The organism is Pullulanibacillus camelliae (assembly GCF_014642655.1).
GTDB lineage: Bacteria > Bacillota > Bacilli > Bacillales > Sporolactobacillaceae > Pullulanibacillus > Pullulanibacillus camelliae.
Genome location: NZ_BMIR01000001.1, coordinates 403,701 through 461,371, shown reverse-complemented (window position 1 = coordinate 461,371; position 57,671 = coordinate 403,701). Strand labels below are relative to the sequence as shown.

Sequence of the window (57,671 nt, the reverse complement as noted above, 5' to 3'; positions counted from 1 at the left end):
AGCGACCGTGAGATGGATTTTAGATTAAGTGATGAGCATGAGATGCTCAGAAAAATGATCAGAGACTTTGCTTTGAAAGAAGTCGCACCCACTGCCGCTGAACGCGATGAAAATCAGCGGTTTGATCGCGAGATTTTTAATAAAATGGCGGCTTTGGGTCTAACAGGAATACCTTGGCCTGAAAGCTATGGTGGGATAGGAATGGATTTTCTCGGCTATGTCATTGCGGTAGAAGAATTATCGCGTGTATGTGCTTCTACAGGCGTCACACTTTCTGCTCATGTCTCTTTGGCTGGATGGCCTGTTTTTACCTTTGGTACGGAAGAGCAAAAGCAAAGGTATTTAAAGCCGATGGCTATAGGAGAAAAGCTAGGTGCCTTTGGGTTAACGGAATCGGGGGCGGGTTCTGATGCTGGTGCTATGCAAACAACAGCAAGACGCGATGGAGACAGCTACATTTTGAATGGAACGAAAATCTTTACAACCAATGGGGGTGCTGCCGATTTTTACATCATTTTCGCGATGACAGATCCGAGCACCAAGCATAAGGGAATGAGTGCCTTTATTGTTGAAAAAGGAACGACAGGGTTGACCTTTGGCAAAAAGGAGAAGAAGCTTGGCATTCGTTCTTCACCAACCTTGGAGCTCATTTTTGAGGAGTGCCGCATTCCAAAAGACAATTTGCTTGGCGAGGAAGGTGATGGATTTAAAATTGCTATGAGGACTTTAGATGGAGGAAGAAATGGCATCGCTGCCCAAGCAGTGGGTATTGCCCAAGGGGCTTTAGATGTAGCTATTGCTTACGCTAAAGAACGCCGGCAGTTTGGAAAACCGATTGCTCATCATCAAGGGATTAGCTTTAAGCTGGCGGACATGGCAACAAAGGTTGAAGCCTCTCGATTACTCACTTACCAAGCCGCATGGCTTAAAAGTGAAGGATTAACTTATGGTAAAGCTTCAGCGATGGCAAAGCTTTTTGCGGGAGATACGGCAATGGAGGTCACGACAGAGGCGGTCCAGGTTTTTGGGGGCTATGGTTATACGAAGGATTATCCCATCGAGCGCTATATGCGGGACGCTAAGATTACTCAGATCTATGAGGGAACGAATGAGATTCAGAGATTGGTCATTTCCCGCTATTTAATGAAGAATGAGTAGGAAAAAGGGATTTCAAAGCATCTGTATGAAGTTCTAGCAATTTGTATAGAATTGTGATAAGTTTGCTCTCTTAACAGTTTTATTCTAGGCTTCCACTCTTAGGGGTAAATATGGCTACCGTTGAGTGGATGAGGTGGAGTAAACAAGGAGAGTACCAAGCTTGACATCATACGTCTTCACGCATTATTATATAGCAAGTTTTCACTTTATAACTTGAAGGGTTTCCAAATCTGCATGGGAAAAGGTTTTATAGGCACTTGTCAGGCGCTGGTTTTTCTTTATACTATAAAAATGGTAGGGCTGGTCCCTGAAAAACCGATATGTTGTGGAAGGTGTAAGTGGGCAAACATTCATCACCGCTTTGCACTTGCCAATGGCATATTTTCTTTATACTATAAGAAAGTATAAAATGGTGTTAAAACGATGAAGCATTCAAGTTTTCGTCATGGTATGGAACGGCTCAATTGACGAGAATGAACGAGGTATGGATCGTTTAATGTGGAAGACGTGAGTCAAATGACAACCACTAGTGCTCTAGACCAATGTTGCTTATAATAAAGGCATGCAAATGGAATGGGATCGGAAAGGGTGTAGAATATGTCGGAACAAAGTGTCTCAGAAAAACCAGTATTAGATAGAATTTATGAGGTTCTGCTAGAAGGGAAGCAGCCCCTGACATTTTATGAACTGCTTAAGCAAGTCCCTACGGATCATCTATCCGATGAAGAACGCGCAGACTATTTTGCACGCGTTTATACAAATATTAATCTTGATGGACGTTTTCTCAGTCTTGGGAATAACTTTTGGGGATTGAAAAGCTGGTATCCTATTGAACAGCGTGATGAAGAAGTAGCCTCCAAGCTAGCTCCAAAGCGGAAGCGTAAAAAGCCTGATGAGGATTTAGATGATGACTTTGAAGAGGATTTAGATTTTGATGATGACTTCGAAGATGATGAAGAGCTCTTCGATGAGGATGACGATCTCGATTTTGATGATGATGAAGTTGAAGAAGAAGAAGAGCTTGTCGATGAGGATTTGGATGAAGATTTCGAAGATGATGATGACGATGATGAGTTAGACGAAGATGAGGAAGAAGAATAACATATTTCTATGCTTGATCACAAGAGGGGTCACTTCTTTATACAGAGTGAATAGATTCTGATCTCCGATTGATGATTTTCAGGAAGTATTAAACATACTGGCGCCAAAAGAGTGGATAAAGGTATAGAATCAGCGTCCATTCGGTGATGATGAGCAACAAACTAACATGGATATAGAAAATAGAAACAAAAATGGTGTTGATTCGTGTGACGTTTTTTGATAAAATCATTTTTGGGCTATTGATGTTTTGAAACGGAATGAATAGTGATAGGTGAAGCCCTCCAATACATTGGGGGCTTCACCTTTTTTATTTTCTACTATCGGAAGGTATTACCTTCGCTAACGCTATTTTAAAGGATGATAGTATAAGTAAAACTTTGATTTTCGCCACTTGAGGCTTGTGGGCAACCTTAATGTGTGATTAGAAAAAAATCACATTTGGCTCAGCACAAACAAGTTTTTTAAAACAGGTAGGTACAGTGTGCGACATTGGAATCATGCACGCGTTCCTTATCGGCACAAGATTAGCACCTTTTATAGATACTTTTTAGAAGGTTTTCAGCTTACCCATAGTATGAAGGCCAAGCTGGGCCACCTTCTCTAAGTGAGTTTACAATTTCTTTAGAACGGTTTTTCCAAAGAAATTTTCTTTATTATGTCTATTTTTGACATATACTACAGGACAAAGGAGTGTCAGTCGTGACAAAGTATATTTTTGTAACTGGCGGTGTGGTTTCATCCTTGGGAAAAGGAATTACCGCAGCCTCTTTAGGAAGATTGTTAAAAAATCGTGGATTAAACGTAACCATTCAAAAATTCGATCCATACCTTAATGTGGACCCCGGAACCATGAGTCCTTATCAGCATGGTGAAGTGTTTGTCACCGACGATGGTGCTGAGACTGATTTGGATCTTGGCCACTATGAACGCTTTATTGATATTAATTTGAATAAATATAGTAATGTCACGACCGGTAAAGTGTATTCCTCAGTCATTCGCAAAGAACGGCGGGGCGATTATCTTGGCGGCACTGTTCAGGTTATTCCTCATATTACCAATGAGATTAAGGATCGTGTGTTCCGAGCGGGCCGTGAAACAGGTGCTGATATTGTGATTACTGAAATTGGCGGTACAGTTGGCGATATTGAGAGCTTGCCTTTCCTTGAAGCCATTCGCCAAATCAAGAGCGATGTCGGTGTGGAAAATGTTATGTATGTTCACTGTACGCTAGTTCCTTATATCAAAGCGGCAGGAGAAATGAAAACCAAGCCTACGCAGCATAGTGTTAAAGAATTACGTAGTTTAGGCATTCAGCCTAATATTATTGTCGTACGGACGGAGACGCCGATTTCTCAGGAAATGAAGGATAAGATTGCGTTATTTTGTGATATAGCTCCACAGGCAGTGATCGAATGTCAGGACGCAGAAACCTTGTATCAAGTTCCTATTGCTTTGCAAGAGCAAAATATGGATCAGATCGTCTGTGACCATTTAAAGCTTAATGTTGGACAGGCAGATATGACAGAATGGAAGGACCTTGTCGATCGCGTTCTCCATTTGAAAAAGAAAACGACGATTGCGTTAGTTGGAAAATATGTGGAATTACAGGATGCCTATATTTCCGTTGTTGAATCTCTGAAGCACGCCGGCTTCTATCATGACGCAGATGTCGCTATTCAGTGGATTAATTCAGAAAAGGTTCATGAAGAAAATGTTGATGAATTATTGGCGGGTGCTGACGGTATTCTAGTTCCTGGTGGCTTTGGAGATCGAGGGATTGAAGGAAAAGTCGTTGCGATTAAGTATGCGAGGGAGAACCGCATCCCGTTCTTAGGCATTTGTTTAGGTATGCAGCTTGCGTCTGTAGAATTTGCTCGACATGTATTAGGAATGAAAGGGGCGCATTCTTCAGAAATTGATCCATCGACACCGTATCCGCTTATTGATCTTCTTCCAGAGCAAAAAGATGTCGAGGATCTGGGCGGCACGCTTCGTCTTGGCCTTTACCCCTGTAAGCTTGTTGAAGGAACGAAAACCTTTGCGGCTTATGGCGAGCCTGTCATTTATGAGCGCCATCGCCATCGCTATGAATTCAACAATGAATATCGCACTCAGATGGAGGCAGAGGGCTTTATCTTTTCAGGACTGAGCCCAGATGGCCGCTTGGTAGAGATTATCGAATTAAAGGATCATCCTTGGTTTGTGGCTTCACAGTTTCATCCGGAATTTAAATCCCGGCCAACCAAGCCCCAGCCACTCTTTAGAGACTTTGTTGGTGCATCCATTGCAGCGGAATCAAAAACAATTCATCAATAATCAAAGTGAGCAAAGCCGACTCGGAAATCATTGTCATGATTTGAGTCGGCTTTTTTAAAAGATCAGAAAGTATACAATTTCTGTTCATGAGGACGGTGCGCGATGCCACTCCAGACCGCTCGCTTTCCGCGTGGGAGCGGTAAGCCTCCTCGTGCCTGCGCACTGCTAAGGTCTTACCGATCTCCCACTTCCCGCAGGATTCTAGTCTCCGCATCATGAGACAGCGGCGCTCGAGGAACACACGATTTTAGAGTGTTCCGAATCTCGCGCCTTGCGCTCCCATCCACTTGACCAGGCAACGAAGCCTATTTCATATTGGATGATGCCCTATACTAAGGACAAGGACCGGGCATGCTTTTCGTCCGGTTTTGCTTAACTTATTTTTAAAAGTGTCATTGATCATTGGTCCTCTAATACTTCGTGAAGCGTTAGCAAGAGACAATGATAGGTAAACAATGCGGCGAGTGTGGCCGGGTGTCCAAGCCTTTCGCCATTTTCTCCAGGAATCAATGCTCTTTTACTTTGTAGATTAATGTGTAGATCTACGGCATTGGCAAAGGACTGCGGTTCAGAGTGCATCATAGTGGAGAGGCCAATGGTCATAGCGCCAGTGTCAGCAATTTGCTTTGCGAGCTGGGCAGCCTCTTCATCATCATCTGAGCGGGTGATAAGAATGACGCGATCCATTGGAGAAAGATGCAAGTCATCTGGAATAAGGGCGTGGGCCTTGATGAGTGCATTTGGTCCTTGCAATGCTTCGGCGGTGACCATGCTCATCTCGTTAAACCCATAGATATAGATGCTTCCATCAGATATTGCCGCTTGGGCAAGCAACCGGGCAGCGTCCTCAAAATTTTCCTCTTCATTTTCTGTTATTTTTTGTAGAACACCTCTTAATTGCGTAAGGTAGATTTTCAACATGGTTTTGAACACTCCTTGAATAGTATTTATAGGTGACATCGCATAGGTTTTTATATACCTTAAGAGGGTATAACCATAAGGAAATGGATTAAAGACTAAGGATTACAAGATACATGTTTATTTTCACAAGAAATAAGCAGGAAAATCAAGTACAAATAGCGAATAAACGGATTGAATGGCTTTTTAAGCCAATATCAATTTCACAAAATAATCTAAAATGGATGACTTCGATAACGAACAGGAATTTCTGAATGTGATCCTATGGATAGGTAATGAAACACATAGCATCATTGCTCTCTAATATGAATGGAAGGTAGTAATCAAGAAAAGAGGCAGGAGAGGACTTAATGCGCTGTGTTGGAAATTCTAAAATCGTAGTATAAAAATAGAAATAAGAGAGGCTGACCACAATGACGCAAGCGAAACAAAAAATACTCATTGTCGATGATCAATTTGGCATTCGAATATTGCTTAATGAAATCTTTGAGAAAGAGGGCTATCAAACATTTCAAGCCGCAAATGGCGTGAATGCATTACAAATTGTAAAAAAGGAAGCACCCGATTTGGTCATTCTTGATATGAAAATACCAGGAATGGATGGTTTAGAAATCCTGAAACGAATCAAGCAAGATAACCCTGAAATTAAAGTCATTATTATGACAGCTTATGGAGAATTGGATATGATTCAAGAAGCGATTGATCATGGCGCTTTGACTCACTTTGCCAAACCATTTGATATTGATGAGGTCATCGCTGCTGTTAAAGAGGAATTACCTACACAGGTTAATTAGGCAAGCCTAATTTTTTTCAACGCTTTAATACTATGAGTATCGAGTTGGGAGAGGCCAAAAGGCATGGATAAGAATGAAAACACGTAAAAACTATGGGCTTTAGCACTTTAAAGCAATATTTTAATAGTGATGGTAAAACTGTCCTTTTCTAATTCGTCAGGCATTGTGGTATAATTGCATATGTTCAAGGAATGCTTCAAAGGTATGGCTGTGCTTAGTGCTCCTAGCCAATCTAAAATGGGGCATTTACATAAAAGAATGTTCAAGAAAGAGGAGGGGTTGGACAAACACTCTCCATTTGGTGTGTGCCATAAATTGTAACAGCCTTTGTCTCTTTTATATTGGACACTCAGGACAACGAGGAGGAGTTCTAATGCCGTTAGTCTCTATGACGGAAATGCTAAAAAAAGCAAGAAATGAGCAGTATGCTGTAGGTCAGTTTAACATTAATAACCTTGAATTCGTTCAAGCGATTTTACTTGCAGCTGAAGAGGAAAAATCGCCAGTTATTCTTGGTGTTTCTGAAGGTGCTGCGCGCTATTTTGGTGGTTTCAAAGTTACTGTTGAAGTAACCAAGGTGCTCATGGACGAATATAATATCACAGTGCCAGTGGCTGTTCATCTAGATCACGGTTCTTCATTTGAGAAAGTCATCCAAGCGATCCAAGCTGGGTTTACATCTGTTATGATCGATGGTTCTCACTATCCTTTGGAAGAGAACATTGCGCTTACCAAACGTGTTGTAGAAGCAGCACATGCTGTTGGTGTCTCTGTTGAGGCTGAGCTTGGCCGCATCGGTGGACAAGAGGACGATTTAGTCGTTCAAGATGCTGAAGCTGCTTATGCTATTCCAGCAGAATGTAAACAGCTGATTGATGAAACAGGCGTTGATTGCTTCGCACCAGCACTTGGTTCTGTGCATGGTCCTTATAAAGGTGAACCAAACCTTGGCTTCGACCGTATGGAAGAAATAAAAAATCTTACCGGTGTTCCACTTGTTCTTCATGGGGGTACAGGTATTCCAACTAAAGACGTTCAACGGGCAATCCAACTTGGACATGCTAAAATTAACGTCAACACAGAAAACCAAATTGCTTCTGCTAAAGTCGTTCGCGAAGTGTTAGCAGAAAATCCTGATCTCTATGATCCAAGAAAATATCTTGGACCAGCACGTGAAGCTATAAAAGAAACAGTTAAAGGTAAAATGCGTGAATTTGGTTCTTCACAAAAAGCGTAATAGAAACATAAATAATGGTAAAAGGTTCATCAGTGTATCTTGTCTAAGGATACACTGATGTGCTATATAAGGACTCATTGATTTGAGCCCTATTTCCCTATTTTATTGATTGAACCTTCTTTTGCTAAAGTGACTCAAGACTTTGTTGGTATCCTATATAACTTGTACATAGGAACGCCAGTAAAGCGTAACGTGCAAGTGAGGTTTTTCTATTGATTGGAATGGCCGTAGAGTACACGCCTTGAAATCCATAGAGATTTTATGTATCTTAAATAAATGGAATGCACACTGTCACTATAGATTTTTACACTAAATGATTAAGTAGCCTGACGTTTTGAAATTCAATGGCATCTGTGTATACGTAAGTGAAACATTAGGATTAGTGTAGATTGAATCGTGTCTTGAAATAGGTCAAGCGATTATCTTTTAAAGGATATCCTCCTTGGTGGTTATCCAGGAAAAGGAGTCAATCATGGAGAAATTGTTAATCGAAGGTGGTCACCGCCTCAGAGGTAAAATACAAGTCAGTGGAGCAAAAAATAGTGCGGTCGCTTTAATTCCGGCAACGATACTAGCGGATTCAACAGTGACGATTGATCAATTACCAGATATTTCAGATGTCCGCAATCTATGTGAACTTCTTGAAGAAATCGGAGGAGACGTCACATTTGAAAATCAAGTCTTAACAGTGGATCCTTCAAAGATGGTTCCAATGCCCTTGCCTAATGGACGCGTTAAAAAACTCCGGGCCTCATACTATTTGATGGGGGCTATGCTCGGCCGCTTTAAGAAGGCGGTTGTGGGGCTGCCTGGGGGCTGTAACCTTGGTCCGCGTCCCATTGACCAGCACATAAAAGGGTTCGAAGCTATGGGTGCCAAAGTCACCAATGAACAAGGTGCCATTTATCTGAGGGCTGAGGAGTTAAAAGGAGCCCGCATTTACTTAGACGTTGTAAGTGTTGGCGCAACGATAAATATCATGCTGGCTGCTGTCCTTGCAAAGGGACAAACCATTATTGAAAATGCAGCAAAGGAACCTGAAATTATTGATGTTGCAACCTTGCTGACGAGCATGGGAGCCAAAATTAAGGGAGCAGGGACAGACGTCATTCGCATTGATGGTGTTGAGGCTCTTCATGGGTGTCGTCATGTCATCATTCCCGACCGCATTGAAGCAGGAACGTATATGATAATGGCAGCAGCAATGGGTGAGCATGTGGTGATTGACAATGTCATTCCTCAGCATGTTGAGTCCCTTACAGCCAAACTCAGAGAAATGGGTGTGGTGGTCAATGTCTATGATGATCAAATTGAAATTTCAAGAGAGGCGCTACCTTTTAAAAAGGTGGATGTCAAGACGCTTGTTTATCCAGGATTTCCTACGGATTTGCAGCAGCCATTTACGGTGTTGTTAACACAAGCCAAAGGGTCAAGCATTGTAACTGACACCATTTATGGTGCTCGTTTTAAGCATATTGATGAATTACGACGCATGGGTGCTGAGGTAAAAGTCGAAGGCAGCTCGGCGATTGTTGAAGGGCCTACACCGTTACAAGGGGCCCGCGTTAAAGCGTCTGAATTGCGCGCTGGAGCTGCGTTAGTTGTCGCTGGCACAATGGCTACTGGGATCACCGAAATCACAGGCATTGAGCATATTGATCGCGGGTATAGTCAGCTTGTTGAAAAACTGAGTGGCATTGGTGCGAAGATTTGGCGCGAAGATGTCCTTATGGACGATGAGGAAACACTTTCAGCTGACCATTTGCAATGACAGTCTTTTCAATAGATCGGATGGATGGAAGGCAAGAGATCGCCAATCCTGTGTCATGGGGGCTATAGCCTTTGCCTAGACACGGTGAGTTGAAGCAGGTGGAAAGGACGCAACAAAGGGACAAACCTCGTCGATCACCAGCGTCTCGGTTGGGGCTTGTCAGGGTGGATTACAACGACAGTCGCAGCTTGAAAGGAACAGTGCCCTTTGTAAGTGCGCTTTGAATTGAAAAGCTTAGTTTATTCGTTTGCCATCGATACTTTTTCGGTGGCCCCTTGTAATTGTTTTCAACACGGCGTATAATAAATCGGTACTCCTTTAAACGACTTTTGGTCATAAGAGGGTGCCCATTTTGATGCTGGCATGAACTGATATGAATGATAAGGACTATTCGTTATTTTTATACGATCAGAATGTATAATTTCGCTGACGCTCTCAAAGGAAGAGAGTATAAGTGTAACTTTGGCTTTCTCCTTCTAAGGCTTGCGGGCAACCTAAGCGTGTGATTTGCAAAAATCACATCAGGAGTACCAGCGAGGTGCAAGCCAAGTTTTCTAACAGCATTTAAAAGTAGGTTTATCGCCATTAAATAATGGAAATAATATTCTATATAGATAGAGATGTTTAAGACCCTCTTGGAGATTTGTGCGTTTCCACATTTGAGAGTCTCACTCACATAGAAACAGGAACTAGACCTATTTTGGTTTCCTACTCCTGATTCTCTTCTTAGTTTATCCAACACCCTTCAGTGTCCAACATAACTTACAAATATTCTTAAAATGATTAGAAAACTCAATAAAGCGTGGTGTCTTAATGGAAATTACATTAGCAGAATTAGAAAATATGAAACTCAAAGATTTGTATCAGCATGCGCGTCATTATAAGGTTTCATATTATAGTAAATTGACAAAGCGGGAATTGATTTTTGCTATTCTCAAAGCACAAGCTGAAAAGGACGGCTTCTCATTTATGGAGGGTATTCTTGAAGTGATCCCCACAGAAGGATTTGGATTTCTGCGGCCGATTAACTATTCTCCAAGCTCAGAGGATATCTATATTTCAGCATCGCAAATTCGTCGTTTCGATTTGCGCAATGGGGATCGGGTATCTGGAAAGGTGCGTCCTCCAAAAGAAAATGAGCGCTATTATGGATTATTACACGTAGAAGCGGTGAATGGAGAGGATCCAGATACTTCAAAGGAACGGGTCCACTTTCCTGCTTTGACACCATTATATCCTGATCGAAAAATGAATCTCGAAATTCCAGGGGAAAGTCTATCCACGCGTATTATTGATATGATTTCGCCTGTAGGTTTTGGACAGAGGGGACTTATTGTTGCGCCGCCAAAAGCGGGTAAAACAATCCTGTTAAAGCAAATTGCTAACAGCATCACCGTCAATCATCCAGAAGTGGAATTGATCGTTTTACTTGTTGATGAACGTCCAGAAGAAGTGACGGATATTGAACGCTCCGTACAAGGCGATGTGGTGAGCTCTACATTTGACGAAGTGCCTGAAAACCACATTAAAGTATCAGAGCTTGTCTTAGAAAGAGCCATGCGTCTTGTTGAACACAAAAAGGACGTGGTTATCCTAATGGACAGCATCACCCGTCTTGCTCGGGCTTATAATTTGGTCATTCCACCAAGTGGCCGGACGTTATCTGGAGGTATCGATCCTGCAGCCTTTCATAAGCCGAAGCGCTTTTTCGGTGCGGCTCGTAATATTGAGGAAGGCGGTAGCCTGACCATTTTAGCCACTGCCCTGATCGATACGGGCTCGCGCATGGATGATGTTATTTACGAGGAATTTAAAGGCACTGGTAACATGGAGCTCCATTTAGATCGCCGTTTAGCAGAACGACGCATATTCCCTGCTATAGATATTCGTCGTTCCGGCACACGTAAGGAAGAATTGCTCATCCCGAAAGAGCATCTTGATCAATTATGGACGATGCGAAAAACAATGGATGAGTCAACAGACTTTATCGAATTTTTCTATAAGCGTTTGAAGAAAACGAAGACCAATGAAGAATTCTTTAGATTGTTTGAAAAGGAAAAAAATGGTGTCTCTTAAATAAGCAGTTATCCCTTTAATGATATTTGATATAGAGCGGTAAGGCATCCTATTGGAGAGTTGCATTCCGTGCTATATATGTTATAATAGACGCTGTGTTTATACATCTCTGGTTTGCAAGAATCAGGGCGTAAAGGAGCTGAAAGTGATGCAAGCAAGTATTCAACCTGAATATAAAAAAGTTAAGGTGCAATGCGCTTGTGGGAATGAATTTGAAACAGGCTCTACTAAAGAAGGTCCAATCCGCGTAGAGATTTGTTCTGAGTGCCATCCATTCTATACAGGCCGTCAACGTTTTGCTGATAAAGGCGGACGTGTTGATCGCTTTAAGAAAAAATACAACCTTAAATAATTCTTTGAAAATACAGGCAGGGTGACACTTGCCTGTTTTTTCATTTCACTATAAGATAGTATAAGCCCAGGTAAGAAGTGCTCACTGTTTATATTGAAAGGAATGAGCATTTCGCAGGCTTTATTTTTTTAATGAAGGCCTTCATATAGCAAGATGATAGAATCTTCTGGTGTAAAGTGCCATTTTCTTCAATAATATTTAAAACTTCCTTTAAAATTTTTTGTGAAGGGATTTTGTGCCATGCCATTGACACATCATACACATAATAACGGATGGATTGAATGTGTGTGTGGAAGTATGTTCTCGGGAAAGTCGGAGGAATTAATCCGCCGTGTTCGCCGTGCCACATATGCCAAATTACACGTCCAGGTTTTTAAACCCGTCATTGATGATCGTTATAGTAAAGAAGAAGTTGTATCCCATGATGGGAAATCGGTTCATGCAAAGCCGATCGAACGTGCAGAAGAGATACTGGATCTATTAGAACCAGAAACTGAGGTAGTTGCCATTGATGAAGTGCAATTTTTTGAAGATACGGTAGTTAATATTGCCTGCTTCTTGGCGAATAAAGGCCTGCGCGTCATCGTTGCTGGTTTGGATATGGATTTTCGTGGAGAGCCCTTTCCTCCTGTGCCAAATTTAATGGCAGTGAGCGAAACGGTAACGAAGCTCAACGCCATCTGTGCTGTTTGTGGAGCTCCGGCGAGTCGCACGCAACGCTTAATCAATGGAAAACCTGCGTGTTACGACGACCCGATTATTATGGTGGGGGCTTCAGAGTCTTATGAACCGAGATGCCGTCACTGCCATGAGGTGCCAGGAAGCCCCAATGCGTTACAAGGCATCATGACAGTATCGGTAGACATCTAAAGCGAAAAAAATGTGTACACTCTCTACGAATGGGTAGATTTATTTGTGGGGAGTGTCATTTTTGCAAAAATATGTTCTTTTGTTTAGGAGGGCCCCTTGGGGTCTATTGACATAAACTGATTCCATGTGAGGCGTTTTGACGGGCCATTGCCCGCTATACTATACTTGAACATACAGAGGTTTGGTCTATTTTTGAAAGAATGAGGTGAACGTCTTATGCTTGAACGTTTACAATCTTTAGAAGATCGTTATGAAAAGCTGAATCAACTTTTATCAGATCCAGAGGTCATTAATGATTCAAAAAAGCTACGTGAGTATTCAAAGGAATCTGCTGATTTAGAAGAAACAGTGCAAACCTATAGAGAATATAAGGCGGTTGAGGAAGAGCTAGCTGACGCTAAAGCAATGCTGGAGGAAGAAAGCGATGCGGATATGAAGGACATGATTCGCTCTGAAATCAATGGCTTAATAGCGCGTCGTGAAACGCTCCAAGAGCGCTTGAAGATCCTGCTGATTCCCAAAGATCCCAATGACGATAAAAATGTTATTGTTGAGGTTCGTGGAGCAGCGGGCGGCGATGAGGCCGCCCTTTTTGCTGGCGATCTCTTTAAAATGTATTCACGCTATGCAGAAATGCAAGGGTGGAAGACTGAAGTGATTGAAGCTAGCCCCAATGAAGTAGGGGGGTATAAAGAAGTCATTTTTATGATTAATGGGAAAGGGGCGTTCTCCAAGCTCAAATATGAAAATGGAGCCCATCGTGTACAGCGTGTGCCTGAGACAGAATCCGGTGGTCGTATTCACACCTCCACGGCGACAGTCGCTGTATTACCTGAAGCCGAAGAGGTTGAGGTTGAAATTAACGAGAAGGATGTCCGTGTGGATACCTTTGCTTCCAGCGGACCAGGTGGACAAAGTGTCAATACGACGATGTCTGCGGTTCGTTTAACTCACTTGCCAACAGGTATTGTGGTTTCTTGTCAGGATGAAAAGTCGCAGATCAAAAATAAAGAAAAGGCGATGAAGGTCTTGCGTGCCCGCGTGTACGATAAGTTTCAGAAAGAAGCAGAAGCGGAATATGCGGCCCATCGAAAATCTGCCGTGGGGACTGGTGACCGTTCAGAACGCATTCGTACTTACAATTTCCCACAAAGCCGCGTGACGGATCACCGCATTGGCTTAACTCTACAAAAGCTTGACCAGATTCTGAATGGCAAGCTTGATGAAATCATTGATGCCTTAATTTTAGAAGATCAAGCGAAAATGATTGAACAAGCGGAGGCACAATAATGGCAATGAAAGTCTTTGAAGCCCTCAAATGGGCTTCTTCTTTTTTAAGTGAACATAAACGCGATGAAAATGCAGGAGAACTATTGCTATGCCATCACTTGAACTGGTCGCGCTCCAAGCTCCTTGCTGAATGGCGCTCTCCGATCGCCACGGATGATTTTCTTTGGTTAGAACAACAGGTGAGGCGACATGTTCAAGGACTACCTGTGCAGTACATCATTGGTTCAGAAATGTTTTATGGGCGCTGCTTTACTGTTACTCCTGCGGTGTTAATCCCACGCCCCGAAACAGAAGAGCTTGTTCAAGGCATCCTTAAGCTAAAGAAACAACGCTTTGGAAAAAAACAGAGCGTGGACTATTGTGACATTGGCACAGGGAGTGGAGCCATCGCGACGACACTCGCTTTAGAGGATAATGAGAGTCATGTCACAGCTGTAGACATTTCTGAGGAGGCTTTAGCTGTTGCTGAAAAAAATGCTCAATATTATGATGCGGGAGTCACCTTTATTCAAGGCGATTTATTAACGCCCTTTGTTGGCACAAAGCGCTTTGACGTGATCGTGTCTAATCCCCCCTATATTCCGAGTCGCGATGTGGATACCTTGGCAGACGTCGTTCGTGACCATGAGCCGCGGCTCGCCTTGGATGGAGGAGAGGATGGCTTGGCGCTCTATCGTCGTCTATGTAGTCAGCTTCCGAAGGTCATTAAAGAGAAAGCGATTGTTGGGCTTGAAGTGGGAAGCGGGCAAGGGACGGCAGTGGCAGAGCTTATCAAAGAGTATCTGCGTCATAAACAGGTTCAAACACAAATTAACACAGATATTAATGGCCATGAGCGCATGGTGTTTGCCAGTATTGAATGAAGCTTAAGGGGAAAGCAAGAGCAAATAGATGGCTAGAATTGTCGAACGGTTTTTAGTGTCATAGTGTTTAAGTTTCCTATTTCCGTCCATACTGTTTCCTATCAAGAAAGGACGGGAGAAAACATGAAACGAAAGTTTGTTTTAGCTATGATACTTACATTATTCACATTGATTATTCTCATGCAAATCCAGAGTCATCTTTCTTCTGCTAAGGGCAGTGCCGATCCTATTCCAGAGGATGCGATTCGTTTACGGATCCTCGCTAACAGCAACTCGGCTGCTGATCAAGCTGTCAAACATCAAATCAGAGATGCTGTCAATGCAGATGTGAGGGGCTGGGTTCAGGATTTGAAATCAAGTCAACAGGCCAAAAAAGTGATAAAAGCACATCTTGGTGAAGTAAGACAAACGGTTGCACAGAAGCTCAATAAAATGGGACTTGATGAGACCTTTACAGTAAAGCTAGGCCCAGCAGATTTTCCTACTAAGATGTATGGTGGTTATGTCTATCCTGCTGGTAAATATGAAGCATTAGTCATTACTTTAGGTAAGGGAGATGGCGCTAACTGGTGGTGCGTGCTTTTCCCGCCACTCTGCTTCCTTGATTTTTCGAATGGTGATGCTGTCAAAACGGATGAACATCAGCAAAAAGCTGAGAAGCATACAACGCAACAAGGTGTTAAAATAGCAGATGATGGCAACAAGAAATCTGAAGGGGAAAAAAAGGATAAACCAGAAGTGAAATTTTTCCTTGTTGATGTGATAGAGGATATTGGTCACTTTTTCAGCCATCTCTTTTAAAAAGAGCATATATTTTCTACTTTTAAAACTTCTAATCTTTTAAGGTATTTCATAGATTAAATAGAAATGATAGATTAGAGGAGGAAGTAAAGAGATGGTGAAAACGATACGGGCAGTGGCACCAAACGATATCGGGCAGGTTCAGGCTTTTATTGAAAGGGTTGGGCTAGAAGAGATTAGCCCAAGCTCGGGTGCAACACTTTTATTAATGGAAGAAGCTATGGCGTACGAAGACCAAGGTGAAACTGCGCCAATCGCAGTAATTGGTATAGTAGAAACTCATGATCATGCCATTTTAAGACACATGATTGTCGATTCAAAGCGCTGCAAGGCTGAAGATATCCTCCAGCTCTTAATGGCTGCGATCAAGCAAGCAAAGGCAATGGAGGTTAAGGGGCTTTATTTCTTAACAAAGGCAGCTGCCGAGATGTTTCAACCTCTTGGTTTTTCTGTCATCCAGCCTATCGAGCTTCCTGATGCACTGCAAAATGATCCTTGGTTTGCTATCCATGAAGAAGAGATTCCGGCGATAAAGCTATTGGCTCATGTTTTTCATTAATGGGAAAATAACAGCAATTAATCACAGGTTATACACAAGGGTGTGGATAAATGGTGATTTATCCACAGGTCGTCGCTGAAGAAAGGAAGCGCGTTAAGAGATGAGGCAAACAAAATATTGGAATGTACAGAACACTATAAATGAAGAGATTAGAAAACATGCGCTAGAGGAAGCGGCAGAATGGATTAGAAAAGGGGAAACCATTGCTTTCCCAACAGAAACCGTCTATGGATTAGGGGCAAATGCACTATCTGATACGGCAATTAGCAGGATTTTTGTGGCAAAAGGTCGTCCAAGTGACAATCCCTTAATTGTGCATATTGCGAATCAAGAGCAGCTGCAAGATGTCGCAAAAAGTATTCCTCCACTTGCCCAGAAAATCATCGATGCTTTTTGGCCGGGGCCAATCACAGTCATTGTCCCAGCCTCATCACAGTTAGCCACAAAAGTGACTGCCGGATTGGACACTGTTGGGGTGCGGATGCCTTCTCATTCGGTCGCCCTCGAACTCATTCGATTGGCAGGTGTCCCCATTGCTGCACCGTCTGCCAATCGTTCAGGAAAACCAAGTCCAACACAGGCTGATCATGTTGCTCATGATCTCGATGGGAAAATTGCAGGTATTTTAGACGGTGGCGTTACTGGGGTGGGCGTTGAGTCCACGGTAGTCGATACGACAGGCGAGCATGCGGTCTTATTGCGACCGGGAGGTATTTCTAAAGAACAGCTCGTTGAATTATTAGGAGGGGTCGATGAAGATCCCGCGCTTACAAAGGCTAATGAAACACCGAAATCACCTGGTATGAAATACCGCCACTATGCGCCGAGTGCTCCCGTCTATCTTGTTAAAGGAGATAAGGAGCGACTCATAGATAAAGTAAAAGCGGCACAAAAAGAGGGCAAGCATGTTGGCGTCATTGCAACAGAAGAACATGCGAGCTTCTTCAGTGGGGCAGATGCCTTAGCGGTAATAGGGTCTAGATCTCAGCTGAGCACTATTGCCCATGGCTTATACACTGCACTTCGTACAATGGATGAAGCGAATGTGGATCTGATTTATTGTGAAACCTTTACTCGTGAAGGGATTGGGCTGGCGATTATGAATCGGTTAATGAAGGCGGCTAATGGACAAGTTATTTAAATGCTCTCTTATGCAAAATATTGAAAAGGTAAAAGTGATTTTTTGATGCTGCAGATTGCCTCTTCTCAAGTTGCGTCGCGCTTCGCAGGGGGAGACTTCTAAAATGTCTCGGACATGCATAGGATGTCCTTAGGCATGTTAGGAGGCGAACAGATTTGGAGGCATTTTATTTACTAAAATCATTATTTGCACTTTTTCTAATGGCCATTGCCCTTGGGATGGATGCCTTATCGGTTGGAATGGGGATGGGAATGATTCCACTGAGGTTTAAACAAATCTTTAAAATTGGTTTAACGATCGGTGTCTTCCATGTCATTATGCCGCTTGCAGGCATGCTCATAGGGGATGTCTTATCCCATCATTTTGGAAAGGTGGCCTTGCTAGCGGGTGGAGTGCTTCTTCTTTTGTTGGGAGCACAAATGATTTTCTATTCCTTTCAGAAGAACGAAAGTCCCATGGTACGTCCTGTAGGGATTGGCCTTATTCTGTTTGCGCTCAGTGTTAGTTTGGACAGTTTTTCTGTTGGCCTGAGTCTGGGCATTTATGGTGCGAAAATAGTGGTTACGGTTATCCTATTTGGTTTTGTTAGTATGATCATGACATGGATGGGCCTGTTAATTGGTCGTAAATTTCAAAAGCTATTTGGTTCATACAGCGAAGCATTAGGGGGCTGTGTGTTGTTTGCCTTTGGTATTAAATTACTTCTACATATGTAGGAAATAAAGGGTTTTAAGAGAGAGTCTAAGAAAATGTGAACACAATACTTGTTAAACTTGGCATCTGAGCCAAGTTTTTCTGGCCCTTTAGGATAAAATAATCAGTGGATTATCGTCACTTGCTGGAGACTTATCAATACCGGGCTCGGATGGAATAAAAGACTACATTATAAATGAAAAAGCGTTAATCATCATCTTAAAAAGTCTTAATGTTAAATTACACTTTGCCTATTACATCTTAATTTAATCTGTGGTATAACTAATCTGATGCATCCGCTCGTTGTTGATTTTCAGATCCCTTTGAATGAATGAAGGTTACGCATTGACTTGACAAACCCATGTTTTCTACATATCTCTAATATAAAGGGTTTATCCTAAGAGTAGAAGATGGTATTTTTAATAAGTGAAGGATGGAAATCGAATACGGGTGTCTCGTTAATTTAGATGGGGTGATGTTGTGAAAAAGGTGCTGTTTGTGTGCACAGGGAATACGTGTCGCAGTCCAATGGCTGAGGCTATTTTAAAGCATAAAGCAAGTGAACGTTATGATGTGAAATCAGCCGGGCTTTTTGCTATGGACGGTCAGCCTACACACCCTAACGCTATATCTGTACTACGTGACCATGATATACAGTTCAAACATTCTTCCAAGCAGCTTACAAAAGAGCTTGTGGATTGGGCTGATCTCATTTTAACGATGACTCAGGGTCACAAGCATACTTTAATTCAACACTTTCCAGAGGCTTTGGATAAAGTGGAAACACTGAAAGGTTATTTGGAATTTCAAGAGCAGTGGGAAAAATGGAAAGAGGCAAAGGCGGACTATGAATTAAAGAAGGCGATATATGATCATACTGGACCGACAGATGAAGGCTCTGAAAAAGAGCTTGAAAATGCATATACACGCGTTCAGCAATTTGAAAATGTTTTGGGTAATTTGGATATAGAGGATCCTTTTGGAGCATCGAAGCAGGTGTATAACGATGTCTTTTTAGAACTTGAGGAACTTATTGATCGTTTTATAGAAAATGATGTCTAATCTTTCCCGGGAAATAAGTCGAGGATTGAAATATTACATAGAAATAGAAAGGAAGACATAAAGTGATGGATGAGCTTTGCGATGTCAGCCAACAAGTCAGTCAAGTCTTGGACGCATTGCAGAAGGCCATGACGCTTTCGAGTAAACATGTCCTAGTGATTGGTACAAGTACAAGTGAGGTAATCGGGGAGCACATTGGATCTTCGGGGACTGTAGAGGTCGCTAATGCCATTTATCAAGCACTAGAAGCTTTTCGACAAAAAACAGGCGTTCAGCTTGCTTTTCAATGCTGTGAGCATTTAAATCGAGCGCTTGTCGTTGAAGAAGAAACTGCCGAGAAAAAGGGATTGACTCAAGTTACAGTGATTCCTGTACGTTCAGCCGGGGGAGCAATGGCAGCATTAGCTTATCAAAAGATGCAGCACCCTGTTGTAGTTGAAAGTATAAAAGCGGATGCTGGCATTGATATTGGAGATACATTCATTGGTATGCACTTAAAAGAAGTGGTCGTTCCATTACGCTGTGAAATCACAGAGATCGGAAATGCCCATGTGACGTTTGCCAAGACGCGTCCTAAACTCATCGGTGGTGAGCGGGCGATCTATCCAGAAAAAGAAACAATCAATCATTTTTAATGAATCCATTTGGGACCATTGTCGCTTCAAGACAGTGGTCCTTAAATATTTCATGCCATAGGTTTAACTTTTGTAGTAACGAAGAGAAAAGGGAGCAAGGATAAAAATAGGTACAAAAAGAGATTGACTTTTAAGAATTATGTTGTTAAAATCCTATTTAAGTATTTCAATAAACCGAATATTTTCTTATCAAGAGAGGTGGAGGGACCGGCCCTGTGAAGCCCGGCAACCTGCTGTTATTAAGCAAGGTGCCAATTCCTGCAAAGCTTATGGCTTTGATAGATAAGATTTTACTTTGCAGACCTCTCTCGTTTTGAAAGGGGTCTTTTTGCATGGTCAAAATCTATTGGGCAATAGAGAGTCTCTTGCACGTAGAAGGTGAGCGTGCACCATGCTTTTTAAGGTCCCTATTCAATTAAGAAATAAGAGGTGATTTACTCGCTTCAGGCTGTGGGTAACAGCATTTCTTGTAACAAGTTGTTCGAGAAGAAAGAGATATTAAGGGAGGAAAAGGTGTATGGGGTTGGTAAAAAGCTCGAATTTAGGCTACCCAAGAATTGGGGAAAAACGTGAATGGAAAAAGCTCTTGGAAAGCTATTGGGCAGGGAAGGTGGACGAGGCAATCTTTCATAGTGAAATGAAGCGGCTTCGTCTGCACTTCTTAGAAAAACAGAAAAGGCAGGGTCTCGATTGGATACCTGTTGGCGACTTTTCACTTTATGATCATGTATTGGATACGGCCTTTATGTTCGGCCTGATTCCAGAACGCTTTCAGTTGGATGTCGGTGATTCCATTCTGGATACTTATTTTGCGATTGCCAGAGGCAGTCAAGATGCTGTGGCAAGTGAGATGACAAAATGGTTTAACACAAATTATCACTATATTGTTCCAGAACTACAGGGACTATCACCGCAATTAAAACGCAATCGTCCTCTTGATTATTATCGGGAGGCTAAAAATGAACTGGGCATTCAAGGAAAACCAGTTCTATTGGGTCCGATCACCTTCTTAAAGCTATCCAAGGGCTATGATGAGGATGAATTAGACACCTGGCTAGATCGATTAGGACCGCTTTATGCTCAAGTGTTAAATGAACTGGAAAGTGAAGGGGTTCAATGGGTACAAATTGATGAGCCAATTCTTGTGCAACCACTGGATGAGAAAGACTTCGATCGTTTTTATAGAGTCTATGATGCGCTTAATGAGGCAACGCCTAAGCTGAACATTTTATTGCAAACGTATTTTGAAGCTGTTGAAGATTATGAAAAGGTTGTTCAGCTTCCAGTACAAGGAATTGGGCTTGACTTTGTCCATGATCAGGGCATAAATCTAGCAGCGGTTTCGAAGCAAGGCTTCCCGAAAGATAAAGTACTTGCTGCAGGTGTGATTGACGGCAGAAATATTTGGCGTGCTAATTTGCAAGAAAAGCTAGAGCTCATTCATACATTGACTCAGGTTGTAGCGCTTGATCGTCTCGTCATCCAACCGTCTTCGAGTCTTTTACATGTACCGGTAACAGTAAAGAATGAAGAAGCATTGGAGCCTTTGTTAAAGAACGCATTGAGCTATGCTGATGAAAAGCTTGAAGAGGTCGTTCTATTAACTGAGACGCTTAATGAGGGAACATCAGAGCTTAAGAAGCGTATTCAGGAAAGTGTGTCAGCCGTGACGGCTTTAAATCAATCGTCTGCTCGGAATAATCATGAGGTACAACAAGAGATTGATAACTTAGGGGAGGCGCTTCCTACCCGTCCGGCAGCTTACCAAGAAAGACGGGTGCTTCAAGCTAAACGCTTCAATCTCCCCCTTTTACCGACTACAACCATCGGTAGTCTTCCTCAGACCCCTGAAGTAAGACAGGCGCGCCAAAAATGGCGGCGGAGGGAATGGAGTGATGAAGCCTATGAACAATTTGTAAAGGACGAAATCAAACGTTGGGTGAAAATTCAGGAAGAGATCGGGCTAGATGTCCTTGTGCATGGAGAATTCGAACGCAATGATATGGTCGAATATTTCGGAGAAAAATTGATTGGATATACAACGGCCAAGCACGCATGGGTCCAATCCTATGGATCGCGCTGCGTCAAGCCTCCTATTGTTTATGGAGATGTCAGTCTTGATCAACCAATGACAGTTAAGGAAAGTGTCTATACACAATCGCTAACAGATAGGCCTGTTAAAGGCATGTTAACTGGTCCGGTAACGATTTTGAATTGGTCGTTTGTTCGTGATGATATTCCGCGATCAGCAGTACAAAATCAAATTGCCTTAGCACTTAGGAAAGAGATTGAGGCCCTTGAGGCGAATGGCATTGCCATGATTCAAGTGGATGAACCGGCCTTAAGAGAGGGGCTCCCTCTTAAGCCAGAGAAGTGGCAGGATTATCTGGATAAAGCAGTATATGCTTTTAGACTCGCGACTGCAACGGTCGAAAATGAGACGCAGATTCATACACACATGTGCTACGCAGAATTCCAAGATATCTTAGAATCCATTTCACAACTTGATGCGGATGTCATTTCGATCGAAGCGGCTCGAAGCCATGGGGAGCTTGTCAATGTTTTTGAAGAGCAGGTCTACGATAAAGAGATCGGCTTAGGTGTATATGATATCCATAGTCCTCGAGTGCCTGGACAGGAAGAAATGGCAATGATTGTTGATCGTGCCCTTGAGGTATTGGCACCAGAGCAGTTTTGGATCAATCCAGATTGTGGATTAAAAACCCGTAAAGAAGCCGAAGTGATTCCGGCCCTTGAAGCCATGGTTGAAGCAGCAAAACAACTGCGTGAGAAATATAGTGTGAAACAATAGCTATAGCCGTGAGAACACTGCTCTATTTCAGCTTTAATGCATTTGAAAGATAGGCGACGCTGACAAATGAAAAAGATAAAAAGAATAGAATTAATGGAGTGATATGACATGACTGACATCAAACTTGAGACGTTATTAGCACAAATTGGGAATCAAAGGGATCATGCAACAGGAGCAATTAGTCCGCCTATTCATCTTTCAACTGCTTACCGTCATGAGGGATTGGGGCGCTCAACAGGCTATGACTATACACGGACAGGAAATCCAACCCGCGATGCGTTAGAAGAAGCCATCGCGGCATTAGAATCTGGAAAGAAGGGATTTGCCTTTAGCTCAGGAATGGCTGCAGTCCAAGCGGTATTCTCACTTTTTTCTTCAGGAGATGAGGTTCTGACATCGAGTGATTTGTATGGTGGCACGTATCGCCTTTTAGAAATGGCTACCGCTCATGGCCACTTTAGTTTTCGCTCAACAGAATCTGATGAAATTGAAGCGTTCCGAGCAGCCCTTCGTCCAGCAACCAAGGCTATTTTTATAGAAACTCCTTCAAATCCTTTAATGAAAAAGATTGATATAGAGGCATTAGTACAGCTGACAAAAGAAAGAGAATTGCTGCTAATCGTGGATAATACTTTTTATACCCCAATCATTCAACAGCCGTTGACGTTAGGTGCAGACATTGTTCTGCACAGTGCGACCAAATATTTAGGTGGGCACAATGATGTGCTTGCGGGGCTACTTGTCACCAATCGAGAAGACATTGCAGAAAAGCTTGGTCTGTATCAAAATGCAGCAGGCGCGGTTTTAGCCCCTTTTGACTGTTGGCTCTTGATGAGAGGTATGAAGACATTGGCTTTGAGAATGCGTCAGCATGAAAGCAATGCTCAAGCACTCACCGCCTTTTTGTCAGCGCATGAGGCAGTGTCTGAAGTGCTTTATCCTGGACGAGGGGGCATGATTTCATTTCGGGTAAAGGATGAAAAGCAAGTTGCACCACTACTTGAAAATCTTCATGTCGTGACCTTTGCTGAAAGCCTTGGTGGCGTTGAAAGCTTTATTACCTATCCGGCTACACAAACCCATGCAGAAATTCCCGAGGAGATTCGCATCCAAAAGGGTGTGTGCAATCGATTATTGCGTCTATCCGTTGGCATTGAAAATAGCGAGGACTTGATCCGAGATCTTGATCGCGCTTTAAAGCTAACGTTAGAAAAGCAAGAGGTACAGCACTAATAATAGTGATTTAAAGGAAGGGAGGGGAGAAGTTGGGATTACTAGAGGAGTTAAATAGAAGAGTTCTTGTTGCTGATGGGGCGATGGGAACCTTACTCTATCACATTGGTATTGACCGCTGTTTTGAGGAGTTAAACCGGTCCCAGCCTGAACAGGTTTTAGGTGTGCATCAAGCTTATATTGAAGCTGGAGCCGAGGTTATACAAACGAATACCTATGCTGCCAATGTGCATAAGTTGGCCCGTTATAATTTACAAGATGAGCTTGTCAGCATCAATCGCGCTGGTGTTGAGCTTGCCAGGCAAGCAGCGAAGGATCAGGCCTATGTATTAGGTACTATAGGTGGTGTTTATGGTGTCAATAAGGATGTGGTCACCCTTGAGGAGATCACCTTGGGTGTGGAAAAACAGCTCGGTGCCCTTTTGGAGTCTGGGATAGACGGGGTGTTATTAGAAACGTATTATAACCTTGAGGAATTAAAGGAGACACTTGCCTTAGTGCGACGCACGACTGCTTTGCCAATCATCGCACAAGTTTCTTTGCATGATATCGGCTTTCTGCAAGATGGGACTCCACTCGTTGAAGCGTTTAGTCAATTGCAGGAGCTTGGTGCAGATGTTGTGGGGTTGAATTGTCATTTTGGTCCCTTTCATATGATTCAATCCTTAAAAAATGTTCCTTTACCAGAACGAGCTTTTTTATCTGCTTATCCAAATGCAGGGTTGCCGGAATATAATGACGGGCGTTTCATTTATCAATCTGAGCCTTCGTATTTTGAGAAGAGTGCTCACGAATTGAGAAGTGAGGGTGTAAGATTAATTGGAGGCTGTTGCGGAACAACACCTGCACATATTCAGGCCATGGTACAGGGATTAAAAGGAGAGGTCCCTGTTACCGATAAAAGAGTCACACGTTCTGCCCACGTGGAAGCTCTTCACATCGTTGAAAGGTCAGACTTTCATGAACAGCCTTTTCACCAATTGGCAAAGGAAAAGCCTTCGATTATTGTGGAGCTTGATCCTCCAAGGCATTTGGATACCGGCCGCTTTTTTGAAGGTGTTCAGGCTCTAGAAGCTGCTGGAATTGATGCGTTAACAATGGCGGATAATTCGTTAGCTAGCCCGCGCATCGCGAATATGTCATTAGCCAGCATTATCAAGGATCGCTATAATGTCCGCCCGCTTGTTCATGTGGCTTGCCGTGATCGCAACCTCATCGGACTACAATCACATCTATTGGGACTATCAGCCTTAGGCATTCATCAGCTCTTAGCCATTACGGGTGATCCAACAAAAATAGGGGATTTTCCAGGTGCGACATCAGTGTATGACTACTCCTCCTTTGATCTTATAAGCCTGTGTAAGCAGTTTAATCAAGGGAGATCAGCGACAGGGGCATCCCTAGGCATGCGGACGAATTTTTCAGTGGGTGCTGCATTTAATCCTAATGTTCACCACTTAGAGAAGGCAGTGCGACGAATGGAGAAGAAGATTGCTGCTGGAGCAGACTACTTCATGACTCAGCCGGTTTTTGATCAATCTCAGATCGAGAGGATCTACAAGGCAACAAAACATCTTAAAACCCCTATCTATATTGGCATTATGCCATTGGTAAGTGCGCAAAATGCTGAATTTCTTCATCATGAAGTGCCTGGTATTCGTTTAACTGAGCCGATTTTAGATCGTATGGGGCAATATGCAAAGGATAAAAAAGCAGCGTGTAAAGAAGGCTTAGCCATTGCCAAGTCCCTACTAGATACAGCACTCAATTATTTCAGTGGTGTTTATATCATGACGCCCTTCATGCGTTATGACTTATCTGTCGAGCTGGTAGACTATGTTCATCAAGTAATGGGAGCCGATTTAAGGTCGCGATCTTAACGTTTGCACATTTGGTAATAGATGAAAACGGGCGTGGGGAGCTTCTCAAAAGTCTAGGAACATCTATATGCCTCTTTGCACTCAGGATTGTCGATTTCCCACTTCCTGCAGGCAGAATTCGCGTTGTGCACCTGTGACTCAGTGGCGATGAGCCATACACTGTGCTTGAAAATGGTCTCGAATCTAAGCACTTTTTCTACTTCAATCCATTTGATTTGTGAAGGTGTATTGGCGGGAGTTTCCCAATCGCGCTCTGAAGGTAACAAAAGAAAGGGACGGGGGAACAAAAGCCAAGACCATTTTAACAAAGGGTTGCTGCCAGAAGCGGCTATGCGTATTTAACCTCTAAACTCAATAGACCGGCCGCTTTTGAACTGCACCCCAATTGTTAGAGACCTAATAATTGGAGGTACAGTTTTCTTCATGTCGAATAAGCTGTTGAGAAATGTCTTTTTAAGAAATAGGAAGGACATACGTTTTTTCGTATTAAAACGAGTGATTATGCCGAAAAGCGTCTGATTATCGCCTGAAGGCTTTGTATGCCTTTATTTTAGAGGGATAAAATAACAAAAGTTGACGCTAATTTCCTAGGAAATAAATAAACTTTAAAATAGATAGAGAGAATTTGTCGCGAATTGTCCAAGAAATGTGTCAAATATGATTTTGATTATGATATGATGTGGTTAGATTTGAAAAGAAAGGGTGCAAAGGATGTCAAGCATTAAGGAACAAGATCTAAAAGTATATGAGGCTATTACTGATGAACTCAATAGACAACGAGATAAGATTGAGTTAATAGCTTCTGAGAACTTTGTGAGTGAAGCTGTTCTTGAAGCAGCTGGATCAGTATTAACGAATAAATATGCTGAGGGCTATCCAGGCCGCCGCTATTATGGTGGGTGTGAACATGTTGATGTCGTAGAAGCGTTAGCTATTGAGCGCGCAAAAGAGCTTTTCGGCGCAGAGCATGCAAACGTACAACCACATTCTGGTGCTCAGGCCAACATGGGTGTATATTTTTCAATTCTTGAACCTGGCGATACTGTTTTAGGCATGAACCTTTCTCATGGTGGTCACTTGACTCATGGTAGCCCTGTTAACTTCAGTGGGAAGCTTTATAATTTTGTCGAATATGGCGTAGATAAAGAGACGCATCGTATTGATTATGAAGATGTGTTAGCGAAGGCCAAAGAGCATCAACCTAAATTGCTTGTGGCTGGAGCCAGCGCCTATCCAAGAGAAATTGACTTTAAAAAGTTTCGTGAGATTGCTGATGCAGTCGGTGCTTATTTAATGGTGGATATGGCACATATTGCTGGTCTCGTTGCGACAGGGCATCATCCTAATCCTGTTCCTTATGCTCACTTTGTCACGACGACCACGCATAAAACATTGCGTGGACCAAGAGGTGGAATGATTCTTTGTAAAGAGGAATTTGCTAAAAAGATTGATAAGACGATTTTCCCTGGCATTCAAGGTGGACCGCTTATGCATATTATTGCTGCCAAGGCAGTTGCTTTAGGTGAGGCATTGCAGCCTTCTTTTAAAGCTTATTCAGAACAAATCATTGCCAATGCCAGAGCCTTTGCTTCTGCTCTTCAAGAAGCTGGTCTACGGCTGGTCTCTGGTGGAACGGATAATCATCTTGTTTTACTTGATGTTCGTAATCTATCTCTAACAGGCAAAGTGGCTGAACATGCACTTGATAATGTCGGAATTACAACAAATAAGAATACGATTCCTTATGATCCTGAAAAGCCGTTTGTTACAAGCGGGGTACGAATGGGAACAGCCGCTGTTACAACCCGTGGATTTGGTGAAGAAGAGATGAAGGAATTAGCAGGAATCATTGCTTCTGTATTAAAAAATGTTGATGATGCGGCGGTAGCTGAAGAGGCTAGAGAACGCGTGAGTAAGCTTACTCAGGCCTTTCCACTTTATCCAAATAACAATTAAAGCTTATACTGAATGCTTTCAAGAGGGTGTCCCAAAAGCCAAATGGCTCTTGGGACACCCTCTCTTTATTAAACTACATAAGTGCTGGTGTAAAAAGGGGGCCGTTCGCTTATCTCGAGCTCATCACTATTAATTAACGGTGTTCAGGCTTTGGCTTCCGCTATCCTGAGGGTGCATATGGTACAACTTTAGTGTGTGCGCGCGTGAGCACAAACATCAGGCTGTGCTTAGTGAAGCGGTGAAGTATAAGGCAAGTTTTCTAATGAAACAAGATTATATTAGAATTTATAGCGAAAATGTTGCAATTTGCAAATAAAGTTGAATTCATGTCTTTTTTTATGTAAAATTTGTCGAAGAGGTTTAAGAAGGGGAGGATAACATGGGAGCAGTCAAAGTATTGGACCACCCGTTAATTCAACACAAGCTAACGTACATAAGAGATCATCAAACAGGAACAAAAGCGTTTCGTGAATTGGTGGATGAAGTGGCGACGTTAATGGCTTTTGAGATTACACGTGACCTTCCTTTAGAAGAGATTACGGTACAAACTCCGGTTGCTGAGGCAAAGACCTATCAGATTTCAGGGAAGAAGCTTGGGATCGTCCCCATTCTTCGCGCGGGTCTTGGTATGGTGGATGGCATACTTAAGCTTATTCCAGCCGCTAAAGTGGGACACATCGGGCTTTATCGTGATCCGAATACATTAGAGCCGGTAGAATATTATTCCAAAATGCCTTCTGACATAAATGAACGGGAGCTAATTGTTGTCGATCCAATGCTGGCGACAGGGGGGTCAGCATCTGCGGCTTTGTCTATGATCAAAGACAAAGGAGCAGTGAACATCAAGTTGATGTGTTTAATTGCCGCTCCGGAAGGCGTCAAACGCATTCAGGAGGATCACCCTGACATCGACATTTATTTAGCTGCTTTGGACCAGAAACTGAGCGATAAAGGCTACATTATTCCTGGTTTGGGTGATGCAGGTGATCGTTTGTTTGGCACTAAATAAGTGCAATAGTCTGAAAAGAGGGGAGAGCATCATCGGTCCTCTTTTCAGATGTTTTTAGAATTAAATAACAGATATACAAAAAAATACAATGCCCTGTGTTATTAAATTAACATGTTGGGAAAAACATTAATAAAAAATTTTTTAGACGTTCAATAAAACGTCATAATTTCAGTCCCCACTTATATCAAAATTTAAGTAGAATGAAAGAGAAACCACATATAACTTTTTATCTATTGATCATCCATAATATTTGTCGTTGACAAGCTAAGTGTCGCTTGATACGATGTCAGAGAAAAAGGGTTTTCATAAATGTGCACACTGAACGATATTACTGAAAAGCCTGAATTTTATCCACAATTCAACCTAGTGTCTTTTTTGGTAGATTCCTCTTAATTATTTGCTTTTGCGTTTCACTTTTTTGGTCATAATGAATGGTATTACATCCCGATTTCGCTTAGGGATTTTTTATGAAAGGGTGTTCATGTGAAAAAGAACACAGATAATCCTTGGCAAATGGTGGGTATTGTCGGTACCTTGGGTCTGGAAATACTTGTATGTATTGTCGGTGGAGTATTTTTAGGACGTTATTTGGATGATCAATTTCATACACAACCGATTTGGTTAGCAATTGGGATCTTAGGTGGCTTATTAATCGGTCTAATCGGTGCGCTGTTCACATTGAAAACTTTTATAAAGGAATGACCTTGATGGAAAATGAATGGGCGGACTTGAAATGGATGCGCCGCTTAATCATCATCCTTTCAAGCGGTTTTTTAACCATCCTTATACTTCTCTGGTTACTTACTCCAGCTAAATCCTTTATCGCCGGATTGCTATTAGGTGGGCTTATCAGCTTCTATAACCTATTATACTTAGCGCGACGCATTAGGATGGCCGGTCTAGTGGCGATAACTGGTAGGCCGGGTTTACGGGGTACAGGGATGTTTAACCGCATATTGATGGTTGCTTTTGCGGTTATACTTGCTGTTCGTTTCCCGGAAGCGATCGATTATCGATCACTGATATTAGGTTTGCTTTTAAATTTTGTCCTCTTAATCATTGTTGCTGTGTTATTTGCGAGAAAAGAGGCAGCTATGAAGGAAGGGAGGGATGGCCTTGGAAATAACTCCAAAGATTAAGTTTTTAGGTTTGACATTTGATCTTACAGTAATGATCGGAACCCTTGTCACTGCAATTCTCGTTCTCCTTATCGTCTTATTAGCAAGCCGTGGTCGGAATATGCGACCAAAAGGAGCGCAAAACTTTTTTGAGATGGTAATCGAGTTCATACAAGGTATCACGAATATGATGCTTGATTCCAAGAGAGCGGTGAAGTATCTCGGGTTTGCTGTCACAATTTTTCTCTTCGTCTTTATCGCCAACGAACTCGGTGTAATTGTCATGATTACATCTAATGTCACAGGTCCAATTCCTTCTCTTGGTTTAACGAAGGAGGCCTTGGATTCAGCCGAGGGCGCTGTCAGTTGGTTTAAGTCACCAACTTCAGACATCAACGTTACTGTAGCGATGGCCTTTGCTATTTTCATTTACTCACATTTCATGGGTATTAAGAAAAGTGCCAAAGGATATCTCGGACACTATGTTCAGCCATATGCCTGGATGCTGCCTTTACATCTCATCGACGAATTGGCAAAACCAGTCACGCACGCTGCCCGGCTATGGGCTAACATTTTTGCCGGTGAAGTTCTTATTATCATCTTAGCCGAGGGGACAAAGTATCTCACATTTATACCTCTCATGGCATGGATTGGATTTTCACTCTTCGTTGGTGCGATCCAAGCTTACATTTTTACAGTTTTAGCGATGGTCTACATTTCTCAGAAAATCGCAGATGAACACTAATTATCAAATGAGTTATTTAACTTTAAGGAGGATTTTTTAATATGGATTTGAATGTACTTGCAGGTGCGATTATGATCGCTTTCGGCGCGTTAGCCGCTGGTATTGGTAACGGAATTTTATTTAGCCGCTATTTGGAAGGTATCGCACGTCAACCAGAAGCACGAGGTACGCTCTTTGGACAAGGTATGATTACTCTCGGTCTTGTTGAGGCCCTTCCAATTATCTCAATTGCCTTCGGTCTCTTGGTTCTATTTGACATTATTGGTTAATATATGGCGGGAGACGCTCCCGCCTTTGTTTCGAGATTCTGTCTTAATTTAGTGTATGCGAAGCTCCTGCTGTTTTTTCATAAGACATTTAGGGGTATCTACACTTTTCTACGATTGAAGGGAGTGACTGAAGAGTGCTTGAATTCCATATAGGTGACATTATATTTCAAATTGTTGTTGTTCTTATATTAATGTTGATTGTCTCCAGATTTGCTGTTAAGCCAGTTGTGGGGATGATGCGTGATAGACAAGAACGGATTGACGCACAGATTAAGGCAGCAGAGGACAGCCAAAAAGAAGCTGAGGCAATCCTTGCAAAACAACAAGAAGAATTGAAAAAAGTGCGTGAGCAAGCGCAACAAATGATGGAAACAGAACGTAAACGAGCGGAATCGGAAGGACAAACGATTCTCAATCAAGCCAAGGCGCGCGCTGATCGTATCGTCGAAGAAGCAAAAGAAGAAATTAATAATGAAAAAGAAAAGGCAGTCGCTTCATTGCGAGATGAAGTGGCTCAGCTTTCTATGCTGTTAGCCTCTAAAGTATTAGAACGCGAAGTTAGTGAAGAAGACCATAAACAAGAAATCGATGCGTTTGTTAAACAGATAGGTGACCGTCTATGAGTGAAATCGTAGCAAAACGTTATGCAGGTGCCTTGTTCGAAGTTGCCAAAGAACGTGGCACTATTGATGCTGTTGAGAAACAATTGGCTCTTGTTAATCAGGTCGTCACTGATAATGAGGATCTCAGAAAAATGCTTTATATCCCGCGAATTAGTCGTGAGAACAAAAAGCAAGTGATGGAAGAGATTTTTAAAGATGAAGTCAACAATGAAGTGCTCAATTTGTTAAAGGTGCTTATTGATCAGCGCAGAGAATCTATTTTAAATGATTTACAAACAGCATATGTTGACATTGCGAATGAATATAGGGGCATTGTCGATGTTTTTGTCACATCAGCAAGCCCATTGGATACAGAAGAAGAAAATAAATTAATTCAAACCTTTGGAAAGCTTTACGATAAGAAGCTACGCCTTCAAGTGAACATTGATCCAGAGGTGATTGGCGGCGTATTAGTACGGATTGGCAATCGACTCTATGATGGAACATTGTCAGGTAAACTCAAGCGGTTCCGTCAAGAATTGAAAACAGGCAGATAGGGGTGATATTGACGTGAGTATTAAAGCTGAAGAAATTAGTGCGCTGATTAAACAGCAAATCGAAAATTATGATGCCGCAGTGCAGGTGACTGATGTGGGAACTGTTACTGAAGTCGGTGATGGTATCGCCCGTGTCCATGGCCTTGACAGCACGATGGCAGGCGAATTGGTTGAATTCGCTAACGGTGTAATGGGTCTAGCCCAAAACCTTGAGGAAAATAACGTCGGTATCGTCATTCTTGGACCATATAATGATATCCATGAAGGTGACGAAGTTAAGCGAACAGGACGTATCATGGAGGTACCTGTTGGTGAAGACTTACTTGGTCGTGTCGTTAACCCATTAGGTCAACCGATCGACGGTAAGGGTCCGATCAATACGTCCAAAACGCGTCCGATCGAAAGCAAGGCACCTGGTGTCATGGCGCGGAAATCCGTTCATGAGCCATTACAGACAGGCATTAAAGCGATCGATGCGATGATTCCAATCGGCCGAGGTCAGCGTGAGTTAATCATTGGTGACCGGCAAACGGGTAAAACATCCATTGCGATCGATGCGATCATTAATCAGAAGGACCAAGATGTGCTTAGCATTTATGTCGCGATTGGTCAAAAGGAATCCACCGTTGCTGGTGTTGTGGAAACATTGCGTGCCAATGGTGTGTTGGATAAAACCATCGTTGTTTCTGCCGGGGCATCTGACCCTGCACCATTATCTTATCTTGCACCATATGCTGGCGTGTCAATGGGTGAAGAGTTCATGTATAACGGTAAGCATGTCTTGATCGTTTATGATGATTTGTCCAAACAGGCTGTTGCTTATCGTGAGCTTTCCTTATTACTCCGCCGTCCTCCAGGCCGTGAAGCTTTCCCAGGGGATGTTTTCTACCTCCATTCACGTTTATTAGAAAGAGCAGCTAAGCTCAGCGATGAATTAGGCGGCGGTTCAATGACTGCTCTACCTATTATTGAAACACAAGCTGGTGATATCTCAGCTTATATTCCAACCAACGTTATTTCAATTACAGATGGACAAATTTTCCTCGAATCAGATTTGTTCTTCTCAGGTGTGCGTCCTGCTGTTAACGCTGGTTTATCTGTTTCACGTGTCGGTGGTTCAGCGCAGATCAAGGCGATGAAAAAAGTCGGCGGTTCTTTGAAGCTTGATCTTGCTTCCTTCCGTGAACTTGAAGCCTTCTCGCAATTCGGCTCTGACCTTGACAGAGCAACCCAAGCTAAGCTTAGTCGTGGACAACGCATTGTTGAGGTTTTAAAACAAGACTTACATCATCCATACCCAGTTGAAAATCAAGTAGCGATTATTTATGCGTTAAATAACGGTTTCCTTGATGATGTGGCTTTGGAGGATATTCAGCGTTTTGAAAAAGACCTTTTAGCCTACCTAAAAGAGAACAATAAAGAGATCTTAGACACAATTCGTGACCAGAAAACACTTCCTGAAAGTGATGCATTTAACGCAGCGATCACGGCGTTTAAGAAAACTTTCGTTGCATCAAATTAATACAAGTGTCGGGGGAAATCCCCGACTTCTCCATTTGCTTATCAACTAGAGCGATGATTGCTTATAGTCGGCACATATGGAGAAAAAGTTTAATCAGTTGATCAGGGCGATGCTCACTTTTGAGCAGTTGATTGTTATCAAACCTTGCACGTCCTCTAAAAAGGTGGTGAAGAGTCTTGGCGTCTTTACGCGATATTAAAGGAAAGATTAATTCAACCAAAAAAACACGTAAAATTACAAAGGCTATGCAGATGGTGTCGGCAGCAAAATTGAACCGAGCACAGATGCAGGCAACGGCGTATCATTCGTATACGGATAAATTGCGAGAAGTGGTGGGCAATATTGCCAGTGCCAACAAAGGGAGTTTGCGTCATCCCATGCTGCAAACAAGACCCGTTAAGAAAACAGGCTACCTCATTCTCACAGCGGAACGTGGGTTGGCGGGTGCCTATAATAACAACGTGATCAAACGTGTGAATCAAATGATTAAGGAACGTCATAAGTCCAGTGATGAATATACGGTTATCGTTATCGGCCGGATGGGATTTAACCATTTCCGACATCGTGATGTTACGATTGCTGCTGAAAAGCTTGGGCTTCCTGATCAGCCTTCTTTTGATGATGTCAAAGAGATTGCAAAGCTGGCAGTCGGCATGTTTGAAGATCAAGAAATCGATGAACTCTTTATGATATACAATCACTTTAAGAGTGCGATTTCTCAAGAAGTTCGTGATGTTAAGCTTTTGCCACTTGCTGATGTTGAAACATCGAGTGAAACGGCAACTTATGAATATGAGCCGGATGCGGAGGAAGTACTTGAAACACTGCTTCCCCTCTATGCTGAGGGACTTATTTATGGGGCATTACTTGATGCTAAGGCTGCTGAACATGCAGCCCGTATGACAGCGATGCAAAGCTCGACGGATAATGCGACAGAGCTTATCGATAAATATACGTTACAGTACAACCGTGCGCGTCAAGCGGCGATTACGCAAGAAATTAGTGAAATTGTTGGCGGTGCAAGTGCACTTCAATAAACTTTTGAGATAGGTATGTTAGGAGGGAAAGGCATGAGCAAGGGATTTGTAACGCAGGTTATGGGACCGGTCGTGGATGTGAAATTTAACCACGGCGAGCTACCAGAACTTAATAATGCGCTTAAAATTAATTATAAAGCTGAAAGCTCAAGTGAAGTTGATATTAAATTAACTTTAGAAGTAGCGCTCCATCTTGGCAATGATACGGTTCGTGCGATTGCGATGGACTCTACTGATGGTATCATTCGTGGCATGGAGGTTGTGGATACTGGAGCACCTATTTCTGTACCTGTTGGTCAGGCGACACTTGGTCGTGTATTTAATGTATTAGGTGAACCAATCGATTTAAAAGAGGATGTACCTGCTGATACCCGCAGGGATTCCATTCACCGTGAAGCTCCTGCCTTCGATGAATTAACAACAACAACAGAGGTTCTTGAGACAGGAATTAAAGTTATCGATTTATTAGCTCCTTATGTTAAAGGGGGTAAAATCGGACTTTTCGGTGGTGCCGGTGTTGGTAAAACCGTCCTTATCCAAGAATTGATTAATAATATCGCTCAAGAGCACGGTGGGATTTCTGTATTTGCCGGCGTTGGGGAGCGTACACGTGAAGGAAACGACCTTTATTTTGAAATGAGTGATTCGGGCGTTATTTCCAAAACGGCCATGGTCTTTGGCCAAATGAATGAACCACCAGGTGCTCGTATGCGTGTAGCTCTTTCGGGGTTAACAATGGCGGAATATTTCCGTGATGAAGAAGGTCAAGACGTGCTTCTCTTTATCGATAATATCTTCCGTTTTACACAAGCGGGTTCTGAGGTTTCAGCATTGCTTGGACGCATGCCTTCTGCCGTCGGTTATCAGCCAACCTTGGCAACTGAGATGGGTAAGCTTCAAGAGCGGATTACCTCAACGAAAAAAGGTTCGGTTACATCGATTCAAGCAGTTTATGTGCCTGCCGATGACTACACTGATCCAGCGCCAGCAACGACTTTTGCACACTTGGATGCTACAACCAACCTTGAGCGTAGTTTATCTGAAATGGGTATTTACCCAGCTGTGGATCCACTTGCATCAACATCTCGCGCCTTGGCACCTGAAATTGTTGGTGAAGAGCACTATAGTGTGGCACGGCGTGTGCAAGAAACACTACAAAAATACAGAGAGCTTCAAGATATCATTGCTATTTTAGGTATGGATGAGCTTTCTGATGAAGATAAGCTTGTCGTAGCGCGAGCACGTCGCATTCAGTTCTTCTTATCTCAAAACTTCCACGTTGCTGAACAATTTACTGGACAACCAGGTTCTTATGTTCCAGTAAAAGAAACCATTCGTGGATTTAAAGAAATCCTTGAAGGCAAGTACGATGATCTTCCTGAAGATGCCTTCCGCCTTGTCGGACGTATTGAAGAAGTCATCGAAAACGCAAAGAAAATGGAGCAAAACTAAGGGATATCCCTTAGCTTTGCTAGCCGTGCGCCCAAGGAGGTTTTGCAGGTGAATACCATTAACACGAGTATTGTGACACCGAACGGCACTGTTTATGAGGGTGACGTTCATATGATTAGTGTGCATGCGACAGCCGGCGATATGGGAATACTGCCAAATCATATTCCAGTCGTAGCACCACTTAAAATCAGTGCGGTTAAGCTCAAGCATGAAGGCACTGAAGAATATGTAGCGGTGAGCGGTGGTTTTATTGAAGTTCGTAGAGGTAGCACCGTTACCATTATCACAGAAGCAGCTGAGAAAAAGGAAGACATTGATGTTGAGCGTGCTCAAAGAGCAAAAGAAGCCGCTCAAGAGAAACTTTCAGGGCTCAATGAAAAAACGGCTGCCTATGCTGAAGCTGAAAAAGAGCTGCAACGTGCTGAAAACCGTTTACAAGTCGCATCACTTTAAAAAAGTAGCACAAACCCTGGTTTGTGCTACTTTTTTGTGCTATTAGCATTTACAACTTCGCTGACGTTCCTCAAAGGATGATAGGATAAGTCGGGCTTTGACGATCGTCACCTGAGGCTTGACGACATCCTTAATGGATGATCTGAAAAATCACATCAGGGGTTCATCGAAGCAGTGGAGCCAAGTTTTCTAATATCAGCTTGGTTTGATCTGGAGAACGTTATGATGCGTGGTACATCATCATAATACAAGTTATCCGCTTTTAATGAGGAGAATTGTAAATGGCATTTTATATTTTTTTATTTAGAATAGCCTCAGTGTGACCTTGTTTGAACAATGTAATAAAAAGACAAGCAGTATTAATAAAACAAGAGGTTTATTGAAAGCTTCTTCGCGCTTTGTAACAAATTCTTCACAAGCACCTAATATAACTCCTCAGAATAGTGAATAGAATTGTTTTCAAGCTAATGTTTTTGTCATTTATGTGAAATATTGAAACACAATTGTAATATTAAACGGTTTTTTTCCTAAAAATGTCTTTCAAAATCGAATAAATTATTGTATTATGTTAAAATGTAAAGAGTTTATTTAAATGAAGTTTTTTTTCGCCATAATTAGGAAAACAAGACTTGAGCTTTATTTTCTAAGACGCTTGCTTTTTGCGTTTTAATGATTGATCAAAAGAAAACGACTGAAAGAGCTTGTGTTAAATCTATGCAGGACTTAAAGTCAAACAAGCGTTTTAAAAATGAAATGGCTGCTTACACAATAATGGCAAATGGTGTCGTTTTTTGGAGAGACCGCTGCCGTTCATTACAGGTGGGAAGCTGTGTTCATCGGAAGGGTACAATACGTATATTTCACTTTGAATTCAGGATTTCATGCAGTCTTTTCAGTAAACCAACACTTTAAGTAAGTGACATTGTGAGTTAAATCCGTGGGTTATTATGCAAAAACTGACGGATTTAGGGAAAGGACGTCCTATTTTGTTGAATTTTGGTGTTCAAGCGATGGTGTATTTAATTGTACATATTTGTGCTTTACTTTTGACATGGTGGGCAATTCAAAGCTTGAATCTCGAATTTTTGTTCAAAAATCCAAAAGGTGCAAGAGCTAAAACATTATTGATCCTATTGAGCATAGCGATCAGTTATCTTGTTGCTGACTTTTTCCTTGATTATTTGAACCAGTCATTATACTTACCACAGATCTATAAATAATGTATGAACTTGTCATTTTAACACAAAATTGATCAAAGAATTTCATGTATGATGCTTTTCTCCTTGGCAACACTGTAAATAAGGAGAGGAGCAATCATTATGAAGAGATCGTTAACCCCAAAAGTCTTGATTTTTGTTTTCTTATTTACTTTATTTATAGGTGCTGCTTATGCTCAGGCAAAGGTGTCCGGATATGCGCAAGAAATGAACAAACTTCCTGCTTTAATCAGTGCTTTACAAACTGAAAAGGTGACGGTTAAAGCTTGGTCTGTATATGCCCGTGAAAATTCTAAAACAGTCAGTAATCTTTCTTCATACTTTAAGGAAGTACGTACTTTGGAGAATCACAACGAGGATATACAGTGGACACCTATTGCTGGCAATAAAAATGAGCAGTTAAAAGCAACTGGAACTCGAATAAACAAAGATTATCAAGAGACAATCAGTTACTTCGCCTACCCACATAAAGATGGATACAGAACGTATCTAATATATGAAGTCAACGGAAAATCATGGAATGAAAAAAAATGGGGAGCGATTAAGGGTAAGATTAATGATCAATTAAGCGGTTTATTCCAGAGCAAAAATGGGAAAATCTTCACATGGGCATCTGGTGAAATCGATGGTACAATGGACGTTGGCATGAATCAAAAAGCAAAGCAGTTTTTAACAGATTTAAATGCAACTGAAATTGAGAAAGATAAAGATAAAACGTTTGTATCCCTTTCCGCATATAATAAGTACTGGAAGGACTTGATTCAAACGAACGGGAATAAAATGAATCTTCAAATTGGACTAAGAAAAACAGGTGGGAAGACAACTGTTACATTAGGCACACCCATTATCACTGCTGAATACTAATAAATTGAGGGTTGGGCTGTTGTCATGTTCCTCACTTTCCGGAATAAAACTGAATAACGAAATTGGACGCGGAGGGGAATACGTTGGAAAAAATCATTGTTCAAGGGGGCAAGCGTTTGAACGGTACCGTTAAAGTCGACGGAGCGAAAAACGCAGTGCTTCCTGTTATCGCTGCATCGATTTTAGCAACTAAAGGCATTAGCAAAATATATAACGTTCCTGCATTGGCAGATGTGTATACGATAAATGAGGTACTCAAATATTTAAATGCAGATGTTGAATTTAATGAGGATTGTGTGACGGTCAATGCAACTTCACAATTGACCACAGAAGCACCCTTTGAATACGTTCGTAAGATGAGGGCATCTGTTCTTGTCATGGGTGCATTGCTCGCTCGAGAAGGTCATGCACGTATCGCGATGCCTGGGGGCTGTGCTATCGGATCACGCCCAATTGATCAACACCTCAAAGGGTTTGAGGCGATGGGGGCTACGGTTCATACAGGTAATGGTTATATTGAGGCTGAAATAAAAGGCAAATTGAAAGGCGCGAATATCTATTTAGACTTTCCTAGCGTGGGTGCTACTGAAAATATTATTATGGCAGCTGTATTGGCTGATGGTGAAACACAGCTTGAAAATTGTGCTCAAGAGCCAGAGATCGTTTGCCTCGCCGAATATTTAAATGCAATGGGAGCAAAGATTAAAGGCGCGGGTACCAGTACAATTAAAATTGTTGGAGTTAAACAGCTCAAGGGTGCAGTCCATGAGATTATTCCTGACCGCATCGAAGCGGGAACATATATGATTGCTGCTGCGATTACAGGTGGAAATGTGCTTGTTGAGGACGCTATTGCTGAACACCTTCGGCCATTAATTGCAAAAATGACCGAGATGGGCATTCATATTGAAGAAGAGCTTGATGGCATCCGCGTTATTGGACCCGATATTATTCGCCCTACAGATATCAAGACCATGCCTCATCCAGGTTTTCCAACAGATTTGCAATCACAAATGATGGCTTTGCTGTTAAAAGCAAAAGGTACGGGTATGATTACTGAGACCGTTTTTGAAAATCGATTTATGCACGTTGAAGAATTTAGACGAATGAATGCGAATATTAAAATTGAAGGTCGCTCAGCTATTATCAATGGGCCTTCACAATTGCAAGGGGCAGAAGTGGCAGCAACGGATTTGCGGGCAGGTGCCGCATTAATCCTAGCTGGTCTAGTTGCTGATGGAACAACACGTGTCACAGAGCTCCAACATATTGACCGCGGATATGTTGATCTAACTGGTAAGTTACGCTCACTTGGTGCAAGTATTGAACGCATCGTTATTGAAGATGAGGTTGCAGAAAGCGTCACAACAGCGACATCGACAACGCCGAAATTAACAATGAAACCAAAATTCGCTTAAGAAGCCGTTATCTCGGCTTCTTTTTTTCTCAATAAAATTTCTGGTTATGAGGACGGTGCGCGATTCCGCTCCAGAGCGTTTCGCGCCTTGCGCTCCAATCCACTTGACCATGTAATGAAGTCTCATCCATATATGATGATGTCCTATACCCAGACAAGGAACGGGCACGCTTTTAAGCAGTTTTTCTTAAGTCCTTGATCTTTTAAATCAGAGGTACTGAATGAAGTTAAAGTTGCTTTTTCCTTAAAAAAATCTTTAAACAAATGTTTAATTTTAAGGAATACTTGGATGGCGTTTTCTAATACTATAAAAGGGTAGCCAATGAAGCGTAGGTTCATACATATTTTTACGACGTATTTTAAGCGTTGAGATGGTAATTTTAATTATATGCTTCTTATAAGCAAAACATGCCAAAAGACAGATCAGAACACTTCCTCTAGTTCTAAAAGCTTGTCCTTCTCCATAAGTTAATAAGGGTAAGTCCTTTTTAATGTTTGGAGGAATGGACATGAAACGACCATTAGTGATTGTACTAAGTATTTTCTTATTCATTGTACTCGTTATCCCCACCCTCATTGTTATGCCATTTTCCCATTCTTCAAAAACAGTGGTGGTCGCTGACCAGCAAAAAAAGGCGGAAGCTGCTGCTTCAGCTAAAAGTAAGGACCCAGCAGTAACGGTATCTGTATATAGAACCACAGAAAAAAAAGTGGAGGCTCCCTCCTTGAGGGATTATTTAGTGGGTGTTGTCGCTAGTGAAATGCCTGCAGAGTTTAACGAAGAGGCTTTGAAGGCCCAAGCGCTATCAGCGAGAACATTTATTGTCAAACGATTAGTCAACAAACAGAAGGCTACGGATCAAGCCGTGGTTACAGATACGCCTGATTACCAAGTGTTTAAAGACAAATCTGAGTTAAAAAAGATTTGGGGAAAGGACTATAATTGGAAGTTAAAGAAAATCGAAGAGGCCGTTGATGGAACCGCAGGGCAGATTATTACATACAATGGAACTCCAATTACAGCTTCGTTTTTTTCAACGAGTAATGGGTATACGGAAAATGCTGAGGACTACTGGGAGAATACCATTCCATATCTTAAAAGTGTTAAAAGTCCATGGGATGTGGATTCTCCAAAGTATAAGGATACAATTAAGTTGCCTGTGGCGACAGTGGAGAAGAAGCTTCAGATTAAATTACCGACAACCAATGGCGATGTTGGTTCCAATATCAAGCGGACGCCAGGGCACAGAATTGCTTCAATTAAGATAGGCAATAAAACTTGGACGGGTCGAGAAATAAGAGAAAAGCTTAATCTTCGTTCATCAGACTTTACAATGGTTCGTAATGGGCAAACACTTTCCATTACAACAAAGGGATACGGTCATGGCGTTGGCATGAGCCAATACGGGGCCAACGGAATGGCTAACGCTGGGAAAAATTATCAGGATATTGTGAAATACTACTATAAAGGTGTTAAAATCACCAATGCAGATGACATGCTCAACAAAATGCTCGTAAAGAAATAGGTGATGAAAAAGGTTCACGGGTCATGCGTGGACCTTTTAATATTTTAAGGAGGAGAGTCAATTAACTTTAAAAACTTTAAAAAGCACATTGGAGATGATCTTTATGTATAAAAGTTGAGCATTTGTCGAAAAATAATAAACATTTTTTTTGAATAAAGGTATATAACCTTGGAAATCTGATCAGAATGGTTTCTGAGGTGATAACACATGAAAGATCAAAAAAACACTCCGCAAGAAGAATCTCAAAATAACAAATTGCGGAAAATCACGAAAAAGCGTTGGTTTTATCCGGCTCTCTATCTCGTCGTCGTCGCGTTGATTGTGTCAGCTGTCCTTTGGACTCAAAGAGATGGCGGAACACCGAGTGCTGATAAACATAAAGAGAATGACAATCAATTTGCACTCAATCAAAACAAAGATGATTCAGTTCCTGTTAATGGTATGAAGGAAGTCTTTAAATGGCCTGTAGCAGACAAGAATGCAACGGAAGTGGTCATGCCTTTCTATGATGTTAATGCCAGCCCAGAGGAACAACAAAAAGCCCTAGTAACGTACAATAATACAACAACCCAAAACACAGGCATTTGTATTGCCGCTAAAGATGGTAAGACTTTTGATGTACAAGCATCCATGAGTGGGAAAGTTGTTAAGGCTGAAAAAGATCCTGTTCTAGGAAATGTCGTTGTTCTTCAACATGACAATGGTGTAGAAACCATGTATGAAAGTCTGGATGAAATGAAGGTAGAAAAAGGGGAACAAGTTTCTCAAGGTCAGGTCCTCGGAACAGCTGGAAAAGATCTTTATAATAAAGAAGCAGGCATTCATGTCCACTTTGAAATCCGTAAAAATGATAAGCCTGTCAATCCGGTTTCCTATTTTCAAAAGGGACTTGCTAGTCTTGATAAAGTAAAAAGCAATACGTCGTCAGCAGAAGTCACAAATGGACAGCCTTCCGCTAATGATCAAGGGACTGAACAACAACAGGATAATAAAGACAACAAAGATAACAGCATGAATAATGACAAGAGCAACAGTAATAGTAAAACATCCACAGATCAATCTGGGGACAATGCAACGCAAGACGAGAATTCAGACGCCAATAGTTAGACTGGAGTCATTTTTTGAAAACCATGAACCATCGATAGGTCAGATCGGTGGTTTTTTGGTATTCATTAAAGAATACCAAACGACAGCAGGTTTTCGATCAACTGTCGAATAAGAACCTAGAGTAGGATTTTTTAGGGAAGTGTCATTTTGGCTGACTCCAGTCATACCATGACGCTGGTGTTATTTCAGTTCTTCATCGTATTAATTCTACAAAGCACAAAAGAATTCCTGCAAAAATTAAAAAATTTTTTAAAAAAATAAAAAACACTGTAATTCATCATTACAGTGCCTTCTATCCAGTTATCTGCTAACAAAAAAGGTGGGTAATAGAAGAATACCCCATTTGTTTTTTTGTTAAACCTCATTGCGATAATTTTTCTCGATCAACAGTCATAGGTGGCTTCTCCATCCAACTATTTTTAATCATGATCTTAGCACCATCCGAAGCGTATTGAGCCAGTTCAGCCGTTAAACGGACATAGTTAAGGCTGAGATCCCTCCGATGGCAAAGAGACAAGGAGATGCCGTAATCCGCAATGCATGATTGCATAAGTATGCCAACCTGGGTCATTATAAGTCGGTCCGAATAAGTATATCCAGTTGATGTGGTGGCTCCGAAATCCCAAGATCGAGGTGCGCTCAGTTCACTTTCTTTCAAAAAGCCTGAAAATACTTCTATATGTTTCTCAGAGATGCTTTTCCCTTTTAATAAAAATTTAGCCACCTCTTTGCTTTCGGCAACCTGACTAAAACCAGTAAGAAGAATATCAATGTTATTATGTGAGAGTAAGTTTACGAAAAGATTGGCGACTTCTGCATCGGATAAAGGGCGCCGTTCCCCCCACCAGCCTGCTAAAAAATGACTATCATTAATCCATTCGTTCTTCTTAGGATAGGGGGTATTTGGACAGCGAATTTCAATACCGCTTTCAAGAAGAAGGTCAGTGGCCTGATTAAACAGTTGAGCGGTTGTATTAACAGCTTTGCTGCAATATGTTCTGATATCTTGGCGGCTTGAGCCACTGAGAAAGGCGCTGTAGGTAGCAAGTCCTGTTTTCGTCATATTTTTCAAATAACATAGGTAAAATTCATCGCTAAACAGCTGCGGAGCATCTAGATTACATTCTGAATCATTATAGCCAAAAGGAATGGGAATGTGCTCCTTTTGAAATAGACTTGTGATCACATCTAAATGGTCTTGAGACAATGTTAAAGCATGCTTTAAGAGGGCTTTAATTTTAGGATTTGAACAGGTTTTATGAAAGTGTTTAATAAAAACCATTGCCATACTATCAGTCAAATAATTTGTCCAAAGTCCGTTGACTTCCGCAGCCGTCAAATGCACATTTGAATGATCTGTCAACACTAACACCTCATTAAAAAATCTTTCTATCAACTAGGATGTTTTTATTGAAGAAAAACATGCATTGTTTAATAAAAAATTGTTGATTTAAATGAAGAAACCTATAATGTTGCATACATTTTAGTATATAATGGAAGAAGATAAAAAGGGAAAATGGCAGTGGATTGGTTTATGTTTTATTATCGCAACATTCCTAATAGTACGGCCTTGTTTATAATGGTTTACTTCTTTTCCTGTCATGACGGACTCTTGGGAATCGAAATAGGAAGACAGCGACTATAAAGCATGAAACCATTTGATTGCCAATCGTGATGCGCAATTTGGGGGAGAGCAACGCGTCAACATAAAATCCACATGTGGCATTCAGAAGGAGGTTATTGATGAAATTAGATGAAACAGATCGCAAAATTTTGCAGTGCTTAACAGAGGATGGCCGTGTGTCATATGCGGATATTGGTAAAAGATTAAATTTATCACGGGTGTCAATCCGTGAGCGTGTTAATCAAATGATGAACAAAGGAATTATTGAAAAGTTTAGCGTCGTCATCAATTCAGAGGCAATAGGCAAGCATGTCTCTGCATTCTTTGAGGTCGATTGCGAACCAAGCGCTTTGGTTGAAGTCGCAGAAGCTTTAGCCAATCATCCTAACGTTGCAAGCTGCTATCAAATGACAGGGCCAAGCACTCTTCACATGCATGTATTGGTAGAGGACTTTATAGCACTTGAAAAGTTTATAAATGAAGAAATTTATAAACTGGAAGGCATTACACGTGTAGAAAGTCATATTTTATTAAGACGTTTTAAAAGCAGGAATGGACTTAAATTATAGTTATGTCAATTGAAGAAAAATGATTCTGAACGGCCTGATGGACAACACATTAGGCTGTTTTTTTAATTCTAAAGTTTTTGGTCACGAGGACGGTGCACGTTTCCGCTTCAAAGCTTTCGCTTTCCACATGCCCACACGATGTGGGGAGGTCGGCGTTCGACGCACCATCGAGGTCCCCGAAAAGTGTTCTTTACTTTTTTGGGGGGGCTTGAGGTGCTAGCTTCGGTGTTATCACATGGATGTGACGTTTTTAGCCGATCGTCCTTAGTGGCCTCAGCTCATTTTGAAATGGATGATTGGGTTCCCAAAGTATTTATGAATAAAAATCCTCTGCTCCTGCGTCTATTCGTACCGCTCTGAAATATATTTACTAAATATATTTAATAATACACTAAATATATAATATTATATTTTTTTAGAAAATTTATTGACTTCAATAATTAATAGTCTTATAATTCATAATTATAATTTACGAATGTAATAAAAAAACAGAAAATGATTTACAAAGTAATCGCCCGAAGTGTGGAAATGCTTACATTGGTAATCTGAACGTAAGTAAGGGGAAACTAAGGGAGGTGAGGGTATTGGTAACAATGATCATTAAACGTTTAATTCAGCTGATCTTTTTACTTATTGGTATCACATTTATTGTTTTCATGGCCATGCATATTGCTCCAGGTGATCCAGCATCGATTATTGGCGGGCCAACAGCTACTCAATCAGATATTCTTGCGATTCATCACAGGTTAGGATTAGATAAACCCATTATTATACAATATCTCGATTATTTAAATGGGATCCTTCATGGAGACTTAGGATTTTCATTTCAAACCAATCGCTCTGTTGCTCAAGAGATTTGGACGCGTCTTCCCAATACTATTGATTTAGCAATAGCCAGTATGATTGTAGCTATTATTATTGGTGTACCGGCAGGCATTATATCTGCTTTAAAGCAGAATTCATGGCTGGATTTTTCGAGTACAACGCTCTCTCTGGCAGGTATTTCTATTCCAAACTTTTGGTTAGGAGCCCTCTTGATATTAGTCTTTGCTGTTAACCTGCAATGGTTACCAGTTGGAGGCTTAGATACACCTTTTTGGACATTCAAGGGGTTCAAGGAAATTCTGCTCCCTGCCATTACACTAGGAACAGGCTCTGCAGCAATGATTGCGAGGATGAGCCGGTCTTCGATGCTAGAAATTATACGTGCAGATTTTGTTAGAACCGCAAGAGCAAAAGGGGTTAAGGAACACATGGTCATTTGGGTGCATTGTCTAAGAAATGCACTGATTCCGGTAGTCACAGTCATTGGATTGAATTTTGGCGGTCTACTAGGTGGAACGATCATAACAGAGCAGGTGTTTGCTATTAATGGTGTAGGCAGATTAATGGTTGAATCTATTGCCTCACGCGATTTTCCAATGGTGCAAGGAGGCGTTCTATTAATCGCATTTATTTTCGTCATAGTGAATCTGGTCGTAGATATTGTTTATGCACTGATTGATCCACGCATTAGTTACCAGTAAATGGAGAGGAGGGGGATGGATGCAGCCACAAACAACTGAAACCAGTGTGTCTGTTAAAGTATCAAAAAATGAGGCCCTTACAAGGCGCTTGAAACAATTTTTCAAATATAAACTGGCTGTGATTGGATTAATTGTGATTTTGGTTCAAATTTTTCTAGCAATTTTTGCAAACTCTGTTACATCCTATAGCCCAACTGTTCAGGATTTGACACATGTGAATCTCAAGCCAGGATCTCCGGGACATTGGTTAGGGACGGATAACTATGGAAGAGATATGTGGAGTCGATTGGTCTTTGGTGCACGCCTCTCATTGATGGTTGGTTTTAGTTCAGTCATCATTGGAACAGTTATCGGAACGCTTCTTGGCTTGCTCGCTGGATTCTATAAATTTCTTGATACTATCATTATGCGCATTTCCGATCTGATGTTTGCTTTTCCAGGGATTTTGTTAGCCATGCTGATCATTGCCATATTAGGTACAAGTTTGCTTAATGTTGTTATTGCTATAAGTATTTGGTCCATCCCCTCTTGTGCCCGCATTGTACGAGGAAGTGTGCTGTCACTAAAAAAGCAAGAGTATATTACGGCTATGAGAGCGTTAGGTGCGAGTCATTTTCGTATCATTTTTCAACACATTTTGCCTAATGGGACTGCGCCGATCATTGTTTTTGCAACCATGCACATGGGAACGGCAATTCTTTCAACATCTGCACTCAGTTTTCTTGGCTTAGGTGCAGAGCCCTCAACGCCAGAATGGGGCGCTATGATATCTGCCGGTCAACAATATATGTGGCAGGCCCCTCATCTCGTCATTATTCCTGGTATTGCAATTATGTTAGTTGTCTTTGCTTTTAATGTTGTTGGTGATGCATTACGTGACATGCTTGATCCAAATATGAAATCAAGATAACAGGGGGTTAATAAGCGTGAGAAGGAAGTCAATGGTTTTTTTCATGGGAATCGTCTTGATTTTAGGAATGGTGCTTTCTGCCTGCAGTAGTTCTTCCTCTGAGAAGAGTAGTGGAACATCAGAGGGAAGCGCATCGGGTGCTCCACAGGAATTAACTTATGCAATGACATCCAAGATCGTTGGTTTATCACCAATTATGACTAATGACTCCGTATCCACTGCTGCTATTAATCAAATTTACGAAACATTATTCACGAAGGACCCAAAGACATTGGAAATTAAGCCTCTTTTAGCAGCGTCTTATGACACGCCAGATGATAAGACATGGGTCATTCATTTAAAGAAAAATATAAAGTTTACTGATGGGACCCCGTTCGATGCTGAAGCTGTTAAATATACATTTGATAAACTCAGAGATCCAAAGACAGGTGCTCCACGAGCTTCTCTCCTTGCCCCTGTTGCTTCTGTTACCGTGAAGGATAAATATACGGTAGTGATCAAAACAAAAGAACCTTACGGGGCGATGCTTGCGGCTCTTGCTCATGAAAATGCAGCCATTGTCAGCCCTACAGCAGATAAAAAACAGGATCTCATGAAAAAGCCTGTCGGGACAGGACCTTTTATGCTAAAAGAATGGGTAGCTGGAGATCATCTGACACTTGTTAGAAATCCAAGTTATTGGCAAGGAAAAGCTAAATTAAAACAAGTCACATTTAAGGTTGTGCCAGATGTTAATACTGCAATATCCATGCTTCAAACAGGCCAAGTTGATTTTATTGATGGCATCCCTTCTTCGCAATGGGATAGGGTGAATAGGCTTAAGGGCATTAAAACCATGAAAAAGGCAGGCACAGCGGTGGCTTACCTTGGTTTTAATGTACGCCGTGAGCCAATGAAAAACCTTGCCTTTCGACAAGCTGTTGCTTATGCGATTGACCGTAAAGCTTATGTGAAGCAGCTTGAGGGGCTTGGTATTCAATCAAACAGTATCATTGGACCAAAGGTATTTGGCTACGATAAATCCGCAGAAGCGGGTGGCTATTCTTATAATCCAAAGAAGGCGAAACAAATGTTAAAAGAAAATGGATGGGAAGGCAAGACCATTGAAATGCTAGTGGCCAATACTGAAAACTATATGAAAATGGGGCAAATCGTTCAGGACCAGCTTCAGAAGGTTGGCTTAAAGGTCAAAATGGATACGATGGAGTGGGGGACCTTCCTTGATGTGAGTAGGAAAGGCAATTTTGATATTACCTTCTTATCTTGGTCAAATAGTACAGCTGACGGGAGTGAACTCCTCTATCCAAACCTCCATTCGGACAATATTGGCTCATCTAATGTTACAGGGTATAACAATGCCAAATTTAATAAACTTGTAGAGGAGTCCCGCGCCTCGACAGATCAAAATTATAGAAAACAAAAGCTTGATGAAGCCAATAAATTAGCCATTAAGGACGCGCCTTGGGTAATCATGGATCATGGGGTGGTCACAGCAGCTTATAAAGATTCCATAAAAGGACTTACAATTGATCCAACAGGATTATGGTCCTTATATAAAGTTTATAAGGAGTAGGTCATATGTTTGAACACATTTTAGAAGTAAAGGATTTAGGCATTCAATTTAAAACGGCTGAAGGATTTCTTTCAGCCGTTCATGGTATTTCATTTAATGTTAAACGAGGTGAAACTGTCTGTATTGTTGGGGAATCAGGCTGTGGCAAGAGTGTGAGTGCACTGTCGCTTATTGGCTTACTTCCGAATAATGGGGAGGTATATAAAGGGGCTATTAAGTTTCAAGGCAAGGATCTTACAAAACTTACTTCTGATGAAATAAGGAAACTTCGTGGCAATGATATATCCATGATCTTTCAAGAACCTATGACGGCTTTAAATCCCGTCTTCACTATTGGCTATCAACTTCGGGAGCCCTTGAAAATCCACCAAGGATTAAATAAGGCGAGGGCAAATCAAGTGGCCATTGATCTGTTGCGGCAGGTGGGCATCTCGGTACCTGAACAAAGAATGAAGCAATACCCACATGAACTTAGTGGCGGCATGCGGCAAAGAGTCATGATTGCGATCGCGCTTGCTTGTAATCCGAAAATATTGATAGCTGATGAGCCGACCACTGCATTAGATGTAACCATTCAAGCTCAGATTTTGGAGCTGCTTAATGATTTGAAGCAGCGATTTGAAACAAGTGTTGTCATGATTACACATGATATGGGCGTGGTTGCAGAGGTTGCTGATCGCGTTATCGTGATGTATTCAGGAGAAATTGTTGAACAAGGGGATGTAGAGACTATTTTTAATCATCCTGAACATCCCTATACTCAAGGTCTCTTAGCTTCCGTTCCAAATGTCGATCTGGAGCAAGATATATTAGAAGCGATCCCGGGGACAATGCCTAACTTAGAAGAGCAAATTAGTGGCTGCCGTTTCCATCCGCGGTGTCCTTTTGCAACCGATAAATGTCGAGAGACAAAACCAGATATTTTCTCAATCGATCAACATGATGTTAGATGCTGGCTTAAGGAGGCAGAAGCCGATGGGCAAGCAAGTCGCATTATATCAAATTAATGATGTCAAAAAGCATTATCCTATTAAATCAGGCTTGCTGAAAAGGACAAAAAAAGCGGTTAGAGCGGTCAATGGCATTACCCTAGACATTCAAGAGAATGAGACCTTAGGTGTTGTTGGGGAATCAGGCTGCGGCAAATCTACTTTAGGCAGAATTATATTAGGACTCGAACCTTTAACCGAGGGTGAGCTTATATTCAAAGGAGAAAACATCACCCATTATCGTTCCTCACAATTGAAGCCACTGAAGCGGCAAATGCAAATGATCTTCCAGGATCCTTATGCTTCCCTAGATCCACGTCAAAAAATTGGCCCTGCTATTGAAGAGGGACTCATTATCCATACGTCATTAAATGCCCAAGAGCGAAAGCAGAAAGTGATTGAACTGATGCAGGAAGTCGGATTACAACCGTCACATTATTCACGCTATCCACATGAGTTTAGTGGGGGGCAAAGGCAGCGTATCGGTATTGCAAGAGCATTAGCCCTTAACCCTTCCTTTATTGTATGTGATGAGGCGGTATCAGCTTTAGACGTGTCAGTGCAAGCCCAAGTGATTAATTTACTTAAAAGGTTGCAGCAGGATTACAGGCTCACCTATCTTTTTATCTCGCATGATCTGGGTGTGGTGAAGCATATAAGTGATCGTGTATTAGTTATGTATCTCGGGAATATGGTTGAACTTGCATCTGTCAAAGACCTTTATTCTAATCCACGGCATCCCTATACAAATGCGTTGTTATCAGCTATACCACGCCCCACAGTAGCCAAGGAAAGAGTTAAAATTAAATTGCAAGGAGAAATTCCTAGCCCAGCCAACCCACCTAGTGGCTGTCCATTTCATACACGCTGCCCTTTAGCACAAAGCGTATGTAGCGATCAAAAGCCAGAATGGCGCAATATAGGTGGCGATCATTTTGCAGCTTGTCACTTCGCCTAAGAGATAATTTTGGAGAGGAGTAACGTATTATCATGACAAATTTTGATGCACTTTTTGCCCCTTATTCTTCCAAGAGAAGACCAACCTATGCGACGAATGGTATGGTAGCGACCTCTCAACCGCTTGCGGCGCAAGCGGGGCTAGATATTTTAAAGAAGGGGGGCAACGCTATTGATGCAGCCATTGCAACAGCCGCTTGCCTTACAGTCGTTGAGCCAACATCCAATGGTATTGGCGGTGACGCTTTTGCATTAATCTGGACAAAGGGGAAGCTTCACGGTTTGAATGCAAGCGGACCAGCACCTGCTTTGTTATCAGCGGAGGGACTTAAGGAAAAAGGCTATGATACAATGCCGGCCTATGGCTTTGCGCCAGTGACGGTACCTGGGGCACCTTCGGCATGGGCAGAATGCAACCGGCGTTTTGGTCAGCTTCCCTTAACTGAAGTGCTAGCACCTGCTATTTACTATGCGGAACACGGTTATCCACTATCTCCAGTCCTAGCAAAGTTTTGGGGAAATGCTTATAAGGCGTATAAAAATCGCTTGCCAGCAGAGCAATTTGCAAGGTGGTGTGAGGTGTTTGCCCCTGATGGCCGCGCACCAAAGGCAGGAGAAATTTGGTCATCTAAAGGGCATGCAGATTCTCTGCGAAAAATTTCGGAGACACAAGCAGAGAGCTTTTATAAAGGGGAATTAGCTGATCACATTGATCAATTTTCTAAAGACAATGATGGGTTTATACGCAAGGAAGACCTCGCTAGCTTTCAGCCAGAATGGGTCAATCCTATTTCCGTAGATTATCGCGGCTATAAGGTATGGGAGATTCCTCCCAATGGCCAAGGACTCATTACATTAATGGCCTTGAATCTTGTCAAAGGCTTTGATTTAAAGGAGAAGGAAGCTGTAGAAACATATCATAAGCAAATTGAAGCATTGAAGCTGGCCTTTAGTGATGGGAAGGAGCATATTGCCGAAGAAAAAGAAATGAAACATACGATTGAGGCGCTTTTATCAGAGGAGTATGCTCAGGAGCGGCGTCAATTAATTGGCGATACCGCCTTAGACCCCCATCCAGGGGAACCAACAAAAGGCGGAACTGTTTACCTCGCCGCCGCTGACTCAGAAGGGAATATGGTTTCTTTTATCCAGAGCAATTACATGGGATTTGGTTCAGGCCTCGTCGTCCCTGATACAGGGATTTCTTTACAGAACCGTGGGCATAACTTTTCTTTAGACCCCAATCATGCCAATTTCTTAAAACCAAAAAAACGGCCTTATCATACGATCATTCCTGGCTTTCTTACCAAGGGAGAACACCCTGTTGGCCCTTTTGGGGTCATGGGTGGATTCATGCAGCCGCAGGGTCATCTTCAAGTAGTCATGAATACCGTTGACTTTCATCTCAATCCGCAGGCTGCACTTGATGCACCAAGATGGCAGTGGATAGAAGGAAAGACGGTTCGTGTGGAAAACAATTTTCCCCACCACTTTGCTCTGGCATTAGCCGAAAAAGGGCACACTATCCAAATGGCTTTAGAGCCCAATGGGTTTGGCAGAGGCCAAATTATCTGGCGTGATCCAGAGACAGGCGTATTATGCGGCGGCACTGAAACTCGAACCGACGGAACCATTGCGGCCTGGTAAAAATGGTAATGCAAATCTCAACAAGAAAGTATGGTCAATATGAAATATCTTCATCTTTTTCTTGCCTTTCTTAGGATCGGGCTTCTAGGCTATGGCGGGGGACCTTCATCGATCCCTCTGGTTGAGAAAGAAGCAGTCTCAAAATATAAGTGGCTGTCTAAAAATGAGTTTGGTGACATGCTTGCCTTGGCCAATACTTTGCCTGGGCCTATTATTACGAAAATGGCAGGCTATATCGGTTATATAGTGAAGGGAACCATTGGGTTGATCATTGCGATAGTGGCTTCTATTCTACCGACCATTCTATTGATGATTGTTTTTTTTAAGTTTTTAACGTCCTTTCAAGATCAGCCTTGGGTTCATGGCATGACTGAAGCGGTTATTCCTGTGGTTGGCATCATGCTTGCCACCTTAACTTGGGAATTCTTTGAAAAGTCAAAGGACGGGCTGGGATGGGGAGTCAGCATTGCGTTAGTCATCGCTAGTTTTATCGTTGTCTCTCTATTGAAAATCCATCCAGCATTTGTCATTGCGGCAATTCTCATCTATGTCCTCGTTCGACCAGGGAAGAAACAAAATGAGGAATCCAAGAGGAGTGAGGCTGGATGATCTTCTGGAAGATTTTTTTGGCTTTCTTTATTCCTGGCATGCTTGGTTATGGAGGAGGACCAGCGTCAATTCCATTGGTCAGCAACGAAGTGGTGGATACGTATCATTGGATGACTATTACCGATTTCAGTAAAATTCTAGCTTTAGGAAATGCACTCCCCGGGCCAATTGCTACCAAAATGGCCGGCTATATTGGTTTTGAGGTAGCCGGAATACTAGGAAGTATCATAGCGATTATTGCGACTGTTGCTCCTTCATTAATATTGCTCATCCTTTTACTGAAGCTGTTATTAAAGTATAAGGATTCACCCAAAGTCAAAACAATGACACTGCTTATTCGTCCAACTATCGCAGTATTACTTGGACTAATGGCTTTTGATTTTTTTCATAAATCCTATGCTGGTGCGGGTTGGCTACAAACATTTCTCTTAGCTGCCCTTAGTCTACTTTGCTTAGAAAAATTCAAAGTGCATCCAGCGTTTGTTATCCTCGGCGCACTCGGTTATGGAGCCTTTTTCCTTGGCTCATAGATCGAGTGCTATTTTTAGATCAGAAAGTATAAAATTTCTGTCATCAGGAGACGGTACACGTTTCCGCTCCACTTGACTATGCAATGACGCCTCTTCCATATAGATGCTCCATAAGGACTGGGCATACTTGTCGCTCGGTTTTTCTTGCCTAACTGATACAGATTAAACACCACCAGCATTGCTATTTGAATACAGATTTTTTCAAAAGCTGTTCTAATCCATCTTTATGGGATCGACCATAAGGAATGAGGCATGGAAATGAGAAAATCTATAATTTTGGGAAAAAGGTATTTTTATAGTTCGAGTACCGGCTTGAATTTCTAGTATCTGATTAAACATATTATCAAGATTATTTTGGATACCTATTTTATTGTATTTTATATTATAATAAGTTTTACAACAAAAATTTATTTTAAAGAGGAGACTAGTCAGTGAAAGAAGTGAAGAAAACAGTTGCTGCACATATAGCAGAAGAAATTTCATCTCGGATAGCGAATGGATACTGGAGCCCGAATGAACATTTGGTAGAAGCAAAGCTTGCCGAGGAATTTGAAACAAGTAGAGCTCCTGTTCGCGAGGCACTGTTAATGCTTGAAAAGGAAAGGTTGGTTACACGGGTCCCCCATCATGGATTTGTAGTCAAAAAGTTCACCAAGAAGGAAATTCATGAATTGTATGATGCTACTTTTCGCTTAGAAGAAATAGCGATGGGTAAGGCTGTGATAAATATAACAGAAAGCGACATACAGCGTTTGGAAGAGATTCTTGAGGGACAAAAAAAAGCAATCGAGAAAAATGACATTGTAGGTTACTATACACTTAATGAAAAATTTCATGAAATTATTTTCGAGATTGCTAAGAATCAATTTCTTGCAGAAATGCATAAATCTTTACGTAAGTCTTCACAACCTTTAAGTGTGTTGAATCTAGGTCAGGGGACAAATATGCTTTCTTCTTACGAGGAACACAGTAGACAGTTTGAAGCTTTGAAACAAAGAGATAAAGATGCAGGGATTCAAGCAATAAGGGATCAGGAAGCTCGATCAGTGAAGACGCTTGATATTTTCTATCCATTTTAGATTATGTTTATGAAAAGGGGAGGCATGTTAAGGATTAAATCAAATATTTTAATATATAATAATATTTTTTGAATAAAACTGTAGACATAATTGTATACTATTTTGTATAATGATAATGTAAACGGTAACATTCAAAGGGAGTCTATAGAATTTTAGAGGGGGTGTAGAAGGGTTTTTTATTTGTCTAATATTGTCGACAATTAAGTATTCAATATTGTAAACGGTAAATAATTTAATTCGAGCAAGCTTTGGAGTATTAAGTGATTGGATGTGTTTAGAGAAAAGCCTAATAAATTTGGCCGTATACTACATTATTGTTGGAGGTTAAAACCATGAATAGTGAAAAGTTTAAACAAGGCTTAGAGGTTCGTAAAGAAGTTCTTGGAGCTGAACATGTTGATAGATCATTAGCAAATGCAACTGACTTTGATCAAGCTATGCAAGAACTAACAACAGAATGGTGTTGGGGAACGTGTTGGACACGTCCTGGTCTTTCACGGAGGGACCGAAGCATGATTAATCTTGCTATGCTGAGTGCACTAGGTCGTCCGGATGAACTGGCGCTTCATGTACGAGGAGCTATTACGAACGGAGTTACTCCAGAAGAAGTTACTGAAATATTCTATCAAGTTGCAATATACTGCGGTGTTCCTTCGGGTGTTGAAGCCTTTAAAATTGGTAAAAGTGTACTTGAAAAGCTGGAAAAATAGAAACAGGATTATTAAAATGCGAAGGAAGGTTGACCAAATTGGCTAAGTTGGGTTTTATCGGTCTAGGAAATATGGGACATCATATGGCACGGCGACTCCTTGAAAATGGGTATTCTGTTGCAGTGCTCGATGCAAGAAAAGAGGCTATGGATCCATTCAGAGCTTATGAGAATGCAGTGATCACATCCACTCCCGCAGAAGTCACTGAATTAGCAGATACCATTCTTGTGAGCCTACCAAATCCTCAAGTTGCAAAAATCGTAGCTCTTGGAGAAAATGGATTATCCTCTGGGAGAGCATTTAAAACCTATATTGATTTATCCACTACTGGACCTGAGGCCTCCCAACAGGTTGCTACTGCATTAACTGATAAAGGGATTTCTTGTTTAGATGCTCCTGTTAGTGGTGGGGTCCCTGGTGCTGAAAAAGGGACTTTATCGATTATGGTTGCAGGACCGAAAGAGGCTTATGATGTAAATCAATCAGTTTTGGAGGTTATCGGGAAAAAGATCTTTTATGTGGGTCCTGAAGCGGGGCAAGCCCAGACATTAAAGATAATGAATAATTATCTGTCGGCAGTTGCTTTGATTGCTACTTCAGAAGCTATGGTACTAGGTACTAAAGCAGGTTTGGATCCGAAAATTATGCTGGATGTTCTTAATGTAAGTAGCGGGCGGAATAGTGCGACTTTAGACAAATTTCCAGCTGCAGTCGTAAATCGTAAATTTGATTACGGTTTCAAATCAGGGTTAATGTATAAAGATGTTGCGCTCTGCATGCATGAAGCAGATAGACTTGGAGCAACTATGTGGATTGGCAGTAATGTCAAGGAATTTTTCAAACTTACGAAGGAACATCTTGGTGTAGATTCAGATACTACTGAAGTTGTACGGTTATTTGAAGAATGGGCCAAGGTTCAAATTGAAGCAAAAGAGGAGTGAGTGATTTGAGTGAAAAACTAACTTCTCAGCAAACGGCTATCAAAGAATCATTTATTAGAGAACGCGGTTATTGGTCGACTGAGATTTGGGATGATCTCCTTCATCTTGATCCAGATTTTCTCGAGGCATACCTAAAATTTTCAGCAATTCCTTTTAAGGCAAATCACAGCTATATTGATTTGAAAACTAAAGAATTCATTTACATCGCTTTCGATGTAGCTGCTACACATATGTATCAACCCGGAACCCGGCAACATATGCAAAATGCCTTAGGCTATGGTGCGACGCCAGAGGAAATTATGGAGGTTATTGAGTTAGCTAGTGTTCTTGGGATTCACACAACAAATTTAGGTTCTCCTATTTTAATGCAAGTTTTAGCTGAACAAGGAAATCCAGTAGTGACGCAATTAACAACTCGCCAACAAGAGTTAAAACAAGCATTTATTGATGAACGAGGATATTGGTCTGAGATGTGGGACAGTGTCTTGCTTCTTGATCCAGATTTTTTAGAAGCTTACCTAGAGTTTTCTAGTGTTGCTTTCAGACATAATTATCTCGACCCGAAAATCAGAGAGTTCATCGGTATTGCGGTTGATGCTGCAGCCACTCATATGTATGAGCCAGGTGTTCGTGTTCATATTCAGAATGCCGTAAAAAGCGGCGCTTCCAAAGAGGAAATTATGGAGGTCCTTGAACTCACAAGTACTTTAGGGATTCATGCGGCAACCGTGAGTGTTCCTATATTGGCTGATTTAATCAATAAAAAAGATAAATAAAGAACTAATTTTTTCACTAAACAAGCTGTTTTGCCGCGGATGCTCACTATCTAAGTTCATCCGTGGCAGTTAAAAAGGAAAAATTAAATGTAAAGGAGGCGACCTTTATGTCAGTGGGAGTTCGTAGTATCGATTCGGATGTCATTGCTCAAAAAAGAAATGCTGCAATTAAAGGAGCTTTTTTCACAGAGTTTGTAGATATGTTTGATATTTATTTACCGACAATTATTTTAACTCCGGCATTAGCCTATTTTCAACCAACACAGTTGCCGCAAGGATTAGCCGGTATCTTGACCTCCCTCGTATTTATTACTACACTGCTTGGAAGACCTATTGGCGCCACTATTTTTGGAGCCATTGGAGATAAAATTGGCCGTCGGAAAGCGACTATTGGATCTGTTGCTGGATTTGGGCTTATTACCCTACTTATTGCCTTACTCCCTGGATATCACTCAATCGGAATCACTTCATATGTATTATTGGTTATTTTACGATTTCTTGATGGGGTTTGTTTGGGAGGAGGATATACCGGCTCTCATCCGTTAGCCATGGAATACTCAGAAAAACATAAACGTGGTTTTGTAGGGGCTTTAATTTTGGCAGCGTTTCCATTAGCGTATATTTTAATTAATTTAATTGGAATGGTCGAATTTTCATTAGTCCCTCAAGCTGGGCCAGCATCTGCTTATGCTATATGGGGTTGGCGCATTCCATTCGTGATTGGTGCTTTAATAGCAGGGTGGCTCACACTCTATTATATACGTAAAGTTCCAGAGTCTGAAACCTGGGAAAAATCAAAAAAAGAGAAAACCTCTTTA

The 57,671-nt window shown here is 41.7% G+C and carries 53 protein-coding genes and 1 riboswitch (1 of these 54 only partly in view); of the genes, 51 read left to right on the top strand and 2 right to left on the bottom strand.

The window, feature by feature from the left end:
- Positions 1 to 12: 12 nt before the first annotated feature.
- The 3 genes from IEW82_RS01960 to pyrG all read left to right on the top strand — a co-directional run bounded on the left by IEW82_RS01960 (position 13) and on the right by pyrG (position 4,575).
- Positions 13 to 1,158, top strand: a complete 1,146-nt coding sequence (locus IEW82_RS01960; protein WP_188688312.1) for an acyl-CoA dehydrogenase — start codon at positions 13 to 15, stop codon at positions 1,156 to 1,158.
- Positions 1,159 to 1,755: 597 nt separating this feature from the next.
- On the top strand, positions 1,756 to 2,259 hold the full coding sequence (gene rpoE / locus IEW82_RS01955) for a DNA-directed RNA polymerase subunit delta (RefSeq protein WP_188688310.1): 504 nt from the start codon (positions 1,756 to 1,758) through the stop codon (positions 2,257 to 2,259).
- Between the two features lie 699 nt (positions 2,260 to 2,958).
- Positions 2,959 to 4,575, top strand: a complete 1,617-nt coding sequence (gene pyrG, locus IEW82_RS01950; protein ID WP_188688307.1) for a CTP synthase — start codon at positions 2,959 to 2,961, stop codon at positions 4,573 to 4,575.
- A 399-nt stretch (positions 4,576 to 4,974) separates the two neighbouring features.
- Here the strand turns inward: pyrG and IEW82_RS01945 are convergent, their stop codons facing one another.
- Positions 4,975 to 5,496 carry a DUF2529 family protein gene (locus IEW82_RS01945; protein ID WP_188688305.1) on the bottom strand — a complete coding sequence of 174 codons (522 nt, stop codon included), beginning with the start codon at positions 5,494 to 5,496 and terminating at the stop codon, positions 4,975 to 4,977.
- A 410-nt stretch (positions 5,497 to 5,906) separates the two neighbouring features.
- Between IEW82_RS01945 and IEW82_RS01940 the strand changes: the two genes are divergently transcribed.
- The 34 genes from IEW82_RS01940 to spoIIQ all read left to right on the top strand — a co-directional run bounded on the left by IEW82_RS01940 (position 5,907) and on the right by spoIIQ (position 42,413).
- Positions 5,907 to 6,287: a response regulator gene (locus tag IEW82_RS01940; RefSeq protein WP_188688303.1), complete on the top strand. Its 381-nt coding sequence runs from the start codon at positions 5,907 to 5,909 to the stop codon at positions 6,285 to 6,287.
- Positions 6,288 to 6,660: 373 nt separating this feature from the next.
- A complete protein-coding gene (gene fba / locus IEW82_RS01935) occupies positions 6,661 to 7,524 on the top strand; it encodes a class II fructose-1,6-bisphosphate aldolase (RefSeq protein WP_188688301.1) in 864 nt (287 codons plus the stop codon).
- 472 nt (positions 7,525 to 7,996) lie between these two features.
- The gene (gene murA, locus IEW82_RS01930; protein ID WP_188688298.1) at positions 7,997 to 9,295 is read left to right on the top strand and encodes a UDP-N-acetylglucosamine 1-carboxyvinyltransferase; all 1,299 of its coding nucleotides are present in this window, start codon (positions 7,997 to 7,999) and stop codon (positions 9,293 to 9,295) included.
- A gap of 813 nt (positions 9,296 to 10,108) precedes the next feature.
- Positions 10,109 to 11,371 (top strand): transcription termination factor Rho, encoded by a 1,263-nt coding sequence (gene rho, locus IEW82_RS01925; RefSeq protein ID WP_188688296.1) that lies wholly within the window; start codon positions 10,109 to 10,111, stop codon positions 11,369 to 11,371.
- 148 nt (positions 11,372 to 11,519) lie between these two features.
- Positions 11,520 to 11,723 carry a 50S ribosomal protein L31 gene (gene rpmE, locus IEW82_RS01920; protein WP_188688294.1) on the top strand — a complete coding sequence of 68 codons (204 nt, stop codon included), beginning with the start codon at positions 11,520 to 11,522 and terminating at the stop codon, positions 11,721 to 11,723.
- A gap of 240 nt (positions 11,724 to 11,963) precedes the next feature.
- Positions 11,964 to 12,593 carry a thymidine kinase gene (locus IEW82_RS01915; RefSeq protein ID WP_188688292.1) on the top strand — a complete coding sequence of 210 codons (630 nt, stop codon included), beginning with the start codon at positions 11,964 to 11,966 and terminating at the stop codon, positions 12,591 to 12,593.
- Between the two features lie 216 nt (positions 12,594 to 12,809).
- Positions 12,810 to 13,883, top strand: a complete 1,074-nt coding sequence (gene prfA, locus IEW82_RS01910; RefSeq protein ID WP_188688290.1) for a peptide chain release factor 1 — start codon at positions 12,810 to 12,812, stop codon at positions 13,881 to 13,883.
- A 5-nt stretch (positions 13,884 to 13,888) separates the two neighbouring features.
- Entirely contained in the window at positions 13,889 to 14,746 is an 858-nt protein-coding gene (prmC, locus tag IEW82_RS01905) for a peptide chain release factor N(5)-glutamine methyltransferase (protein ID WP_188688925.1), read from the top strand.
- A gap of 123 nt (positions 14,747 to 14,869) precedes the next feature.
- Positions 14,870 to 15,547: a stage II sporulation protein R gene (gene spoIIR / locus IEW82_RS01900; RefSeq protein WP_188688288.1), complete on the top strand. Its 678-nt coding sequence runs from the start codon at positions 14,870 to 14,872 to the stop codon at positions 15,545 to 15,547.
- A 94-nt stretch (positions 15,548 to 15,641) separates the two neighbouring features.
- Positions 15,642 to 16,106 carry a GNAT family N-acetyltransferase gene (locus IEW82_RS01895; protein ID WP_188688286.1) on the top strand — a complete coding sequence of 155 codons (465 nt, stop codon included), beginning with the start codon at positions 15,642 to 15,644 and terminating at the stop codon, positions 16,104 to 16,106.
- 100 nt (positions 16,107 to 16,206) lie between these two features.
- Complete coding sequence (locus IEW82_RS01890) at positions 16,207 to 17,247, top strand: L-threonylcarbamoyladenylate synthase (RefSeq protein ID WP_188688283.1); 1,041 nt, start codon at positions 16,207 to 16,209, stop codon at positions 17,245 to 17,247.
- A gap of 200 nt (positions 17,248 to 17,447) precedes the next feature.
- Entirely contained in the window at positions 17,448 to 17,963 is a 516-nt protein-coding gene (locus tag IEW82_RS01885; protein WP_188688923.1) for a manganese efflux pump MntP, read from the top strand.
- Between the two features lie 457 nt (positions 17,964 to 18,420).
- Positions 18,421 to 19,002 (top strand): low molecular weight protein arginine phosphatase, encoded by a 582-nt coding sequence (locus tag IEW82_RS01880; protein ID WP_188688281.1) that lies wholly within the window; start codon positions 18,421 to 18,423, stop codon positions 19,000 to 19,002.
- 65 nt (positions 19,003 to 19,067) lie between these two features.
- Positions 19,068 to 19,637, top strand: a complete 570-nt coding sequence (locus IEW82_RS01875; RefSeq protein WP_188688920.1) for a TIGR01440 family protein — start codon at positions 19,068 to 19,070, stop codon at positions 19,635 to 19,637.
- A 183-nt stretch (positions 19,638 to 19,820) separates the two neighbouring features.
- Positions 19,821 to 19,926, top strand: a riboswitch (SAM riboswitch).
- 228 nt (positions 19,927 to 20,154) lie between these two features.
- On the top strand, positions 20,155 to 22,449 hold the full coding sequence (metE, locus tag IEW82_RS01870) for a 5-methyltetrahydropteroyltriglutamate--homocysteine S-methyltransferase (RefSeq protein ID WP_188688279.1): 2,295 nt from the start codon (positions 20,155 to 20,157) through the stop codon (positions 22,447 to 22,449).
- Positions 22,450 to 22,557: 108 nt separating this feature from the next.
- The gene (locus IEW82_RS01865) at positions 22,558 to 23,682 is read left to right on the top strand and encodes a methionine biosynthesis PLP-dependent protein (protein ID WP_188688276.1); all 1,125 of its coding nucleotides are present in this window, start codon (positions 22,558 to 22,560) and stop codon (positions 23,680 to 23,682) included.
- A gap of 32 nt (positions 23,683 to 23,714) precedes the next feature.
- On the top strand, positions 23,715 to 25,562 hold the full coding sequence (locus IEW82_RS01860) for a bifunctional homocysteine S-methyltransferase/methylenetetrahydrofolate reductase (RefSeq protein ID WP_188688274.1): 1,848 nt from the start codon (positions 23,715 to 23,717) through the stop codon (positions 25,560 to 25,562).
- A gap of 711 nt (positions 25,563 to 26,273) precedes the next feature.
- A complete protein-coding gene (gene glyA, locus IEW82_RS01855) occupies positions 26,274 to 27,518 on the top strand; it encodes a serine hydroxymethyltransferase (protein ID WP_188688273.1) in 1,245 nt (414 codons plus the stop codon).
- A 379-nt stretch (positions 27,519 to 27,897) separates the two neighbouring features.
- Positions 27,898 to 28,527, top strand: a complete 630-nt coding sequence (gene upp / locus IEW82_RS01850) for a uracil phosphoribosyltransferase (RefSeq protein ID WP_188688271.1) — start codon at positions 27,898 to 27,900, stop codon at positions 28,525 to 28,527.
- 483 nt (positions 28,528 to 29,010) lie between these two features.
- Complete coding sequence (locus tag IEW82_RS01845) at positions 29,011 to 29,229, top strand: AtpZ/AtpI family protein (protein WP_229672188.1); 219 nt, start codon at positions 29,011 to 29,013, stop codon at positions 29,227 to 29,229.
- Between the two features lie 5 nt (positions 29,230 to 29,234).
- Positions 29,235 to 29,666, top strand: a complete 432-nt coding sequence (locus IEW82_RS01840; RefSeq protein ID WP_188688269.1) for an ATP synthase subunit I — start codon at positions 29,235 to 29,237, stop codon at positions 29,664 to 29,666.
- A complete protein-coding gene (gene atpB, locus IEW82_RS01835) occupies positions 29,644 to 30,390 on the top strand; it encodes a F0F1 ATP synthase subunit A (RefSeq protein WP_188688267.1) in 747 nt (248 codons plus the stop codon). The genes IEW82_RS01840 and atpB overlap by 23 nt, the downstream gene beginning before the upstream one ends.
- Before the next feature lie 41 nt (positions 30,391 to 30,431).
- Positions 30,432 to 30,659, top strand: coding sequence for a F0F1 ATP synthase subunit C (atpE, locus tag IEW82_RS01830; protein WP_188688265.1), 228 nt, complete (start codon positions 30,432 to 30,434; stop codon positions 30,657 to 30,659).
- Between the two features lie 134 nt (positions 30,660 to 30,793).
- On the top strand, positions 30,794 to 31,282 hold the full coding sequence (atpF, locus tag IEW82_RS01825; RefSeq protein ID WP_188688263.1) for a F0F1 ATP synthase subunit B: 489 nt from the start codon (positions 30,794 to 30,796) through the stop codon (positions 31,280 to 31,282).
- Positions 31,279 to 31,818 carry a F0F1 ATP synthase subunit delta gene (locus IEW82_RS01820; RefSeq protein WP_188688261.1) on the top strand — a complete coding sequence of 180 codons (540 nt, stop codon included), beginning with the start codon at positions 31,279 to 31,281 and terminating at the stop codon, positions 31,816 to 31,818. Before atpF ends, IEW82_RS01820 begins: the two co-directional genes overlap by 4 nt.
- A gap of 13 nt (positions 31,819 to 31,831) precedes the next feature.
- Entirely contained in the window at positions 31,832 to 33,340 is a 1,509-nt protein-coding gene (gene atpA, locus IEW82_RS01815) for a F0F1 ATP synthase subunit alpha (protein ID WP_188688259.1), read from the top strand.
- A 176-nt stretch (positions 33,341 to 33,516) separates the two neighbouring features.
- Complete coding sequence (gene atpG, locus IEW82_RS01810) at positions 33,517 to 34,377, top strand: ATP synthase F1 subunit gamma (RefSeq protein WP_188688257.1); 861 nt, start codon at positions 33,517 to 33,519, stop codon at positions 34,375 to 34,377.
- 33 nt (positions 34,378 to 34,410) lie between these two features.
- The gene (gene atpD / locus IEW82_RS01805) at positions 34,411 to 35,829 is read left to right on the top strand and encodes a F0F1 ATP synthase subunit beta (RefSeq protein WP_188688255.1); all 1,419 of its coding nucleotides are present in this window, start codon (positions 34,411 to 34,413) and stop codon (positions 35,827 to 35,829) included.
- A 48-nt stretch (positions 35,830 to 35,877) separates the two neighbouring features.
- Positions 35,878 to 36,282, top strand: a complete 405-nt coding sequence (locus IEW82_RS01800; RefSeq protein ID WP_188688253.1) for a F0F1 ATP synthase subunit epsilon — start codon at positions 35,878 to 35,880, stop codon at positions 36,280 to 36,282.
- A 986-nt stretch (positions 36,283 to 37,268) separates the two neighbouring features.
- A complete protein-coding gene (locus tag IEW82_RS01795; protein ID WP_229672187.1) occupies positions 37,269 to 37,502 on the top strand; it encodes a DUF1146 family protein in 234 nt (77 codons plus the stop codon).
- Positions 37,503 to 37,601: 99 nt separating this feature from the next.
- Positions 37,602 to 38,363: a YwmB family TATA-box binding protein gene (locus tag IEW82_RS01790; RefSeq protein WP_188688248.1), complete on the top strand. Its 762-nt coding sequence runs from the start codon at positions 37,602 to 37,604 to the stop codon at positions 38,361 to 38,363.
- Between the two features lie 83 nt (positions 38,364 to 38,446).
- On the top strand, positions 38,447 to 39,781 hold the full coding sequence (gene murA / locus IEW82_RS01785) for a UDP-N-acetylglucosamine 1-carboxyvinyltransferase (RefSeq protein ID WP_188688245.1): 1,335 nt from the start codon (positions 38,447 to 38,449) through the stop codon (positions 39,779 to 39,781).
- Between the two features lie 502 nt (positions 39,782 to 40,283).
- Positions 40,284 to 41,306, top strand: a complete 1,023-nt coding sequence (gene spoIID, locus IEW82_RS01780; protein WP_188688243.1) for a stage II sporulation protein D — start codon at positions 40,284 to 40,286, stop codon at positions 41,304 to 41,306.
- A gap of 207 nt (positions 41,307 to 41,513) precedes the next feature.
- Positions 41,514 to 42,413, top strand: coding sequence for a stage II sporulation protein SpoIIQ (gene spoIIQ / locus IEW82_RS01775; RefSeq protein WP_188688241.1), 900 nt, complete (start codon positions 41,514 to 41,516; stop codon positions 42,411 to 42,413).
- A 361-nt stretch (positions 42,414 to 42,774) separates the two neighbouring features.
- Here the strand turns inward: spoIIQ and IEW82_RS01770 are convergent, their stop codons facing one another.
- The gene (locus tag IEW82_RS01770) at positions 42,775 to 43,776 is read right to left on the bottom strand and encodes a DUF3231 family protein (RefSeq protein ID WP_188688240.1); all 1,002 of its coding nucleotides are present in this window, start codon (positions 43,774 to 43,776) and stop codon (positions 42,775 to 42,777) included.
- Positions 43,777 to 44,156: 380 nt separating this feature from the next.
- Between IEW82_RS01770 and IEW82_RS01765 the strand changes: the two genes are divergently transcribed.
- The 14 genes from IEW82_RS01765 to IEW82_RS01700 form a co-directional block, all read left to right on the top strand.
- Positions 44,157 to 44,606, top strand: a complete 450-nt coding sequence (locus IEW82_RS01765) for an Lrp/AsnC family transcriptional regulator (protein ID WP_188688236.1) — start codon at positions 44,157 to 44,159, stop codon at positions 44,604 to 44,606.
- A 593-nt stretch (positions 44,607 to 45,199) separates the two neighbouring features.
- Entirely contained in the window at positions 45,200 to 46,132 is a 933-nt protein-coding gene (gene nikB, locus IEW82_RS01760) for a nickel ABC transporter permease (protein ID WP_373285685.1), read from the top strand.
- A 19-nt stretch (positions 46,133 to 46,151) separates the two neighbouring features.
- Positions 46,152 to 47,042, top strand: coding sequence for an ABC transporter permease (locus tag IEW82_RS01755; RefSeq protein ID WP_188688232.1), 891 nt, complete (start codon positions 46,152 to 46,154; stop codon positions 47,040 to 47,042).
- Positions 47,043 to 47,058: 16 nt separating this feature from the next.
- Entirely contained in the window at positions 47,059 to 48,615 is a 1,557-nt protein-coding gene (locus IEW82_RS01750; RefSeq protein WP_373285683.1) for a glutathione ABC transporter substrate-binding protein, read from the top strand.
- 5 nt (positions 48,616 to 48,620) lie between these two features.
- Positions 48,621 to 49,622, top strand: a complete 1,002-nt coding sequence (locus IEW82_RS01745) for an ABC transporter ATP-binding protein (RefSeq protein WP_188688230.1) — start codon at positions 48,621 to 48,623, stop codon at positions 49,620 to 49,622.
- Positions 49,591 to 50,562, top strand: a complete 972-nt coding sequence (locus IEW82_RS01740; protein ID WP_188688228.1) for an ABC transporter ATP-binding protein — start codon at positions 49,591 to 49,593, stop codon at positions 50,560 to 50,562. Before IEW82_RS01745 ends, IEW82_RS01740 begins: the two co-directional genes overlap by 32 nt.
- A gap of 32 nt (positions 50,563 to 50,594) precedes the next feature.
- On the top strand, positions 50,595 to 52,208 hold the full coding sequence (locus IEW82_RS01735; RefSeq protein WP_188688225.1) for a gamma-glutamyltransferase family protein: 1,614 nt from the start codon (positions 50,595 to 50,597) through the stop codon (positions 52,206 to 52,208).
- A 39-nt stretch (positions 52,209 to 52,247) separates the two neighbouring features.
- The gene (locus IEW82_RS01730) at positions 52,248 to 52,817 is read left to right on the top strand and encodes a chromate transporter (protein WP_188688223.1); all 570 of its coding nucleotides are present in this window, start codon (positions 52,248 to 52,250) and stop codon (positions 52,815 to 52,817) included.
- Positions 52,814 to 53,347, top strand: a complete 534-nt coding sequence (locus IEW82_RS01725) for a chromate transporter (RefSeq protein ID WP_188688222.1) — start codon at positions 52,814 to 52,816, stop codon at positions 53,345 to 53,347. Before IEW82_RS01730 ends, IEW82_RS01725 begins: the two co-directional genes overlap by 4 nt.
- 431 nt (positions 53,348 to 53,778) lie before the next feature.
- Positions 53,779 to 54,426 carry a GntR family transcriptional regulator gene (locus IEW82_RS01720; protein WP_188688220.1) on the top strand — a complete coding sequence of 216 codons (648 nt, stop codon included), beginning with the start codon at positions 53,779 to 53,781 and terminating at the stop codon, positions 54,424 to 54,426.
- Between the two features lie 332 nt (positions 54,427 to 54,758).
- Positions 54,759 to 55,136: a 4-carboxymuconolactone decarboxylase gene (gene pcaC / locus IEW82_RS01715; RefSeq protein ID WP_188688218.1), complete on the top strand. Its 378-nt coding sequence runs from the start codon at positions 54,759 to 54,761 to the stop codon at positions 55,134 to 55,136.
- Positions 55,137 to 55,174: 38 nt separating this feature from the next.
- Positions 55,175 to 56,077 carry an NAD(P)-dependent oxidoreductase gene (locus IEW82_RS01710; protein ID WP_188688216.1) on the top strand — a complete coding sequence of 301 codons (903 nt, stop codon included), beginning with the start codon at positions 55,175 to 55,177 and terminating at the stop codon, positions 56,075 to 56,077.
- Positions 56,078 to 56,082: 5 nt separating this feature from the next.
- Positions 56,083 to 56,853, top strand: coding sequence for a carboxymuconolactone decarboxylase family protein (locus tag IEW82_RS01705; protein WP_188688214.1), 771 nt, complete (start codon positions 56,083 to 56,085; stop codon positions 56,851 to 56,853).
- A 107-nt stretch (positions 56,854 to 56,960) separates the two neighbouring features.
- Positions 56,961 to 57,671, top strand: the 5' portion of a protein-coding gene (locus IEW82_RS01700; RefSeq protein ID WP_188688211.1) for an MFS transporter. It continues 618 nt past the right edge of the window; 711 of the gene's 1,329 nt are visible here — the first part of the coding sequence; the start codon lies at positions 56,961 to 56,963; its stop codon lies off the right edge, out of view.

Excerpts from the sequence above, each read along its gene's own strand:
- IEW82_RS01730 (WP_188688223.1), top strand. The coding sequence starts at position 52,248 with ATGAAATATCTTCATCTTTTTCTTGCCTTTCTTAGGATCGGGCTTCTA.
- prmC (WP_188688925.1), top strand. The coding sequence starts at position 13,889 with ATGAAAGTCTTTGAAGCCCTCAAATGGGCTTCTTCTTTTTTAAGTGAA.
- rpoE (WP_188688310.1), top strand. The coding sequence starts at position 1,756 with ATGTCGGAACAAAGTGTCTCAGAAAAACCAGTATTAGATAGAATTTAT.
- IEW82_RS01725 (WP_188688222.1), top strand. The coding sequence starts at position 52,814 with ATGATCTTCTGGAAGATTTTTTTGGCTTTCTTTATTCCTGGCATGCTT.
- IEW82_RS01895 (WP_188688286.1), top strand. The coding sequence starts at position 15,642 with ATGGTGAAAACGATACGGGCAGTGGCACCAAACGATATCGGGCAGGTT.
- fba (WP_188688301.1), top strand. The coding sequence starts at position 6,661 with ATGCCGTTAGTCTCTATGACGGAAATGCTAAAAAAAGCAAGAAATGAG.
- IEW82_RS01960 (WP_188688312.1), top strand. The coding sequence starts at position 13 with ATGGATTTTAGATTAAGTGATGAGCATGAGATGCTCAGAAAAATGATC.
- IEW82_RS01740 (WP_188688228.1), top strand. The coding sequence starts at position 49,591 with ATGGGCAAGCAAGTCGCATTATATCAAATTAATGATGTCAAAAAGCAT.
- rho (WP_188688296.1), top strand. The coding sequence starts at position 10,109 with ATGGAAATTACATTAGCAGAATTAGAAAATATGAAACTCAAAGATTTG.
- IEW82_RS01735 (WP_188688225.1), top strand. The coding sequence starts at position 50,595 with ATGACAAATTTTGATGCACTTTTTGCCCCTTATTCTTCCAAGAGAAGA.
- IEW82_RS01915 (WP_188688292.1), top strand. The coding sequence starts at position 11,964 with ATGCCATTGACACATCATACACATAATAACGGATGGATTGAATGTGTG.
- IEW82_RS01820 (WP_188688261.1), top strand. The coding sequence starts at position 31,279 with ATGAGTGAAATCGTAGCAAAACGTTATGCAGGTGCCTTGTTCGAAGTT.
- rpmE (WP_188688294.1), top strand. The coding sequence starts at position 11,520 with ATGCAAGCAAGTATTCAACCTGAATATAAAAAAGTTAAGGTGCAATGC.
- spoIIQ (WP_188688241.1), top strand. The coding sequence starts at position 41,514 with ATGAAAGATCAAAAAAACACTCCGCAAGAAGAATCTCAAAATAACAAA.
- atpD (WP_188688255.1), top strand. The coding sequence starts at position 34,411 with ATGAGCAAGGGATTTGTAACGCAGGTTATGGGACCGGTCGTGGATGTG.
- metE (WP_188688279.1), top strand. The coding sequence starts at position 20,155 with ATGGGGTTGGTAAAAAGCTCGAATTTAGGCTACCCAAGAATTGGGGAA.
- atpE (WP_188688265.1), top strand. The coding sequence starts at position 30,432 with ATGGATTTGAATGTACTTGCAGGTGCGATTATGATCGCTTTCGGCGCG.
- glyA (WP_188688273.1), top strand. The coding sequence starts at position 26,274 with ATGTCAAGCATTAAGGAACAAGATCTAAAAGTATATGAGGCTATTACT.
- IEW82_RS01840 (WP_188688269.1), top strand. The coding sequence starts at position 29,235 with ATGGAAAATGAATGGGCGGACTTGAAATGGATGCGCCGCTTAATCATC.
- IEW82_RS01875 (WP_188688920.1), top strand. The coding sequence starts at position 19,068 with ATGGATGAGCTTTGCGATGTCAGCCAACAAGTCAGTCAAGTCTTGGAC.
- IEW82_RS01885 (WP_188688923.1), top strand. The coding sequence starts at position 17,448 with ATGGCCATTGCCCTTGGGATGGATGCCTTATCGGTTGGAATGGGGATG.
- nikB (WP_373285685.1), top strand. The coding sequence starts at position 45,200 with ATGATCATTAAACGTTTAATTCAGCTGATCTTTTTACTTATTGGTATC.
- upp (WP_188688271.1), top strand. The coding sequence starts at position 27,898 with ATGGGAGCAGTCAAAGTATTGGACCACCCGTTAATTCAACACAAGCTA.
- IEW82_RS01755 (WP_188688232.1), top strand. The coding sequence starts at position 46,152 with ATGCAGCCACAAACAACTGAAACCAGTGTGTCTGTTAAAGTATCAAAA.
- IEW82_RS01890 (WP_188688283.1), top strand. The coding sequence starts at position 16,207 with ATGAGGCAAACAAAATATTGGAATGTACAGAACACTATAAATGAAGAG.
- spoIID (WP_188688243.1), top strand. The coding sequence starts at position 40,284 with ATGGACATGAAACGACCATTAGTGATTGTACTAAGTATTTTCTTATTC.
- spoIIR (WP_188688288.1), top strand. The coding sequence starts at position 14,870 with ATGAAACGAAAGTTTGTTTTAGCTATGATACTTACATTATTCACATTG.
- prfA (WP_188688290.1), top strand. The coding sequence starts at position 12,810 with ATGCTTGAACGTTTACAATCTTTAGAAGATCGTTATGAAAAGCTGAAT.
- IEW82_RS01765 (WP_188688236.1), top strand. The coding sequence starts at position 44,157 with ATGAAATTAGATGAAACAGATCGCAAAATTTTGCAGTGCTTAACAGAG.
- IEW82_RS01745 (WP_188688230.1), top strand. The coding sequence starts at position 48,621 with ATGTTTGAACACATTTTAGAAGTAAAGGATTTAGGCATTCAATTTAAA.
- IEW82_RS01790 (WP_188688248.1), top strand. The coding sequence starts at position 37,602 with ATGAAGAGATCGTTAACCCCAAAAGTCTTGATTTTTGTTTTCTTATTT.
- murA (WP_188688298.1), top strand. The coding sequence starts at position 7,997 with ATGGAGAAATTGTTAATCGAAGGTGGTCACCGCCTCAGAGGTAAAATA.
- IEW82_RS01940 (WP_188688303.1), top strand. The coding sequence starts at position 5,907 with ATGACGCAAGCGAAACAAAAAATACTCATTGTCGATGATCAATTTGGC.
- IEW82_RS01865 (WP_188688276.1), top strand. The coding sequence starts at position 22,558 with ATGACTGACATCAAACTTGAGACGTTATTAGCACAAATTGGGAATCAA.
- pcaC (WP_188688218.1), top strand. The coding sequence starts at position 54,759 with ATGAATAGTGAAAAGTTTAAACAAGGCTTAGAGGTTCGTAAAGAAGTT.
- IEW82_RS01945 (WP_188688305.1), bottom strand. The coding sequence starts at position 5,496 with ATGTTGAAAATCTACCTTACGCAATTAAGAGGTGTTCTACAAAAAATA.